General features: G+C 68.6%; 49 protein-coding genes and 1 other RNA gene (1 of these 50 cut by a window edge). 34 read left to right on the top strand and 16 right to left on the bottom strand.

Annotation, left to right across the window (positions count from 1 at the left end; all coding sequences use genetic code 11):
* The first annotated feature begins 250 nt into the window (after positions 1 to 250).
* The 8 genes from glmU (at position 251) to H587_RS20020 (ending at position 10,457) form a co-directional block, all read left to right on the top strand.
* Positions 251 to 1,624 carry a bifunctional UDP-N-acetylglucosamine diphosphorylase/glucosamine-1-phosphate N-acetyltransferase GlmU gene (gene glmU, locus H587_RS0116270; RefSeq protein ID WP_027177132.1) on the top strand — a complete coding sequence of 458 codons (1,374 nt, stop codon included), beginning with the start codon at positions 251 to 253 and terminating at the stop codon, positions 1,622 to 1,624.
* Positions 1,625 to 1,655: 31 nt separating this feature from the next.
* The gene (locus H587_RS20915; protein ID WP_169432800.1) at positions 1,656 to 1,832 is read left to right on the top strand and encodes a hypothetical protein; all 177 of its coding nucleotides are present in this window, start codon (positions 1,656 to 1,658) and stop codon (positions 1,830 to 1,832) included.
* Between the two features lie 12 nt (positions 1,833 to 1,844).
* Positions 1,845 to 2,105, top strand: coding sequence for a cell division protein ZapA (locus tag H587_RS0116280; RefSeq protein ID WP_027177133.1), 261 nt, complete (start codon positions 1,845 to 1,847; stop codon positions 2,103 to 2,105).
* Positions 2,106 to 2,123: 18 nt separating this feature from the next.
* Positions 2,124 to 2,305: non-coding RNA, 6S RNA (gene ssrS / locus H587_RS20410), on the top strand.
* A gap of 213 nt (positions 2,306 to 2,518) precedes the next feature.
* Positions 2,519 to 4,075: a ribonuclease Y gene (gene rny, locus H587_RS0116285; protein WP_027177134.1), complete on the top strand. Its 1,557-nt coding sequence runs from the start codon at positions 2,519 to 2,521 to the stop codon at positions 4,073 to 4,075.
* Positions 4,076 to 4,228: 153 nt separating this feature from the next.
* On the top strand, positions 4,229 to 6,214 hold the full coding sequence (locus tag H587_RS20010; protein ID WP_051203079.1) for a PAS domain S-box protein: 1,986 nt from the start codon (positions 4,229 to 4,231) through the stop codon (positions 6,212 to 6,214).
* Complete coding sequence (locus tag H587_RS20015; protein ID WP_169432801.1) at positions 6,127 to 7,203, top strand: response regulator; 1,077 nt, start codon at positions 6,127 to 6,129, stop codon at positions 7,201 to 7,203. The genes H587_RS20010 and H587_RS20015 overlap by 88 nt, the downstream gene beginning before the upstream one ends.
* A 113-nt stretch (positions 7,204 to 7,316) precedes the next feature.
* Positions 7,317 to 10,457 carry a bifunctional diguanylate cyclase/phosphodiesterase gene (locus H587_RS20020; protein WP_051203081.1) on the top strand — a complete coding sequence of 1,047 codons (3,141 nt, stop codon included), beginning with the start codon at positions 7,317 to 7,319 and terminating at the stop codon, positions 10,455 to 10,457.
* 141 nt (positions 10,458 to 10,598) lie between these two features.
* On the opposite strand, the gene H587_RS19325 is transcribed toward H587_RS20020, so the two are convergent.
* Positions 10,599 to 10,946: an MliC family protein gene (locus H587_RS19325; RefSeq protein ID WP_051203082.1), complete on the bottom strand. Its 348-nt coding sequence runs from the start codon at positions 10,944 to 10,946 to the stop codon at positions 10,599 to 10,601.
* A 91-nt stretch (positions 10,947 to 11,037) separates the two neighbouring features.
* Between H587_RS19325 and H587_RS0116310 the strand changes: the two genes are divergently transcribed.
* From H587_RS0116310 to H587_RS0116325, 4 genes are all read left to right on the top strand, one after another.
* On the top strand, positions 11,038 to 11,805 hold the full coding sequence (locus tag H587_RS0116310) for a TIGR00282 family metallophosphoesterase (RefSeq protein WP_027177135.1): 768 nt from the start codon (positions 11,038 to 11,040) through the stop codon (positions 11,803 to 11,805).
* Between the two features lie 126 nt (positions 11,806 to 11,931).
* Positions 11,932 to 13,206 carry a tyrosine--tRNA ligase gene (gene tyrS, locus H587_RS0116315; RefSeq protein ID WP_027177136.1) on the top strand — a complete coding sequence of 425 codons (1,275 nt, stop codon included), beginning with the start codon at positions 11,932 to 11,934 and terminating at the stop codon, positions 13,204 to 13,206.
* Between the two features lie 57 nt (positions 13,207 to 13,263).
* A complete protein-coding gene (locus H587_RS0116320) occupies positions 13,264 to 13,899 on the top strand; it encodes a DedA family protein (protein WP_051203083.1) in 636 nt (211 codons plus the stop codon).
* 170 nt (positions 13,900 to 14,069) lie between these two features.
* On the top strand, positions 14,070 to 15,317 hold the full coding sequence (locus H587_RS0116325; RefSeq protein WP_027177138.1) for an HD-GYP domain-containing protein: 1,248 nt from the start codon (positions 14,070 to 14,072) through the stop codon (positions 15,315 to 15,317).
* 456 nt (positions 15,318 to 15,773) lie between these two features.
* Here H587_RS0116325 and H587_RS19330 read toward each other — a convergent pair whose 3' ends face one another.
* The 3 genes from H587_RS19330 to H587_RS19335 form a co-directional block, all read right to left on the bottom strand.
* On the bottom strand, positions 15,774 to 17,339 hold the full coding sequence (locus H587_RS19330; protein ID WP_051203085.1) for a portal protein: 1,566 nt from the start codon (positions 17,337 to 17,339) through the stop codon (positions 15,774 to 15,776).
* Between the two features lie 3 nt (positions 17,340 to 17,342).
* The gene (locus H587_RS0116335; protein ID WP_027177139.1) at positions 17,343 to 17,651 is read right to left on the bottom strand and encodes a hypothetical protein; all 309 of its coding nucleotides are present in this window, start codon (positions 17,649 to 17,651) and stop codon (positions 17,343 to 17,345) included.
* Positions 17,652 to 17,893: 242 nt separating this feature from the next.
* Positions 17,894 to 18,274, bottom strand: coding sequence for a PleD family two-component system response regulator (locus H587_RS19335; RefSeq protein WP_034609810.1), 381 nt, complete (start codon positions 18,272 to 18,274; stop codon positions 17,894 to 17,896).
* Positions 18,275 to 18,436: 162 nt separating this feature from the next.
* On the opposite strand from H587_RS19335, the gene H587_RS19340 reads away from it, so the two are divergent.
* The 5 genes from H587_RS19340 (at position 18,437) to H587_RS0116365 (ending at position 23,019) form a co-directional block, all read left to right on the top strand.
* Entirely contained in the window at positions 18,437 to 19,183 is a 747-nt protein-coding gene (locus H587_RS19340) for an acyl-[acyl-carrier-protein] thioesterase (protein ID WP_084630984.1), read from the top strand.
* Between the two features lie 273 nt (positions 19,184 to 19,456).
* The gene (locus tag H587_RS0116350) at positions 19,457 to 20,329 is read left to right on the top strand and encodes a CheR family methyltransferase (protein WP_027177140.1); all 873 of its coding nucleotides are present in this window, start codon (positions 19,457 to 19,459) and stop codon (positions 20,327 to 20,329) included.
* A gap of 4 nt (positions 20,330 to 20,333) precedes the next feature.
* Positions 20,334 to 21,545 carry an HDOD domain-containing protein gene (locus tag H587_RS0116355; RefSeq protein ID WP_027177141.1) on the top strand — a complete coding sequence of 404 codons (1,212 nt, stop codon included), beginning with the start codon at positions 20,334 to 20,336 and terminating at the stop codon, positions 21,543 to 21,545.
* A gap of 211 nt (positions 21,546 to 21,756) precedes the next feature.
* Positions 21,757 to 22,227: a hypothetical protein gene (locus tag H587_RS19345; protein WP_051203090.1), complete on the top strand. Its 471-nt coding sequence runs from the start codon at positions 21,757 to 21,759 to the stop codon at positions 22,225 to 22,227.
* 201 nt (positions 22,228 to 22,428) lie between these two features.
* Positions 22,429 to 23,019, top strand: a complete 591-nt coding sequence (locus H587_RS0116365) for a DJ-1/PfpI family protein (RefSeq protein WP_051203092.1) — start codon at positions 22,429 to 22,431, stop codon at positions 23,017 to 23,019.
* Between the two features lie 210 nt (positions 23,020 to 23,229).
* Here the strand turns inward: H587_RS0116365 and H587_RS0116370 are convergent, their stop codons facing one another.
* Both H587_RS0116370 and H587_RS0116375 read right to left on the bottom strand, forming a co-directional pair.
* Entirely contained in the window at positions 23,230 to 24,228 is a 999-nt protein-coding gene (locus tag H587_RS0116370) for an omptin family outer membrane protease (protein WP_169432802.1), read from the bottom strand.
* 22 nt (positions 24,229 to 24,250) lie between these two features.
* Positions 24,251 to 24,991 (bottom strand): tetratricopeptide repeat protein, encoded by a 741-nt coding sequence (locus tag H587_RS0116375; RefSeq protein ID WP_027177144.1) that lies wholly within the window; start codon positions 24,989 to 24,991, stop codon positions 24,251 to 24,253.
* 302 nt (positions 24,992 to 25,293) lie between these two features.
* Between H587_RS0116375 and H587_RS0116380 the strand changes: the two genes are divergently transcribed.
* The 7 genes from H587_RS0116380 (at position 25,294) to H587_RS0116410 (ending at position 33,172) form a co-directional block, all read left to right on the top strand.
* Entirely contained in the window at positions 25,294 to 25,617 is a 324-nt protein-coding gene (locus H587_RS0116380) for a hypothetical protein (protein WP_027177145.1), read from the top strand.
* 49 nt (positions 25,618 to 25,666) lie between these two features.
* On the top strand, positions 25,667 to 26,749 hold the full coding sequence (locus tag H587_RS0116385) for a lipid A deacylase LpxR family protein (protein ID WP_027177146.1): 1,083 nt from the start codon (positions 25,667 to 25,669) through the stop codon (positions 26,747 to 26,749).
* Between the two features lie 123 nt (positions 26,750 to 26,872).
* Positions 26,873 to 27,913 (top strand): FUSC family protein, encoded by a 1,041-nt coding sequence (locus H587_RS0116390; protein ID WP_027177147.1) that lies wholly within the window; start codon positions 26,873 to 26,875, stop codon positions 27,911 to 27,913.
* 125 nt (positions 27,914 to 28,038) lie between these two features.
* Positions 28,039 to 28,452, top strand: a complete 414-nt coding sequence (locus H587_RS0116395) for an Hsp20/alpha crystallin family protein (RefSeq protein ID WP_027177148.1) — start codon at positions 28,039 to 28,041, stop codon at positions 28,450 to 28,452.
* A 12-nt stretch (positions 28,453 to 28,464) separates the two neighbouring features.
* Positions 28,465 to 28,824, top strand: coding sequence for an Hsp20/alpha crystallin family protein (locus H587_RS0116400; protein WP_027177149.1), 360 nt, complete (start codon positions 28,465 to 28,467; stop codon positions 28,822 to 28,824).
* Positions 28,825 to 29,001: 177 nt separating this feature from the next.
* On the top strand, positions 29,002 to 32,625 hold the full coding sequence (locus H587_RS0116405) for a chemotaxis protein CheB (RefSeq protein WP_027177150.1): 3,624 nt from the start codon (positions 29,002 to 29,004) through the stop codon (positions 32,623 to 32,625).
* 184 nt (positions 32,626 to 32,809) lie between these two features.
* A complete protein-coding gene (locus H587_RS0116410) occupies positions 32,810 to 33,172 on the top strand; it encodes a flagellar protein FlaG (RefSeq protein ID WP_027177151.1) in 363 nt (120 codons plus the stop codon).
* A gap of 68 nt (positions 33,173 to 33,240) precedes the next feature.
* On the opposite strand, the gene H587_RS21000 is transcribed toward H587_RS0116410, so the two are convergent.
* The 4 genes from H587_RS21000 to H587_RS0116430 form a co-directional block, all read right to left on the bottom strand.
* Entirely contained in the window at positions 33,241 to 34,800 is a 1,560-nt protein-coding gene (locus H587_RS21000) for a hypothetical protein (RefSeq protein ID WP_051203095.1), read from the bottom strand.
* Positions 34,801 to 34,955: 155 nt separating this feature from the next.
* The gene (locus H587_RS0116420; protein ID WP_027177152.1) at positions 34,956 to 35,210 is read right to left on the bottom strand and encodes a tetratricopeptide repeat protein; all 255 of its coding nucleotides are present in this window, start codon (positions 35,208 to 35,210) and stop codon (positions 34,956 to 34,958) included.
* Positions 35,211 to 35,232: 22 nt separating this feature from the next.
* On the bottom strand, positions 35,233 to 35,616 hold the full coding sequence (locus H587_RS19355; protein WP_051203097.1) for a tetratricopeptide repeat protein: 384 nt from the start codon (positions 35,614 to 35,616) through the stop codon (positions 35,233 to 35,235).
* Entirely contained in the window at positions 35,609 to 36,049 is a 441-nt protein-coding gene (locus tag H587_RS0116430) for a flavodoxin (RefSeq protein ID WP_027177153.1), read from the bottom strand. The genes H587_RS19355 and H587_RS0116430 overlap by 8 nt, the downstream gene beginning before the upstream one ends.
* A gap of 353 nt (positions 36,050 to 36,402) precedes the next feature.
* Here H587_RS0116430 and H587_RS0116435 point away from each other — a divergent pair, with 353 nt between their 5' ends.
* From H587_RS0116435 to hemW, 3 genes are read left to right on the top strand one after another with little or no spacing between them, the layout of a single operon-like run.
* Positions 36,403 to 36,945: an epoxyqueuosine reductase QueH gene (locus tag H587_RS0116435; RefSeq protein WP_027177154.1), complete on the top strand. Its 543-nt coding sequence runs from the start codon at positions 36,403 to 36,405 to the stop codon at positions 36,943 to 36,945.
* Positions 36,946 to 36,954: 9 nt separating this feature from the next.
* Positions 36,955 to 37,500 carry a hypothetical protein gene (locus H587_RS0116440; protein WP_027177155.1) on the top strand — a complete coding sequence of 182 codons (546 nt, stop codon included), beginning with the start codon at positions 36,955 to 36,957 and terminating at the stop codon, positions 37,498 to 37,500.
* Positions 37,501 to 37,510: 10 nt separating this feature from the next.
* Entirely contained in the window at positions 37,511 to 38,719 is a 1,209-nt protein-coding gene (gene hemW / locus H587_RS0116445) for a radical SAM family heme chaperone HemW (RefSeq protein ID WP_027177156.1), read from the top strand.
* Between the two features lie 83 nt (positions 38,720 to 38,802).
* On the opposite strand, the gene H587_RS0116450 is transcribed toward hemW, so the two are convergent.
* From H587_RS0116450 to H587_RS0116470, 5 genes are all read right to left on the bottom strand, one after another.
* Positions 38,803 to 39,522, bottom strand: a complete 720-nt coding sequence (locus tag H587_RS0116450; RefSeq protein ID WP_027177157.1) for a hypothetical protein — start codon at positions 39,520 to 39,522, stop codon at positions 38,803 to 38,805.
* Between the two features lie 31 nt (positions 39,523 to 39,553).
* Positions 39,554 to 40,150, bottom strand: coding sequence for a tlde1 domain-containing protein (locus H587_RS20030; RefSeq protein ID WP_051203100.1), 597 nt, complete (start codon positions 40,148 to 40,150; stop codon positions 39,554 to 39,556).
* A gap of 307 nt (positions 40,151 to 40,457) precedes the next feature.
* Positions 40,458 to 41,216, bottom strand: coding sequence for a hypothetical protein (locus tag H587_RS0116460; protein ID WP_027177158.1), 759 nt, complete (start codon positions 41,214 to 41,216; stop codon positions 40,458 to 40,460).
* A 53-nt stretch (positions 41,217 to 41,269) separates the two neighbouring features.
* Complete coding sequence (locus H587_RS0116465) at positions 41,270 to 42,007, bottom strand: hypothetical protein (RefSeq protein WP_027177159.1); 738 nt, start codon at positions 42,005 to 42,007, stop codon at positions 41,270 to 41,272.
* Positions 42,008 to 42,026: 19 nt separating this feature from the next.
* A complete protein-coding gene (locus H587_RS0116470; protein WP_027177160.1) occupies positions 42,027 to 43,073 on the bottom strand; it encodes a tlde1 domain-containing protein in 1,047 nt (348 codons plus the stop codon).
* A gap of 486 nt (positions 43,074 to 43,559) precedes the next feature.
* Here H587_RS0116470 and H587_RS0116475 point away from each other — a divergent pair, with 486 nt between their 5' ends.
* The 6 genes from H587_RS0116475 (at position 43,560) to H587_RS0116500 (ending at position 51,587) form a co-directional block, all read left to right on the top strand.
* Complete coding sequence (locus H587_RS0116475) at positions 43,560 to 44,288, top strand: amino acid ABC transporter ATP-binding protein (protein ID WP_027177161.1); 729 nt, start codon at positions 43,560 to 43,562, stop codon at positions 44,286 to 44,288.
* A 96-nt stretch (positions 44,289 to 44,384) separates the two neighbouring features.
* Positions 44,385 to 45,212, top strand: a complete 828-nt coding sequence (locus tag H587_RS0116480) for an ABC transporter substrate-binding protein (protein WP_027177162.1) — start codon at positions 44,385 to 44,387, stop codon at positions 45,210 to 45,212.
* Positions 45,213 to 45,282: 70 nt separating this feature from the next.
* Complete coding sequence (locus H587_RS0116485) at positions 45,283 to 47,064, top strand: amino acid ABC transporter permease (RefSeq protein WP_027177163.1); 1,782 nt, start codon at positions 45,283 to 45,285, stop codon at positions 47,062 to 47,064.
* 294 nt (positions 47,065 to 47,358) lie between these two features.
* Positions 47,359 to 49,668 carry a methyl-accepting chemotaxis protein gene (locus H587_RS0116490; protein WP_027177164.1) on the top strand — a complete coding sequence of 770 codons (2,310 nt, stop codon included), beginning with the start codon at positions 47,359 to 47,361 and terminating at the stop codon, positions 49,666 to 49,668.
* A gap of 213 nt (positions 49,669 to 49,881) precedes the next feature.
* Positions 49,882 to 51,039: a PAS domain S-box protein gene (locus H587_RS20415; RefSeq protein ID WP_156904609.1), complete on the top strand. Its 1,158-nt coding sequence runs from the start codon at positions 49,882 to 49,884 to the stop codon at positions 51,037 to 51,039.
* Between the two features lie 95 nt (positions 51,040 to 51,134).
* Positions 51,135 to 51,587 (top strand): universal stress protein, encoded by a 453-nt coding sequence (locus tag H587_RS0116500; RefSeq protein ID WP_027177165.1) that lies wholly within the window; start codon positions 51,135 to 51,137, stop codon positions 51,585 to 51,587.
* A 55-nt stretch (positions 51,588 to 51,642) separates the two neighbouring features.
* Here the strand turns inward: H587_RS0116500 and H587_RS0116505 are convergent, their stop codons facing one another.
* Positions 51,643 to 53,418 (bottom strand): 6-hydroxymethylpterin diphosphokinase MptE-like protein, encoded by a 1,776-nt coding sequence (locus H587_RS0116505; RefSeq protein WP_027177166.1) that lies wholly within the window; start codon positions 53,416 to 53,418, stop codon positions 51,643 to 51,645.
* A gap of 353 nt (positions 53,419 to 53,771) precedes the next feature.
* Between H587_RS0116505 and H587_RS21005 the strand changes: the two genes are divergently transcribed.
* Positions 53,772 to 56,934 carry the 5' portion of a FecR domain-containing protein gene (locus H587_RS21005; RefSeq protein ID WP_027177167.1) on the top strand. Its footprint extends 2,834 nt past the window's final position, so only the first 3,163 of its 5,997 coding nucleotides appear in the window; its start codon is at positions 53,772 to 53,774; its stop codon lies off the right edge, out of view.

The raw sequence follows: 56,934 nt of genomic DNA on the forward strand, positions 1-56,934 counted from the left end.
AGCCTCCCCGTCTTTCTGTAACGCCCCGAAGGGGCCTGTCCTGCAAAAGGGTGACGGGCTCTCGTCCCGCCCCCTTCGGGGGGCTTCAGAAAGGCAAAAGGCGGGAGTCTCTTGGCTGTTCTATGGACCGCCGAAGGCGGGCGAAGCCGGGAGCTTTTTTGCCTTTCTATGACCCCCCGAAGGGGGATGGCGGGGCGGGGGGGATTGGAGTATGCTTCGCGCGGCGAAAACAGCCGCACAAGGAGCGACCATGCCGCATCACGACGCAGCCGCCCTGGTTCTTGCCGCGGGCAAGGGCACGCGCATGCATTCGGACAAGCCCAAGGTCCTGCACACGCTTCTGAACGAGCCCATGCTCGGCTATGTTTTCGCGGCCCTGGAGCCGCTGTTCGGCCCGGCCGTGCTCACGGTGGTGGGCTTCGGCGCGGATCAGGTCCGCCGGGCCTATCCCGGGCGCGAGGCGACCTTCGTGACCCAGACCGAACAGCTCGGCACGGGCCACGCGCTCCAGACCGCGCTCGGCGCGCTGCGCAAGCTGGGCCGGGCGCACTGCCTGGTGGTCAACGGCGACACCCCGCTGCTGGAGTCGGACGCAGTGGAGCGCTTCCTGGCCGAGAGCGCGGGCGCGGACGTGGCCTTCGCCACCATCACGCCCGAACACCCCGGGGCCTTCGGCCGGGTCATCCGCGACGCGGACGACCGGGTCACGGCCATCGTGGAGGCCAAGGATCTCGACCCGACGAAGCACGGCGACCCCCGGGAGGTCAACGCGGGCGTGTATTTCCTGCGCCTGGAGGCGGTGACGCCGCTGCTGGACAGGCTGACCAACGCCAACAAGAGCGGCGAGTACTACATCACGGACCTCATCGGACTGGCCCGCGAGGCCGGGCTCTCGGTGGAGGGCGTGCGCTGCGGCGACGACGTGAACCTCATGGGCATCAACTCGCCCCTGGAGCTGGCCGAGGCCGAGGAACATCTCCGGCGGCGCATCCTGCGCGGCTGGCAGGCGCGGGGCGTGCTCATCCACCGGCCGGAGCTGGTGAGCGTGGGCCCGGGGGTGAAGCTGGAGCCCGGCTGCGAGCTGCGCGGCCCCTGCGAGCTGTACGGGACCACGAGCGTGGCCCGGGGCGCGAAGGTGGGCTCGCACTGCGTGCTGACGGATTCGAGCGTGGCCGAAAACGCCCTGGTGCGCGAGTTCTGCCACCTGGAGCAGGCCCAGGTGGGGCCGGAGTGCCAGGTGGGGCCGTATGCCCGGCTGCGTCCGGGCGCGGTGCTGGAGCAGGCCGCGCGGGTGGGCAACTTCGTGGAGATGAAGAAGGCGACCCTGCGCAAGGGGGCCAAGGCCAACCACCTGACCTACCTGGGCGACGCCGAGGTGGGCGAGAAGGCCAACGTGGGCGCGGGAACCATCACCTGCAACTACGACGGGAAAAACAAGTTCCGCACCGAGATCGGGGCCGGGGCCTTCATCGGCTCGAACACGGCCCTGGTGGCGCCGGTGACCGTGGGCGAGAACGCCTTGGTGGGAGCCGGTTCGGTGATCACCAAGGACGTGCCCGCCGGAGAGCTGGCCATCGCCCGCGGACGACAGACGAACATGAAGCGACGCAACAAGGCGTCTTGATTTTGACGCCTGAAGGGATTAGAGGATGCATATGGAACCGATCGCCCAACTGGAGAGCCGTTTCGAGGCCATGCTCGAGAGGATCAAGACCCTGGAGCAGGAAAACACGACCCTCCGGCAGGCATTGGAGAATGAATCGGCGGGCAGGCGCGACGTGCAGGAGCGTGTCGAGAACCTGCTCAGGAAAATCGAGACGGAGCTGGGGTAGCGGTCCGCGAACATGCCGCGATACACGCTGACCCTGCTCGGCCTCGAGATCACCTTCAAGACCGATGCGGACAATGGCCGCATCGAAGCCGCCCGGACGCTCATCGAAGACCGCTTCGCGGAACTGGTGCGCAACGGCGGCAATATCAGCAAGGAAAAGTTGCTGACGTTCCTGGCCCTCGGCTTGGCGGACGACTATCTCGAGTCCGAGTCCAAACTGAGGCGGCTGGAAGCCCGAATCAGCGGGATGCTGGAGAAAACGCCGGGACGCTGACGTCCCGGAAGCGGTGCCATAACCCTGGGGAGTTCGTGATCGTCCGGCGGTTCCTGAGCCAATGAGATGATAAAGGGAGTCCGCCCAGTCCCGGCCCGTGTGCAGACCCGCCCAGCGCGGGGAGCCTGACGGCCCGGAGGTGGAGCCCACCTGGGAAACCAGGTTCAGAACCCACGACGACACGGCTGCCCGGGGCACAGTATAGAGCCGAGGGATTTCTCTCCCCCGGACCCGGCGCGGGCGCTCACGCCGCGCTGCCGCGAAGACTCCCCCGGCCTCCACGCTCCGGCGCACCTTCCGCGCGGAATCGTCACCTTTCCTTGCCACCACGCCGCCGCAAGCGGCGCGCACCCCGGCGTTTGTTGGGAATTTCCGGGCCTCGCGGTCCGTTCACCCATACAGGAGCAATCGACATGATCACTTCCATCCTCATGGCCGGGGCCGCCGCCGTCATCGGCGTGGCCACCGGTTTCGCCCTCAACGCATACATCGCCAACAAACGCAACGACGACGCCCGGGGACTGGCCGAACGCATCGTGGAGGAGGCCCGCAAGGAGGCCGAGGCCATGAAGAAGGAGATCCGTCTCCAGGCCCAGGACGAGGTCTTCCACCTGAAGAAGGAACAGGAGGCCGAGTTCAAGAGCCGGGACCACGACCTGAAACGCCAGGAGTCGCGCCTCCAGGAGAAGGAGGAGCGCCTCGAAAGCAAGCTGGAGAAGCTGGCCCAGAAGGAGTCCGAGGTCATCGAGCTGCAGAAGAAGCTCATCACCCAGGAGAAGAACCTGGAGGAGATGACCGGCGAGATCGAGTCCAAGGCCGAGGAGCAGGAACGCATGCTCCAGGAGATTTCCGGCCTGACCCGCGAGGAGGCCAAGGAGCGCCTGCTCACGGAGATCGAGTCCAAGACCCGCCACGAGGCCGCCAAGATGGTCCGGCTCATCGAGACCGAGGCCCGCGAGGTGGCCGCCAAGAAGTCCAAGGAAATCCTCTCCCTGGCCATCCAGCGCTACGCGGGCGACTACGTCTCGGAGCAGACCGTCACGGCCGTGACCCTGCCCTCCGAGGACATGAAGGGCCGGATCATCGGCCGCGAGGGCCGCAACATCCGCGCCCTGGAGGCCGCCACCGGCGTGGATCTGATCATCGACGACACCCCGGAGACCGTGGTGCTCTCGGCCTACAGCCCGCTCAAGCGCGAGGTGGCCAAGCAGGCCCTGGAGCGGCTCATCCATGACGGCCGCATCCACCCGGCGCGCATCGAGGACATCGTGCGCAAGGTCGAGCAGGAGATGGACGTCAAGCTGCGGGAGATCGGCGAGCAGGCCACCTTCGACGTGGGCGTGCACGGCATCCATCCCGAACTCGTCCGCCTGCTGGGCCAGCTGCACTACCGCACGAGCTTCTCCCAGAACGTGCTCCAGCACTCCCTGGAAGTGGCCTTCCTCTGCGGCGTGATGGCCGCCGAGCTGGGCCTGGACGAGAAGAAGGCCAAGCGCGCGGGCCTGCTGCACGACATCGGCAAGGCCGTGGACCACGAGGTCGAGGGCCCGCACGCGGTCATCGGCGCGGACCTGGCCAAGAAGCACGGCGAGCAGGAGGACATCATCCACGCCATCGCCGCCCACCACGCCGACGTGCCGCCCCAGAGCATCCTGGCCAACCTCGTGCAGGCCGCCGACGCCCTCTCGGGAGCCCGGCCCGGCGCGCGCAAGGAGCTGCTGGAGAACTACGTCAAGCGCCTGGAGGAGCTGGAAGGCCTGGCCACCGGCTTCGACGGCGTGACCAAGGCCTACGCCATCCAGGCCGGACGCGAGATCCGCGTCATGGTCGACGCCGACCGGGTGAGCGACGACGAGACCCACCTGCTGGTCAAGGACATCGCCGAGAAGATCGAGAACAACATGACCTATCCCGGCCAGATCCGGGTCACGGTCATCCGCGAGAAACGCGCCGTGGGCTACGCCAAGTAGCGCGGCCGATACTCCGGCATACCGACGCGCCTCTTCCGGGCCCCGCCGCTTTTCGCGGCGGGGCCCTTATTTTTTCCCCGACACGCTTGTCGCGGCGGTCGTCCGATGGCATAGTCGATATTCTCCGGCGTTTCCTTCAACAGAGGTCCGTTCATGCCGAGACGCGCGACGCCGCTCCTTATCCTCCTGCTCCTGACGGCGCTTCTTTCCGCCCTGGCGGGGGTCTGCCGGGCCGGGGACTCCGCCCTGGCCGGAAAGACCGTGCGCGTGGCCGTGCTGAAAAGCTTCCCGCCCATGTACGACATCGACGAAAACGGCTTTCCCGACGGTTTCGCCCCGGAGGTGATCCGCCGGGTGCTGGCCAAGGCCGGGCTGACCCCGCTCTGGGTCCAGGAGGACGACTGGAACGGGCTGGTGAAAGCGGTGAGCGAGGGCCGGGCCGACCTCACGGCCCTGTCCCCCACGCCGGAGCGGGCCAAAATCCTGGACTTCGGCAAACCCTTCCTGACCTCACCGCCGGTGCTCCTGGTGCGTTCCGAAGGCTCGGGCATCCGGGACTTCACGGACATGGCCGGGAAGACCCTGGCCCTCATGCGCGGCAGCATCCTGCCCCCGGCCCTGGGCGGGCTGCCTGGCCTGCGCGTGGTGCAGGGCCTGGGCATGGAGCAGAACCTCTTCGCCCTCCTGGCCGGGGAGGTGGACGCCGTGCTGGCCGGAAAGTTGGAGCTGCAGCACATGATCCAGCGCATCGGCATGGAGCACATGGTGCGCTTCGCGCCCGGGCCGGACGTGGAATACAAGCGTTCCCTGGCCGTGGCCAAGGGCGACGCCGCCCTGTCGGCGCGGCTGGACCCCCTGGTGGAGGAACTGGTGCGCTCGCCCGAATACCAGGACCTGATCGAGCGCTGGTACGGCAAGCCCGTTCCCTTCTGGACCCTGGAACGCCTGGGCTGGACCCTGGGCGGCGGCTTCGCCCTGGCCCTGTTCGGCCTCTGGCTCTGGCACTACCGCCGCGTCCTGCGCCTGAACCGGCGTCTGGGCGAAAGCCTGGCCGCGGCCGAGGAGGCCCGCGAGGCCCTGCGTCGCACCGGAGCCATGCTCGAGGCCGTGGTCCGGGCCTCGCCCGTGTCCATCCTGGTGCTCGACCGCCAGGGCCGGGTGCGGCTCTGGAACCCGGCCGCCGAGACCATCACCGGCTGGAGCGCGGCCGAGGCCGCCGGGCGGATTCCCCCCCTGGTCCCGGAGGACAAGCGGAAGGAATACCAGACGTTCATCGGGCGGGTTCTGGCCGGGGAACAGCTCCAGGGCGTGGAACTGCTCCGGCGGCGCAAGGACGGCGTGGAGCTGATCCTCTCCCTGCACGCCGCCCCCCTGCGGGACGCCGAGGACCGGATCGAGGGCGTGCTGGGCATGATGCTCGACGTCACCGGCCGCAAACAGGCCGAGGCCGCGCACCGGGAAAGCGAGGACCGGCTGCGCCTGGCCCTGGACGCCACCCGCGACGGCATCTGGGACTGGAACCTGGAGACCGACGCGGTCTACCGCAGCCCCAACGACGCGCGCCTCCTGGGCTACGTCCCGGGAGAGATGACTTCCAGCCACGATGCGTGGGCCCGGCACATTCATCCCGACGACCTGGAGCGCGTGAAGACGGCCCAGCGGCGACACATCGAGGAGGGCGCACCCTACGAGATCCGCTACCGGGTGCTCGCCCGCGACGGCGTCCAGCGCTGGGTCTTCTCGCGCGGCATGGTCGTCTCCTGGGACGGCCAGGGCAGGCCCTTGCGCATGGTCGGCGTACACCAGGACGTCACCGGCCAGATCCAGATCCAGGAGGAACTGGCCGCCGCCAACGAGGAACTGGCCGCCACCAACGAGGAGCTGGTCCAGGCCAACGACGAACTCATGGCCGAGATCGGCCGCCGCCGCCAGGTGGAGGACGCCCTGCGCCAGGCGAGCTCCGCCGCCGAGGCCGCCAGCAGGACCAAGAGCGAGTTCCTGGCCAACATGAGCCACGAGATCCGCACCCCGCTCAAAACGGCATGCTCGGCATGCTCCAGCTCCTCAAGGACACGCCCCAGGACGAAGAGCAGCGGGAATGCACCCAGACGGCCCTGGACTCGGGCCGCCACCTGCTGACCATCCTCAACGACGTGCTGGACTTCTCCCAGATGGAGGCCGGAGCCCTCTCCCTGGTCATCGAGCCCCTGGACGTGCCCCTGGTGCTGTCCTCGGTGGAGAAGCTCTTCGGGCCGGTCTGCCGCAACCGGGGCCTGGTCTTCGAGGTCCACGCCGATCCGGATCTGCCCAGGCCCCTGCTGGGCGACCCGGCACGGCTGCGGCAGGTGCTCTTCAACCTGGCGGGCAACGCCGTGAAGTTCACGGAGACCGGCTTCGTGCGCATCGAGGCCTACCCCCTGCCGCCCACCCGGCCGGGCGAGGCCCGCGTCTTCTTCACCATCTCGGACTCCGGCGTGGGCATCCCGGACGACCGGCTGGGCGACATCTTCGAACCCTTCACCCAGGTGGACGGCACCCTCACCCGCCGCCACCAGGGCACGGGCCTGGGCCTGTCCATCGTCAAGCGTCTGGTGACGCTCATGGGCGGCAACGTGGCCATCGAGAGCGAACTGGGCGTGGGCACCTCGGTACACTTCTGCATCCGGGCCGAGGCCGCCTCCCGACCCTGGCGGCCCGCCATGCCCGCCGCGCCGGAAGTCCAACCCCGGCGGGCGCTGCGCGTGCTCGTGGCCGAGGACGACGCCATCAACCGCACCCTGGCCGCGCGCTTCCTGGAAAAGCTCGGGCACGTGGCCATCCAGGCCGAGAACGGCCGCCGGGCCATGGACATCCTGCGCCAGGAGCGCGTCGACTGCGTGCTCATGGACGTGCAGATGCCGGTGCTGGACGGCATCGCCGCCACCCGCATCATCCGCTCGGACCCGGACCTGGGCGACAAGGCCCGGGTGCCGATCGTCGCCCTCACGGCCCACGCCATGCTCGGGGACCGCGAACGCTGCCTGGAGGCGGGCATGGACGGCTACCTCTCCAAGCCCCTGGACCTGGAAGACCTCAGGACCGCCCTGCGCAAACACTGCTCCGAGACGTCGGCCTCGCGGAATCATTGAAACGCGCGGACTCCACCTTTCCATGAGTTAACGGGGGAAAGGTTGCTCCCACCCCTCTGGCTACCATACAATAGCCATTGGCGTCGTGGCCGCTCCACGATGAAGGGATCCCGATGTTCCCCAGAAAACTCAGCTCCGTGCTCATGCTTTCCGTGACCTGCGCCGTGGCCCTGGCCATCGGCGGCATGGTCCTCCACGCCTCCCGCGCCCTCTACTCCCAATCCCTGCTGCTGGAGACCCGGGCCATGCGCCAGACCACCTGGTCCATCCGCCGGGCCCTGGAGCTCTATCTGCGGAGCGGCGCGACCATGGCCCGCTCCCTGGCGGCCGGGGAGGACGCGCGGCGGGCGCTCTCCCGCGACCGGGGAACCCCCGGGGCCCTGCCCTGGGAATGGCTCGCCGACGAGACGCTCCAGGCCGTGCTGCTCTTCGACGCCCGGGGCGGAACGCGGGCCTGGGTCTCGGCCGACGGGCAGGCCCCGGCCGGGCCGGACCTGGGCGTCGAGGACTACGCCGGGGCCATCGCCTCGGGCCGGGAGAACTTCCTCTCTCCCGATCTGCGGCGCACGCCCGGCGGCACGCTCGTCCTGGTCCAGGCCGCGGCCGTGCGCGCCCCCGAGGGACGCCTCCTGGGCGGGGTGGCCGTGTTCACCCGCTGGGAGCCCTTCATGCGGGACTTCATCGATCCCCCGCGCTTCGGCGCGCGCGGCTCCTGCTTCATGCTCGACGCCACGGGCCGGATCATCGCCCACGCCCGGGACAAGTCCCTGCTGCTCCGGGAAATCCCGGACCAGTCCCTGACCAGGAGGATCCTGAGCCTTGGCAACGGCGAATTCCGGGGCGAGTGGGAGGACGAGCGCAAGCATTACGTCCTGGCCACCGTGCCGGAGACGGGCTGGGTCATCTGCGCCAACGCCTTCGTCGACGACCTGCTCCTGGCCCCGGAACGCGAGGGCGGCCTGCTGCTGGCCGCCGGCGCGGCGACGGTCCTGCTCCTGGCCGGGATCATCGCCCTGCTGGTCCGGCGGCTGGTGGCCCGCCCGGTGCGGGACATCGAGGCCTTCACCTCGGCCGTCACCCGGGGCGACTTCACGGCCGCGCTGCGCGGAAGCTTCCGCTGCGAACTGCGCGGCCTGGCCGGGAACATCCGGCTCATGGTCGCGGAGCTCAAGAAACGGCTCGGCTTCGCCCGGGCCGTGCTGACGGGCTTCGTCCTGCCCTGCGCCGTGGTGGACGCCGAGAACCGCCTGACCTTCGCCAACGGCCGCCTGCTGCGCATCCTGGGGCGCGAAACCTACGCGGACTGCCTGGGCCGCCCGTCGGGCCGCCTGCTCCGGGGCGACGAGGGAGCCCGCACCATCCTGCTCCGGGCCCTGGAGGAACAGCGCACGGTGACGGACGAGGCGACCTATCTCTCCTCTCTTGGCGAATCCCGGACCTGCACCGTCACGGCCATGCCCCTGACCGGCCTGGACGGGGAAATCCAGGGCGCGTTGGCGGTCTGGTTCGAGATCACCGAGCGCCTGGAACAGCAGCGGATCATCGAGGAGCAGAACACGCGCCTGACCGCGTCCGAGGCCCGCTACCGGGCCCTGTTCATGAACACCGGCATGGCCGCCCTGCTCCTGGAAGAGGACACGACCATCCAGCTGGCCAACGCGGAGTTCGCCGCCCTGGTGGAGTTGGAGCCGGACCGGGACGTGGTGGGCCGGAGCTGGGCGGAGTTCTTCCATCCCGAGGATCTGTCGCGCATGATGGAGGCCCACGCCCTGCGCCGCATCGACTCGGACCGGGCTCCGCGCTCCTACGAGACCCGCCTGCTGACCAGTTGCGGCGCGCTCAAGGAAGTCGCCATGACCGTGGCCTGCATCCCGGGCACCCGGATGTCCATCGCCTCGCTGGCGGACATCACCGACCGCAAGGAGGCCGAGCGTCGGCTGGAGCGCCAGGCCCTCTACGACCCGCTCACCGGCCTGCCCAACCGGCGGCTCTTCCAGGACCGCCTGCGCCAGGCCGTCGGCGTCTCGGAGCGGATCGGAACCCAGGTGGGCGTGCTGCTCCTGGACCTGGACGAATTCAAGCACGTCAACGACAGCCTGGGGCACTCCGCCGGGGACGCCGTGCTCCGCGAGGCCGCCGACCGCTTCGCCGGAGTCCTGCGCCAGGGCGACACCCTGGCCCGCCTGGGCGGGGACGAGTTCGGCGTCCTCATCGAGGGGCTGGAGGGGGCCGATCCCTTGTCGCGCGTGGCCGAGGCCCTGCTGGAGTCCCTGGAGCGCCCGTTTGCCGTGCAGGACGCCGAGGTCTACCTGGGCGTCAGCGTGGGCATCGCGGTCTGCCCGCTGGACGGCTCGGAACCGGAACGGCTCATCCAGAACGCCGACATGGCCATGTACCGGGCCAAGGAGCAGGGCCGGAACACCTTCCGGCTGTACAAGACGGAACTCAACGAACGCGCCCGCCGACGCCTGACCCTCAAGACCGAGCTGCGCCAGGCCCTGGCCGAGGAGCGTTTCGAGGTCTTCTACCAGCCCAAGGTGGAGCTGCGCGGCCACGCCGTGGTCGGCATGGAGGCCCTGGTCCGCTGGCGCGCGCCGGACGGTTCCCTGCGGCCGCCGTCGAGCTTCATCTCCTTCGCCGAGTCCAGCGGGCTCATCGTGGCCATCGACTACCAGATCCTGGAACAGGCCTGCCGCCAGGCCGCGCGCTGGCACGAGGCGGGATTCCCGGACCTGACGCTGGCGGTCAACCTCTCGGCCCAGCACTTCCGCCAGAGGGACATGCCCGAGCGCGTCCTGGACATCCTCGCGCGCACCGGGCTGCCCCCGGAGCGGCTCGAGCTGGAGATGACCGAGACGGCCCTGCTCCAGAACTTCCAGGCCGCGGGCGAGATGATGGAGACGCTCACCGCCCGGGGCGTGCGCTTCGCCCTGGACGACTTCGGCGCGGGATACTCCTCCCTGAGCTACCTCATGGCCCTGCCGCTCCAGAGCGTGAAGATGGACAAGAGCTTCGTGGACCGCATCAACGAGGCGGACGCGCGCGGCAAGACCCTGGCGCGCGCGGTGCTCTCCCTGGCCGACGGCCTGGGCCTGCCCGTGATCGCCGAGGGCGTGGAGACCATGGAGCAGTATCACTTCCTGCTCCGCCACTCCTGCCGCTTCGTCCAGGGCTACCTCTTCTCCCCGCCCCTCGCCCCCGGGGAATTCGAGGCCCTGCTCCTCTCGGGGGGAACGGCTTCGCCGTCCGCATAGAAAGAGAAACGCCAGGGGGCCTTCGGCCCGGTTCAGCAAGGCGAAAGCCTCTTCGCCTTTCTATGAACCGGCGAAGCCGGGAGCCTCTTCACCTTTCCATGAACCCCCGAAGGGGGCGAAGCCGGGCGCCTCTTTACCTTTTCATGAACCCCCGAAGGGGGCTCGCGTCGAACAGCTGACCGGCGCGCGGCGGCCGATGGTCCAGGAGGCCTGCTCGCCCTTGCCCCAGAACTCGTGTTTGCCGTCGGTGTAGCGGATGCCCGAGGCGGACAGGGCCCGGGGCAGGGTCAGGGAAACGCCGTCCGGGAAGGTCAGGATGACAACGCCGTCGGGACCGGCGGCGTTGTCGAACACCGCGCTGAAGGCGGTTCCGTCGTCGCAGGAGTAGGCATAGGGGCCGTGGACCGGACCCTGGCCCGGGGCCTCGCCTCCGGCCAGGGCCGGGGCGGACAGGAGCAGAAGCAGGCAGAAGGCGGACAGGCTGCGCATGGGCGGACCTCCTCGAAAGGAGGCTAGCACGGGGCCGGGGGTGGACGCAAAACCCTTGCCGGGAACCCCCGCGCCGTCGTACATCCGGGACATGCGCATCCTCTTCCTCGGCGACATCATGGGCCGCCCGGGCCGCAAGCTCGTGCTCGAACGCGCCCCGGAGCTCCGCCGCGAACTGTCCCTGGACCTGATCCTGGCCAACGCCGAGAACGCCTCGGCGGGCCTGGGGCTCTCGGCCCGCAACGCGGCCGAGCTGCTGGAGGCCGCGGACCTCCTGACCACCGGCAACCACGTCTGGAAGTACAAGGATCTCGTGCCCGTGCTCCAGTCCGAGCCGAGGCTCATCCGGCCGCTGAACTTCCCGGAGGCCCCGGGCCGGGGCCTGGCCGTGCTGCGGCCGCCGAACCTGCCGCCCGTGGCCGTGCTCAACCTCCAGGGCCGGGTCTTCATGGACCCCATCGACTGCCCGTTCCGCGCGGCCGAGGCGGCCCTGGCCGGGCTGCCCCGGGACGTCATGGTGCGGATCGTGGACTTCCACGCCGAGGCCAGCAGCGAGAAGATCGGCCTGGGCCTGTTCCTGGACGGCAAGGTCTCGGCGGTCATCGGCACGCACACCCACGTGCAGACCAACGACGCCGCGATCCTGCCCGGCGGCTCGGCCTTCCTGACCGACGCGGGCATGTGCGGGCCGTTCCCCTCCTGCCTGGGGATGCAGCCCGAGCCCGTGCTCCGGCGGCTCATGACCGGCCTGCCCGCGCGCTTCGAGGTGGCCGAGACCCCGGCCGAGCTGCGCGGCGCGCTCCTGGAGATCGACCCGGACACCGGCCGGGCCCTGTCCATCAAGGCCTGGAGGGGCTGATCCGGCCCCGGCGAAGCCCCCTCCCCGGGGTTTTACAATGCTGAAATTTTGTCCTACAGCTTGTCGCGACAGGGGGAGATCCTCGACCGAGAGGACCTCCCCCGGATCATTCAGAGAGGAAGAAAGATGAATATCTACGACGAGTTCAAGTGGCGCGGGCTGGTGCATCAGGTCTCCGACGAGGAGAAGGTCCGCGAGTATCTTTCCGAGCCCGGCCGGACCATGTACTGCGGCTTCGACCCCACGGCCGAGAGCCTGCACATCGGCAACCTCGTGCCCCTGCTCTCCCTGGCCCGGCTCCAGCGCGCCGGCCACAAGCCCATCGTGCTCCTGGGCGGGGCCACCGGCATGATCGGCGACCCCTCGGGCAAGGACAAGGAACGCGAGTTCTCGGCCCGCGAGCTGGTCCTGGCGCGGGCCGCGCGCATCCGCGCCCAGGCCGAGGCCTTCTTCGAGAAGAACACCGGCGGCAAGCCCATCGTGGTCAACAACTACGACTGGACCAAGGACGTGACCTTCCTGGAGATGCTCCGCGACACGGGCAAGCACTTCACCGTGAACTGGATGCTGGCCAAGGAGTCGGTCAAGGGCCGCATCGAGCGCGAGGACGTGGGCATCTCCTTCACCGAGTTCAGCTACATGATCCTCCAGGGCTTCGACTTCCACCATCTCTACGAGACCTACGGCTGCCGGCTCCAGATCGGCGGCGGCGACCAGTGGGGCAACATCACGGCGGGCACAGAACTCATCCGCCGCAAGGCCGCCAGCGAAGCCTTCGCCATGACCTTCCCGCTCATCACCACGGCCTCGGGCAAGAAGTTCGGCAAGAGCGAGAAGGGCGCGATCTTCATGGACCCGGCCCTGACCAGCCCCTACGCCTTCTACCAGTTCTGGCTCAACAGCGACGACCGCGACGTGGTCAAGCTGCTCAAGTTCTTCACCTTCCTGTCCCAGGAGGAGATCGCCGCCCTGGAGCGCGAGGTGGAGACGAACCCCGGCGCCCGCGAGGCCCAGAAGCGCCTGGCCGCCGAAACCACCATCATGGTCCACGGCCGCGACGTCCTGGACCGGGTTCTGGCCGCCAGCGAGGCCCTCTTCGGCAAGGGCGACATCCGCGCCGTGGAGCCCTCCCTGCTGCGCGCGGCCCTGGAAAGCGCCCCGGCCGTGAGCTACGAGGCCAGGAACCTGCCCGACCTGCCGCAGATGCTCGTGGATCTCGGCCTGTCGCCCTCCAAGGGCCAGGCCCGCAAGGACATCCAGGCGGGCGGCCTGACCCTCTCGGGGAACAAGATCACGGACCCGGCCCACGCGCCCGGCGATTCCGATTTCCTGGAAGGCGGTGTGCTCGTGCTGCGCAAGGGCAAGAAGAACTACGGCCTGGTGACGATCCGCCGGGCATGACGCCTTTTCTTGACCCCGGAAGCGGGAGCGCATAGTCAGGATTGCGGGAACATTACAATGGAAATGCTGCAGCACGTCATCGCGCAATACGGCTATCTCGCCCTCTTCCTCGGCACCTTCCTGGAAGGCGAGACGATCATGCTCCTCTGCGGGTTCGCGGCCTTCACCGGGCACATGGACCTGGCGCTGGTCATGCTCGCGGGCGGAGCCGGAACCTTCTTCGGGGACCAGCTCTACTTCTACATCGGCCGCTGGAAAGGCATGGCCGTGTTCGAGCGCTGGCCCAAGCTCAAGGGCAAGGCGTACCGCGTGGCCTGCCTGCTGCACCGCTACCGCTACGCCGTGATCCTGAGCTTCCGCTTCTTCTACGGCCTGCGCAACGTCACGCCCTTCGTCATCGGCATGAGCCCCATCAAGGCCTGGCAGTACTTCGGCCTGAACCTCATCGCCGCCGTGGTCTGGTCCGTGACCTTCGCCTCCCTGGGCTACCTCTTCGGCAGCGCGGCCGAGAGCGTGCTCCACGACGTCAAGCAGGTGGAGATGTACGTCTTCGGCGTGATCATCCTCCTGGCCCTCGCTGTCTGGGTCATCCGCAAGCTGCGGAGCAAGGCCAAGCACGAGGTGGAGGAGTGCGCCGCCCACACCCCGGCCGCCGGGGACGAACCGGTCCCGCCCAAGGACCACGAGGCATGACCTGATCCGAAGCCGATCCGCTCCCGGCGCGACCCGCCGGACCTCTTCCGATAATCATGGCCCCCGGCTCACGGGGGCTGTACTTTTTCAGGGACGGCATTCATAATCTCCCCGTGGGAGCCGGGTTCCCGGCCTCGGGGACAACCAGTCACGACAACGAGACTTCATCCATGCGCATTTCGCTCATCGACCTCATCTCGGCCCTCTCCGGCGCGCTCGACCTCGTCAGCCCCGCCGTGGTCGGCCACCACCGCCGCGTGGCGGCCATCGCCACGGCCCTGGGCCGACGCCTCAACCTCCCGCCCGCCGACATCACGGACCTGCGCCTGGCCGCCCTGCTCCACGACGTGGGGGCCTTTTCCCTCAAAAGCCGGCTCGACGCCCTGGTCTTCGACACCAACGACCTGGACCACGCCGAAACCGGCTGGCGCCTGCTGCGCGCCCTGCCCCGGCTCGAACGCCCGGCCCGGCTCGTGCGCTGGCACCACACCCGCTTCGACGACTTCGGCGACATCCTCGACGACCCGCGCACCCTGCTCCTCGGCAACCTCCTCAACCTCGCCGACCGCGTGGACGTCTCCCTGCGCCGCGACCGCGACCTGGACACCGAGGCCCGCGCCGCCATCCGCCGCATCGGCATGCTCCGGGGCCGCACCTTCGACCCCGAAACCCTGCGCGCCCTGGACGACACCATCGCCGGGAACGACCTGGACCCCGAGTTCTGGCACGGGGCCGTGCGCGACGCGCGCTGCACCGCCGACTGCCTGGAGCTCTCCCTGGAGGACGGCGAGATCCCCGTCTTCTCCCGGGCCTTCTCCCAGGTCATCGACTTCCGCAGCCGCTTCACCGCCACCCACTCGCGCGGCGTGGCCGCCGTGGCCCACGCCCTGGCCGGGCTGGAAGGCCTGCCCGAGGACATCCGCGCCCGCGTCCTCCTGGCCGGAGACCTCCACGACCTGGGCAAGCTCGCCGTGCCCACGGAAATCCTCGAAAAACCCGGCCCCCTCGATCCCCGCGAGGCCGAGATCATGCGCCGCCACGCCGAGATCGGCGAGCGCGTCCTCTCCCAGGTTCCCGGCCTGGAGGATGTGGCCGAGTTCGGCTGCCGCCACCACGAACGGCCCAACGGACGGGGCTACCCCCGGGGCCTCGCGGGCGGCCAGCTCAGGCAGCCCTCCCTGCTCGTGGCCGCCGCCGACGTCTTCACCGCCGTGCTCGAAGACCGGCCCTATCGTCCGGGCATGACCCTGGACCGCGCCCGCTCCCTCCTGCGCACCCTGGCCGACGACGGCGACCTCGACACCCGGGCCGTGGACCTGCTCCTGACCCACACCACCCAGGTGGACGAGGCCCGCAGACAAGCCCAGGACGAGGCCCACAGGCAATTCACCGCCTTCGCCCCCGGCTTCGCCGCCTGATCGCGGCGGCCGGAAAGACTGATCCGGGGGCTTCCAGCCCCCGCCCCCCTGGCCAGAGCTGCGCCCTGGACCCCATAATGGCGCGGGATTTCGCGGCTCCGTCGCGCGCCGTCGGCCCGCTCGCCCCGCGAAATCCCGCGCCACGGTGGGCCATAAGAGAGCCGGAAGCCTCCCCGCCTTTCTGAAATGGGCCGAAGGCCCCCGAAAGGCGGACGCGAGGCGTGTTTTCACGAGCCAGGCAGGAGCAAGTCGGGCCCGGCCCGAAGCGCCCGCACGACAGGCCCCGCGGCCCCGCACCCCTGATTCGGGAGTGCGCGGCCCCTTGCCTTGTCGTGAAAATACCCGAGGGGCCGCCCCCCGTTATCGCCCCCGGCTTCGGGGGGTCATGAAAAGGCGGAAGAGACTCCCATCTCTTCCGCCTTTTTGAATTGAGGCGAAGCCCCCGGCTTCGCCGGTTTACGGAACGACGGAAGAGGGTTCCTCTCCCCCGTCCTCCTGAGCCGGGCCGAGGGCCCTGACGCGGGCGGCGCGGACGTCCCGCTCGGGCAGGAGGTAGTCCTCGGGCGCGCCGAACAGCTCCACGGCGTGCCGGGCGATGCGGTCGGTGTCGAAGTTGTCCATGAGCCCCAGGGAGTCGCCGCCCTGCATCAGGGGCGCGAGGTAGGTCATGGCCTGGGTCAGGGTCTGGGCCTCGTACTGCTTCTGGGCCCGGGCCACGGGCGAGGCGTAGTCGATGACCAGATCGCGCCGGGCGACTCCCCCCGGCAGGGGCGGCAGTTCGCCCGAACGCAGGAGGATGTTGAAGACCCGGTTCACCAGCGGGGCCAGGAACTCGGTCTGCATCCGGCCGAGCACCGGGCCGAGCACGCGCATCTTCTCGCTCTGGCGGATGAGGGCCTCGGTGGCCGAAAGCACGGGCGCGCCCGGGGGCTGGAGCTGGTCGTTGAGGAAGATCGCCCGGATCGAGTCCCGCCGCGCGGCCATCATGGACTCGGTGGCCTTGAGGTCCACGGCCACCGGCAGGGCCTCGATGCGGTCGCCGGACCCGGCGCGGTAGTACGACAACCCGCCCGGGCCGGAGCGGATCGGGCCCAGGAAGCCGTCGTCCGGGACCATGAGCGGCGGGTCGGACATCTTCTCGGCGGCCATGAGCGCGGTGCGGCTCATGGCGTTCAGCACGCGGATGTCCGAGAGCGCCGTGAGCCCCGGGCCCCGGCCGTAGACCTCCCCGGCGGCCTTGGACCAGCGCGGGACCATGTAGGGCATCTCCAGATAGCCGGATTCCTCCAGCACCCGCCGCGCGCCCAGCTCCACGTAGACGCTGGCGAAGGGGAAGTTGCGGTTGCCCAGGCCCAGGGGGTCGCGGTCCGCGCGGGGGAAGACCGCGTGCAGGATCTCCACCGGCTCCTCGGGCCGCTCCCCGGCCTTGCGCCGGGTCTCCTCGGAGCAGGCCTCGCCCCACTGGGACGCGGCCTGGCGCGCGGTCAGCTCATAGGTGCGCAGGACCGTGTCCACCACCCCGCGCACGTCCTCGGCCACGCAGACCTCGGACAGGGGCCGGGCCGAGAAGCGCACGGCGCATTCCGCGTCGGCCTCCACGTAGAGCACGCCCGTGCCGAGCAGGACCACGTCCAGGTACAGCTCGTGGGCCGCCGCCTGAAAGCCGCTGGCCTCGGAGTTGAACAGCGCGGCCATGCGCTCCGTGGCCTCGGACACGTAGGTCCGCACGCCCTCCTGGTCGGCCAGGCGCTTGTCCCTGGCCCGCACCCGGAACCAGGGCAGGCAGGGGTTGGTGAGCAGGCCGCCCAGGGCCGCGCCCAGCAGGTCCAGGGCGTGGCAGGGCGTGGAGTCGTAGATCTTCTCGTCGCCCGCCCGGCCCCGGCTCGAAGTCCGGCCCCGGAAGGAATTCTTGCGCGGCAGCACGTAGTCCGAAAGCTCCTCCCAGGTGGGCAGCCAGGGGTCGCGGGCCTCCTCCAGGCTCTTGCGCCGGGCCAGGAGAGCATCGATGCGCGCTTCGTCCATGGCTCACTCCCCCAGCCGGGTCTTGAGCCCCGGCCTGGCCACGGGAGCGGGGTCCAGAAGCCCGGCCCCGCCGGTGGCCAGGGTGGACGCTTGGCCGCGCATCCGGGCCACGCGGTTTCTCTCGCGCTCGGCCGCCTCCTGGCTCTCCTCCTCGCGCTTGCGCCGGTTCTCGGCGCGGCGGCGCGCCTCGTCCTCGGCCCGGGCGCGGGCCATGTCAGCGGCCGACGAGCCGCGATTCCTGGACGACGAGCCGATGGAGCCCAGGGCCAGACTGCCGATGCTCGTGATGATGTCGAATGCGGAACCACCCATGTGTCCATCCTCCTTGGGCGGCGGGACCACGGACCTCCCGCTCCCCCGCCGCGCCGGTTTCCCCGGAGACTAGCCCCGGTTTTCCGCCCCCGCGAAGATCAGCGGCACATTGACGGCTCTTTGCAGCGAATATGCATCTTGACCGCCTTCGGCGGTTTTCAGAAAGGCGGGGGCCTTCGGCCCATTACAGAAAAGCGGGGAAGCGGGAGCCTCTTTGCCATTCCATGAACCCCCGAAGGGGGTCAGGAGAGCATGTCCATGAACAGGCGGCGGGTGCCGGGGGCGGGGATGGCGGCGTGGACGGCGTGGGCCTGGAGGAAGGCCGGGTCCGGGGGCGCGTCGGCCGGGACCAGGAGAAGCACGCGGACGCGGTTCCCGCGAGGGATTCCGGCGAGCTGCTGGAGTTCGTCGATCCGGCGGGCCAGGTCCGGGCCGTCGGGGCCGGAGAGGGAGCGCCCGATCACGACGGCGTCGAAGGGTTCGCCCTGGTCCAGGGCGTCGCGGAGCAGGGCCAGGGCGCATCGGCCGTCGTGAGCCTGGACGCAGGTTCCGAAGGGGTCGAGAAGGCAGATCAGATAGTCGCGGTTGACGGAATCGCCGTCCACCAGAAGAATGCGGCGCATCGGGGGTCTCCCATGCCGGAACGCACTCCGGTGACTCTCGATTAGCGCATGGCCCCCTGCGCCGCAACGGTCGCGGAAGGCGATCCGCCGCCTTTTGTGTGACATTTGCATGGCCGCGACGGGGCTTGCGGTTTCCCGGGAGAATCTCCTAGAGTGCCGCGCATGAGCACACCCCATCCGCAACATGAGGAAACCTTCCGCGTACGCGTCTACCACACCGGGGGAGGCGGCCCGAGGGCCAACCTACCCGCCGTGCTGGACCTGCTGCAGGAGGCCGCGGGCAATCACGCGGCCCAGTTCCGGGTCTCCCCCGCCGACATGCTCGAGCGGGGAACGGCCTGGGTCACGTCGCGCATCTGCGTGCGCATGGACCGTTTCCCGGACCTGGGCGAAACGGTGGTGGTGCGCACCTGGCCGCACGCCCGGGACCAGTTCTCCACGCGCCGCGACTTCCTGCTCCTGGGCGGCGACGGCGGCGAGATCGGCCGGGCGGCCTCGGTCTGGGTGGTCATGGACATCGCCGCCCGCAAGCTCGCGCCCCTGCCGGACTACATGGACGGCATGTGGGACGCCACCCCGCGCCCGGCCCTGGACCTGCCGTCCAAGGCCGTGCCGCGTCTGGCCAAGCCCGAGTCCGAGACGCCCATCCTGGTGCGCCGGGCGGACCTGGACATCAACGGCCACGTGAACAACGCCCGCTTCCCGGAATGGTGCCTGGAGTCGCTGGAGCAATGGCCCGGGCGGCTCGTCCAGGCCGACATCGCCTTCCGCGCCGAGTGCCGCCTGGGCGACGCGGTGGTCTCGCGCACCGGGCCCGGCGGCGACGGTCTGCTCCACTCCCTCTCGCGAGAGGGCGCGGAACTCTGCCGCATGAAAACATGGTGGGCGGGGGCTTCGCCCCTTTCATAGAAAGGCCCCGGCTTCGCCGGTTCATAGAAAGGCGGAAGACGGGAGCCTCCCCCGCCTTTCTAAAAACCGCCGAAGGCGGGCGAAGCCGGGCGAAGGCGGGCGAAGATGGGCGAAGATGGAGAAGGATACCGAAGGTCTTATAATCCCTTCATCATCCTCGACAAAAAAAACAGGGGCGTGGTATAAGGAAATCGCGCGGTCGACGAGAATCGAAAAAAAGCACCTGGAACCGACCGGCGACGCGCGAGACGGAACCACGAGGTCGAAACGAGCATGTCACTGTTTTCCGGCGCCATCACCCTGCGTGCCGCCACGCCCATAACGGACTCCGAGTTCAAGGAGCTGCGCGACTTCATTTATCAGCGCAGCGGCATCTGGGTGGACGAGAAGCGCAAGTACCTTTTCGAAAACCGCTTCCACAAGCGGCTGGCCACCCTGGGCCTGAAGAGCTTCGACGAATACATCAAGCTCCTCAAGTACGATCCCCGCAGCCAGGAAGAGATGAAGTCGCTGTGGGAGATCATCACCACCAACGAGACGAGCTTCTTCCGCGACATCAAGCAGCTGGAGAGCTTCCAGAACGTGATTCTGGCCGAGGTTCTGGCCGAGCAGCGCAAGAAGGGCAAGTTCGACCTGAACATCTGGTCCGCGGGCTGCTCCTCCGGCGAGGAGCCGTACACCCTGGCCATGATCATCTCCGACGCCCTGGGCCTGGAGCTGCCCAAGTGGCGGGTGACGATCACGGCGGTGGACCTCTCCCCGGCCATGGTCGCCAAGGCCAAGGCGGCGGTTTACGGGGAATACTCCTTCAAGACCACCACCGAGGCCCAGAAGAAGAAGTACTTCGTGCCCGCCGGGACGGACCTCAAGGTCAAGCCCGAGATCGCGCGCATGGTCAACTTCCAGCAGATGAACCTGAACGACGACGCGGCGGTGCGGCGGGTGCCCAAGTCCCAGATCGTGTTCTGCCGCAACGTCATCATCTATTTCGACGAGGCCATGCGCACCAAGGTGGCCCGGGCCTTCTACGACAATCTGCTTCCCGGCGGCTACCTCCTGCTCGGGCACTCCGAGACCCTGCACAAGATTTCCACGGCCTTCCGCCCCAAGTTCATCCCCGGGGCCATGGCCTACAGGAAGGAGTAGCGCCGTGGGACTGAAACTGAACATCGACGCCATCCGGCCGGGCATGGTCCTGGCGGCGGACGTGCTCTCCCGGGACGGCAAGGTGCTCTTCGCCTCCGGGGCCGCCCTGGAGCCCTGGCACGTGCAGATCCTGAAGACTCTCGGCATCGCCGAGGTGGACGTCTCCGAGGATCAGTCCGGCCTGCCCTCGCCCGCCGAGGTGCTGGAATACGTACGCGACTTCTTCCTCTACGTGAACCCGGACCACCCGGCCATGCAGGTGATCTTCGAGATCGCGGCCGAGCGCGCGGGCGAACGCACCCGCCGGGGCTGGCGGCTGCCGGACCTGGCCACGCGCCGGGCCACGAACGTGGAGCACCTGGAGGACGTCTTCGGCCCGGGCCAGTTCACGCCCGAGACCATCGTCAAGCACGAGACCGAGCTGTCGAGCTTCCCGGACATCTACTTCCGGCTCAAGGATCTGCTGGAGTCGCCCTCGGCCTCGGCCAAGCGCATCGCGGACCTCATCGCCGGCGACGTGGGGCTCTCGGCCAAGCTGCTCCGGCTGGTGAACAGCCCGCTCTACGCCCCGGCCCAGCCCGTGGACACCATCACCCGGGCCGTGACCCTGGTGGGCACCAACGAGCTGGCCACCCTGGCCTTGGGCATCACGGCCATCAACTACTTCAAGGACATCCCGCCGGAACTCATCGACATGCAGACGTTCTGGCGCCACAGCCTGACCTGCGCGGTGCTGGCCCTGCTCCTGGCCAAGCGCCGGGGCCTGCCGCCCGAGCGTTTCTTCACCGCCGGGCTGCTGCACGACGTGGGACGGCTCATCCTGTTCAAGAAGCTGCCCTACGCCTCCACCGAGGCCATGATCCACGCCCGGGAGAACGCCCTGCCCCTGATGGAGGCCGAGCGCATCCTCCTGGAGTTCGACCACACGGACGTGAGCCGGGTGCTCATGGCCGAATGGAAGTTCCCGGAGCAGTTCCGCGACAGCATCAACCACCACCACGATCCCATGGACTGCGCGCAGCCGGTGGACGCGGCCATCGTGCATCTGGCCGACATCATGGCCAACGCCGTGGGCATCGCGGACGGCGGCATGTACGCGGTGCCGGACCTGGACGCGGCGGCCTGGGAGCTGCTGGAGATGCGGCCCACCGAACTCCAGGCCCTGATGATCGAGTTCGACGCCCAGTTCGAAAAGACGCTCAAGGCGTTCCTCTAACCCCCTTCGGGGGTTTCCGGAAAACCGAAAGGCGGGGGAGCGCATCCCCCGCCTTTTTTCATTCAATCCCGGCTCAGCGCCGCAAATGCGTTTTTCCTGGACGGTTCCGGCCAGGCACGATAACGGGTTCATATTGATGGGAATAGGCTCCAATGGCATCTGCCGGGCGCAAGGCCCCGCTCCCGCTCAACCGCAACTCCGAGAGGAACACATGCGCACCACCATTTCCGTCGCCCTCTGCCTCCTCGCTTTCCTGCTCGTCTCCGGCTGCGCCACCACCAACGACGTGGTCCGGGTCAAGCAGGAAGGATCGGAAGGCACGGTCGAAGTCTACGACGTGACCTTCGAGCAGGCCTGGGAGATATCCAAGACCGTGTTCCGCTGGGAAGGCGCGGACGCCATCGAGGAGCACAAGGACCAGCGCTACATGCTCACCAGCAGCGGCATGAACATGGTTTCCTGGGGCGCGGTCATGGGCGCCTGGATCGAACCCGTGGACGCCGGGAACACGCGCGTGACCGTGGTCACCAAGCGCCGGGTCACGATCAACATCGCTACCACGCTCACCGAAGGAACCTACCAGAAGCGCTTCGCCCAGGCCGTCGCGATCATCAAGTCGGGCCAGCCCCTGCCCCTCGTCCCGCCCAAGCTGGACAAGCAGGACAAACAGGACAAGCAATAGCCCCCTTCGGGGGTTTCCGGAAAACGGAAAGGCGGGGGAGCGCATCCCCCGCCTTTTTTCATCGCCCGCTCTTCGGGCTGCGGCTATCGGATTTCCGAACATGTTGTTATAATTTACTGTTCCCCGTTGACCCGGCGCCAAACATTACATAATGGAAAGGTTCCTTTTCAACCTATTCAACCCATTTCACCGGAGGAGCCCATGCGTCTGCGCTTCCTGCTCACGACCCTCGTCTTCTGCCTCCTGCTCTCCGCCTCCGCCGCCCTGGCCCAGACCGGGAAGAAAGTCCTCATGGTCGTCGCCTACCGCGACTTCCACGACACCGAGTACAAGGAAACCCGCGCGGCCCTGGAAGGGGCCGGAACCGCCATCACCGTGACCTCCACCAAGGTGGGCAGGGCCAAGGGCCAGAAAGGCGCGTACGCCCCCGTGGATGTCGCCCTGGACGAGGCCAGACCCGACGGGTTCGACGCCGTGGTCTTCATCGGCGGCAAGGGCTGCTTCGAGCTCTGGAAGAACGCCGACGCGGCCGCCCTGGCCAAGAGCGCGGCGGCCCAGGGCAAGATCGTGGGAGCCATCTGCGCCGCGCCGGTGATCCTGGCCCGCGCGGGCGTGCTCCAGGGCAAGAAGGGCACCGTGGCCGGGGGAGCCCCGGGCGGCGTGGGCGAACTCAAGGACGGGGGCTGCATCTACGTCGACCAGGGCGTGGTCAGCGACGGCGGCGTCATCACCGCCAACGGCCCGGACAGCGCCGCCGAATTCGGCGCGGCCATCGTCGAAGCCCTCAAGTAACCCCCTTCGGTGGGGTTCCGGAAAACCAACAAGCTCCCCGCCTTCGGCGGTCTACGGAAAGGCGGCGGAGGCTCCCGTCTCTCACGCCTTTCTGGAACGGGCCGAAGGCCCCCGGCTTCGCCGGTATCCAGAAAAGCGGAAGCCCCTCTCTCCGGGGTTTCTGAAACGGGCCGAAGGCCCTTGGCCTTTCTATGTGCCCCCGAAGGGGGGCTAGAACGAGTAGGTGAGGGAGAGCTGGAGGGAGGTCTGGCGGGACCAGACGTGCACGTCGTCGCTCCACTGCATGTCGATGCCCACCCAGCCGTCATGGAGCTTGTGGGTGCCGGTGGTCTCGATGCCGAGATACTCGCCCTCCAGGCCCAGGTCCAGGTTCTCGGTCAGCCCGAGGACTAGGCCCAGGACGGCGTGGACGGCGTAGCCGTCGGTCTCCTCGCGGGTGATGCGGTCCGGCCGCAGGAGATGGTCGTCGCGGTTGTCGCCCTGGACGTAGGCCACGTCCGCCCGGCCGGTGGTCTTGAAGTGGTGCAGCCCCAGGACCGGGCCCCAGTCGTAGCCCAGGGCCAGGCCGAGGAAATACTGCCGCCAGGTCTGGCGAAAGGTCAGCACATGGCCGGGCAGGGGCGTCACGAGGCCGAAATCGTAGTACCACTGGACGTCGTCGTGGGCCAGGAAGGACAGCTCCTGAAAACGGAAGCCCACGAAGGGCCGCACGTCCCATTCCGGGCCCAGGCCCAGGAGGTCGGCGGTCTGCGCGTCCAGGTCCGCGCTGACCTGGAAACTGGGCCGCAGGGTGCACTCGGACTTGCTGAAGGTGGTCAGCCGCCCGGGATCGGTCACGTCCTCCCAGTCCGAGTCCCGCATGTGCCCGCCCTCCTGGTGCAGGGAGCTGGAGAGGTACTCCAGGCCCAGGGAGAAGCGGTCCAGCCTGCGGCGCGCCGCGAACCCGGCCCAGACCGAGTCCATCTCGAACTCCAGGCGGCTCAGGGGGCCGTAGGTGGGGGGCGTGGGTTCGCCGAACTCGTAGGCCGTGAAGCTGTCCATGAAGACCTTGGTCTTCAGCTCGAAGCTCCAGTCCGGGGGCGCGGAAACGGCCGGGCCGGGCTCGGCCCGCAGGGGCGCGGCCGCGACGAGGAGAAGGCACGCCAGGAGAAGGACGCCGGACGCCCGGCGTGAAAAAAGGCCCCCCAGGCCCCGGCGTCGCCGGGGCACGCGGACGGCGGCGTTCCGGGCCCTATCCCGCATCGGTCGCGTTCTTCTCGACGTATTCCAGGAACCTGCGGGCCTCCTGGAAGTCGGGATTGAGGCTCAGGGCGATGTTGAGGTGCTGCATGCAGCGCTCGAACTCGCCTTTTTCGTGCAGGGCGCGGGCCATGTTGAAGTGTACGTGCTCGTCGGTGGGGTTGATCTCCAGGGCGCGGGTGTAATAGGCCACGGAGTCGTCATAGCGCTGGTTCTTGCGCAGGCTGATGCCGAAGGAGTTGAAGCGTTCGCGGTGCTCCTGGCCGAAGGCCTCGTCCTGGCCCAGCAGGGTGTGCAGCACCTTGCGCAGCCGTTCGAAATCCTTCTTCTCGGAATAGACCTCGCCCAGGCCGTAGTTGGCCCGCACGTTCACGTCGTCGATCATGAGGGCCTTGAGGAACTGCTTCTCGGCCTCGTCGAGGCGGCCGCCGGCGAGCATCTCCTCGCCCTGGATCACCTTGCGGGCCAGGGAGTCCAGCGCGGGCACGGTGAAGGTGCGGTAGAAGGTGGGTTCGGGCGTGTAGTTGGTCAGAAAGTCCAGCTCCGAGACCTCCTTCTTGATGCCCGAAGGCACGTTGCCCGCGTTCAGCGGCTGGACCTCGTAGCGGTCCACGTCCAGCTTGCGGACGTACCAGTAGGTGAGCTGCTCGCGCCTGGAGGTGGTGGCGCCCAGGCCGATCTCGTCGGCCTTGCGCATGGAGTATACGCCCAGAATTTCAGGATAGTCCGCCATCGTCCCTCTCCGCATCCTCCCCCGTACCGCCTTTCACTCAATACGAGCCGCCCGCGCCTGTCAACCCCCTTCGGGGGTTTGCGGAACGGCCGGAAGGGGCGGCTGGGGTCCGCTTGTACGGTTTTTGCGCACCTGGGGCCGAGGTGCGCAGCCGGTTTGCGCACACCGGACGCGCCCCGGCGGCCAAGCGGTTGAAATTTTTGGCCCGACGTTTTGGCACAGGCATTGCTACCATTGATCGGCCCGTCAGGAGCTTCCGCGCCGCGGCGGAACGTCCCCACGGCGGGCCCGGAGGCTGTGACGTGAACGTCTTTCTCAAGTTTTCCGGCCTGTTCCTGGCCATCTGGCTCCTGGCCCTGCCCGTGCGGGCGGCCGGGGCCGGAGTGGAGCTGCCCGTGCTGGGCGGCACCGCCGACCGGGGCCCCGGGGAGGTGGCCCAGGGCGAAAGCTTCGTGCTCACGGTCACGGACCCTGACCGGCTTTCGATCAAGGGCCTGAGCGACGCCCAGGCCGGGGACCGCGTGGAGGTCCGCCGCCTGGGACCGGACACCTGGACCCTGCGCAACCTCTCGCGCAAGAGCGCGCTCGTGCTCACCGGCAACACCGATCTGGTGGAGGGCAGGTAGGACTTGACTTCCCGGGGCGTTCCGGCGTAGCCCTCGGCCGGAAACCGCCATGAAGACGACCCTCGCCGCCCTGCTCCTGCTCTGCCTCCTGCTCCCCTCCCCGGCCCGCGCCGGGGACGACGGCCCGCGCCTGGCCCGCTCCTCCCGCGACAGCGAAACCCTCCTCCTGTTCGTGGAGAACGACAAATTTCTTGGTGGCACCGACGAGGAGTACACCAACGGCGTCATGCTCACCTGGGTCTCCCCGGACCTGACCCCCGGCCGATCGACCCCCGACCAGGCCCGCTGGGTCCGCGCCCTGCTGGACGAACTCGACCCCTGGCTGGAGAACTTCCCCGAACTCTACGACCCCTCGCGCCAGCGTTCCGTGTCCGTGTCCCTGGGCCAGAACCTCTACACGCCGCGCGACGTCTATTCCGAGACCCCGCCCGACAACCAGCGGCCCTACGCGGCCTGGCTCTTCACCACCCTGGCCCTGCACTCCAAGAGCGAGACCGAGCTGAACACCCTGGCCCTGACCCTGGGCGTGGTCGGCCCCTCGGCCCTGGGCGAGGAGGTCCAGAACAACTTCCACAACGCCATCGGCTCCCGCCGCTCCGAGGGCTGGAGCCACCAGCTCCACGACGAGCCCGGGCTCATGCTCACCTGGCAGCGCAACTGGCGGCTCATCGTGGCCGACCTGCCCACCGGCCTGGGCTTCGACGTCCTGCCCCACGCGGGCGTCACCATGGGCAACGTGGCCACCTACGCCAACCTCGGCGGCGAGGTCCGCTTCGGCTACAACCTGCCCGCCGACTTCGGCACCGCCCTCATCGGCCCAGGCGGAGGCGTCAGCGCGCCCGTGGCCCTGAACTCCGAACGCCTGCAAAGCTCCCGCTGGTGGGGCTTCCACGTCTTCGCCGGAACCGACGGCCGAGCCGTGGCCCGCGACATCTTCCTCGACGGCAACACCTGGGAAAACAGCCCCCACGTGAGCAAAGAGCCCTTCGTGGCCGACTTCCTCGCCGGGGCGGCCCTGACCCTCGGCGACGTCAAGATCACCTACACCCAGGCTTGGCGCACCCAGGAATACGAAGGCCAGCCCGGCGGCTGCCACAACTTCGGCTCCCTCTCCATCGCCTACACCTTCTAGCCCCTCCCCCCCGCCCGTCCGACTTCGCCCGGCTTCGCCGGATTACAGAAAACAAAAGAAAGGACGAGCGTTCCGGTCTTTCCGAACCTTTTCACGGCCCAGGAAACAGGGCATGAAGCATCCATGACCAAAGCCGAGTTCAATTCCACCCGCTCCCACATCCACCACGGCGTGAAGACCGGCCTGGCCGCCGTGCTGGCCTACATCGCCGCCGAATGGCTGCGTCTGCCCTTCGGCTACTGGGCCGCGATCTCGGCGGTCATCGTCATGCAGGTCTCCGTGGCCGACTCCATCCGCATGTGCTGGTACCGGTTCTCCGGCACGGCCGTGGGCGCGGTCATCGCGGCCGTCGCGATCCTGGCCTTCCCGGACGACACGCCCATGACCATCCTGGCGCTGTTCCTGTCCGTGGCCTTCTGCGCCTACATGACGCGCTACAACGCCCGCTACCGCATGGCCGCCATCACCACGGTCATCGTCTTCCTGGCCAGCCTGGGCCAGCCCGAGCGGCTCGTCTTCGGCATGGAGCGGGTGCTGGAGATCGCCCTGGGCGTGTCCTGCGCCTTCATCGTCAGCGTGGCCCTCTGGCCCCAGCGCGCGGGCGACGTCCTGCGGGCGCGGCTGCGGCGGCAGTTCACCGCCCTGGCGGACCTCTACGGCGACGTGCTCGACGCCTTCCTCAACCGCCAGAACATGCTCGCCCTCGACCCGCTGGAACGGCTGGAGCGGGACGTGGCCGCCGACCGGAGCCTGCTCAAGAGCGTCCTGCGCCACGAACGGCTCCTCTACCGCGACGACACCGCGACCCTCGGCCTCCAGCTCGACACCCTGGAGACCTGCCTGCCCCACCTGCGGGCCATGCTCCACTCCCTCAACGACGCCCAGGACCAGGGCTACGACATCCTCATGGAGGCCGAGCTGCGGGCCCTGTCCGCGGCCACCCGCGACGTCCTGACCGCCCTTGGCCGGGGCGGGACGCCGGACGTCATCCCCCTGGCCGAGGCCCTGGACGCGGCCCACACCCGCCTCAACGACCTGCGCGGCCAGGGCGTGACCAGGCGCTTCTCCCTCCAGATGCTCATGAAGTTCTTCTCCTTCTATCATTCCCAGCGCTTCATGGCCCGCGTCCTCCTGCGCCACGCCCCCGGCCCCGCCGATTCATGACCTGACCCCGCCTTTCCGGAAACCGCCGAAGGCGGCCCGCCTTTCTGAAAGCCGCCGAAGGCGGTTGACAAGGAGGGAGGCGTGCCTATTTCTCCGTCACGACAAAGCGAGAAGGAGGTAGACGCATGGTGCTCGACTTCAACACCCTGTATTCCTTTCCGGACCGCTTCGACCGGCTGATGCAGGAGTTCCTCCGGCCGGTCAACGGCGAGAGCCGGCGCATGGCCTATCCGCCCCTGAACATCAGCGAGGACGACGGCAACGTCTATGTCCGCGCGGAGATTCCGGGCACGGACATCAAGGACATGGAGATCACCCTCACGGACAAGACCCTGGTCATCAAGGGCGAGCGCAAGCCGGAACAGGGCAAGTACTTCCGCCAGGAGCGCCCGGCGGGCCCGTTCCAGCGCGTGGTCCAGCTCAACGTCCAGGTGGACCGGGACGCGGTGAAGGCCGCCCTCTCGGACGGCATCCTGACCGTGACCCTGCCCAAGACCGAGGACATCAAGCCCCGCCGCGTGAGCATCGACGTGGGCTAGGAGGTTGACGGCATGAACGCGGACACCAACGAGAAGAGCCTGCCGGCGCTGCGCCCGGCCACGGACATCCTGGAGCGCGCGGACGGCTACTGGGTCTACATGGACATGCCCGGCGTGAACCGGGAGGATCTGGTCCTGGACCTGCGCGAGAACGAACTGGCCGTGTCCGGCAAGACGCGCGGCCTGCCCTCGGAGAAGGAACGCTTCCTGGAGGTCCAGTTCGGCTCCGGCGAGTTCCGCCAGACCATCGCCCTCCCGGACATCGTGGACCGGGGCGGGATCAAGGCCACCCTGAAGAACGGCGTGCTGGAGCTCTTCATACCGAAGGTCGCCAGGGTCCAGCCCCGACGCATCGACATCCAGGCGGGTTGACCGCCTCGACAGACGTTTCGCATACCCTCCTCCAGCCTGGGGGCCCGGCCGCGGTGGCCGGGCCCCCCGTTTTTTTCCGTCCTTCCGGCGCGAAACCCCGGCCCGACGGGCTGACGCCGGGGGGCGCTTCGGCTATGATGGGACGATGCGCCCCCCCTTCGCCACGCGAGGCCGCCCATGAGCGGCGAGGACCGGAACCGCACGGACCCGGCGGCCATGCCGCCCCCGCCCGCGCGGGTGGTGGCCATCGGCGCCTCGGCGGGCGGCCTGGAGGCCCTGCGCGCCTTCTTCTCCTCCCTGCCGCCCTGCCCGGACATGTGCTTCGTGGTGCTCCAGCACCTGCTGCCCGGCCGCCAGAGCCTGCTGGCCGAAATCCTCGCGCGGCACACGCCCATGCCCGTGCGCGAGGCCCGCGACGGGGCGGCCCTGATCCCCGGCGAGGTGCTCGTGCTGCCCCCGGGCATGGAGATGTCCGTGTCCGGAGGCCGGGTGGGTCTGCGCGAGCGCGATCCCTCCGCCGGGCTGACCCTGCCCGTGGACCGCTTCCTCCTGGACCTGGCCCGCGACGCCGGGCCCCGGGCCGTGGCCGTGATCCTCTCGGGCTCGGGCGGCGACGGTTCGCGCGGCGCGACCGAGGTGGCCCGGGCCGGGGGACTGGTGCTCGTGCAGAGCCCGGAGAGCGCGGCCTTCGACGGCATGCCCCGGGCGGCCCTGGCCACGGGCGCGGCGCGGTGCGCCCTGGACCCGGCGGATCTGCCCGAGGCCCTGCTGCGCGAGGTGCGCGGCTCGGCGGCGGAAGACGGCGACGGGCTGTCCATGGACCGTTTCGTCCCGGTCTTCGAGCTGCTCAACCGGCGGCACGGCGTGGACTTCGCGGCCTACAAGCCCACCACCGTCACCCGGCGCATCGAACGCCGCCAGGCCATCCGGCGCTGCCCGAGCCTGAACGACTACATCCGGCTGCTCCAGGCCGAGCGCGCCGAGCTGGATCAGCTGCACCACGACCTGCTCATCGGCGTGACCCATTTCTTCCGCGACCGGCAGGCCTTCGCCTGCATCGAGGCCCGGGTGATCCCGGAGATCCTCGAGCGGGCCGCCGGGCGCGACGCGCGGATCTGGATTCCGGGCTGCGCCACGGGCGAGGAGGTCTACTCCCTGGCCATGCTCTTCAAGGAGCGGGCCCAGGCCCGGGGCTTCACCGGACAGGTGAAGATCTTCGCCACGGACGTGCACCGGGAGGCGCTGGCCCAGGCGGCGCGGGGGCTTTTCGGCGAGGAGCCGCTGCGCCGGGTGTCCCGGGAACGCCTGGAACGCTGGTTCACGATCGAGGACCAGGGCCTGCGCGTCCACCCGGACCTGCGGCGCATGGTCGTCTTCGCCGAGCACGACCTGGTCAAGGACCCGCCCTTCACGCGCATGGACCTGGTGGCCTGCCGCAACCTGCTCATCTATCTCCAGCCCTTCGCCCAGCAGCGGGTGCTGACCCTGTTCCATTTCGCCCTGAACCCCGGCGGGGTGCTCTTCCTGGGCCCCAGCGAATCGTTGGGCGAACTGGAGGCGGAGTTCGAGCCCCTGGACCGGCAGTGGAAGATCTTCTCCAAGCGCCGCGACGTGCGTCTGCCCACGCGCGGACTTCTGGTCCCGAGGAGCGGCCTGGAGCGGGTCGAGGCCGCCCGGCCGGACCTGGGGGCCGTGTCGGCCCTGGCCGGGGAGCGGCTCCTGGCCCGCCACGCGCCTCCGGCCCTGCTGCTGGACGAGCACGACCACGTGCTGCGGGCCTTCGGCCGGACGGACCTGCTGGGCTCGGACGGCCCCGGAACGGCGGACGAACTGCGGGACCGGCTGCCCGTGTCCCTGCGCGGCCCGGCGGCCGAACTGCTGGCCCAGGTGGGCGACGGCCGGGCCGAGATCCGCCGCGACGGCCTGTTCCTGCCCGGCGATCCGCCCCGGCCCTGCGTCCTCACGGCCTCGACCGTGCCGGGAGCCGCGCCCGGGCGGGCCTGCCGCCTGCTGGTGGTGGACATCCAGGACGGACAGCCCGCGTCGGAGAACGCTCCGGACGCCGCGCGGGACGCCCTGGCGCGCGAACTGGCCCGGCTTCGTGACGAACTGCGCGCCGCCAAGGAACGCCTGGTGGCCGCCGAGGAGACCCGTCGGACCACGGCCGAGGAGCTGCGCAGCGCCAACGAGGAACTGCGGGCCATCAACGCCGACCACGAGCGCCGCATCGCGGAACTCTCCCAGGATTCCCTGGACCTGGACAACCTCCTGCGCGCCACCCCCGGCGCGGTGCTGTTCGTGGACCGGAATCTGCGCGTCCGGCGCATGACTCCGGCGACCGCGCGCCTGCTGGGCCTGTCGCCGCTGGACGCGGGCGCGCCCCTGAACGGCGTGGCCCTCCGGCTGCCGGGAACGGACCTGGCCGCCCTGGTGGCCGTCTGCCTGGAAGAAGACCGGACCCTGGAGCGCGACGTGCTGCTGGACGGCGTGGAGCGCCTCCTGCGGGTGCAGCCCTTGCGCGACGCCCGGGGGAGCGCGGCCGGCGCGCTGCTGGCCCTGCCGGACGTGGGCCGGGCCCGCCGGGCCGAGAACGCCCTGGTCCGCGCCGCCGGGGAAGCGGAGGCCCAGGGGCGGTTCCTGGACGCCGTGCTCGGAGCGGTGCATCGGGGCATGATCCTGTTCGACGCCGACGGCCGCGTCACCGTGTTCAACCCGGAGGCCGAACGCCTCCTGGGCCGGGGCCCGGACCTGGGCCCGCCCGAGGACTGGGGCCGGGCCTACGGCCTGTGCGACGTCTCCCGGGCCGCGCCCCTGGCCCCGGACGAAAGCCCGGCCGTGCGCGTGCTGCGCGGCGAAAGCCTGGAGGACGCGCCCTTCATCGTGGACCGGCCGGACCTGCCGGGCCCGTCGAGCGTGCTCCTGAGCGCCAGGCCCGTGCTGCGGCGCGACGGCCACATCCTGGGCGGACTGGTGCTCCTGAGCCGGGGAGCCGGCGCGATTTCCCGGCCCACGCCCCGGCCCCGCGCCGGGCTGCGGGTGCTCGTGGTCGAGGACAACCCGGTGAACCTCCAGGTGGTCGGCTCGTTCCTGACCCGCCTGGGGCACACGGCCCTGCGCGCGGCGCACGGCGGCGAGGCCCTGGAGCTGCTGGCCCGCGAACCCGTGGACGCGGTGCTCATGGACCTGGAGATGCCGGTCATGGACGGGCTGGACGCCACCCGGGCGATCCGCCGGGGCGACGCCGGGGAGGCCGTGCGCGGCGTCCCCATCCTGGCGCTCACGGCCCACGTGACGCTGGAGCACCGCAAGGCCTGCCGGGCCGTGGGCATGGACGGCTTCCTGGCCAAGCCCCTGGACATCACGGACCTGGAGCGGGCCCTGGACAACGCCGTGGGCCGCGCGCCCGCGCCGGAAGACCCGGAGGCGGCCGCCCCCTCCCCCGGAGCCGAAGGGCCCCCCGCCCCGGACCTGGACCTGGACGAACTGCTGGAACGCTGCGCCGGGGACCGCGAACTGGCCCGGGGCGTGCTGCGCTCCTTCCTCGACGACCTCGGTCCCAAGCGCGAGGCCCTCACCCACGCGCTGGAGCGGGGCGACGCGGTCGGGGCCATGCACTTGGCCCACGCCCTCAAGGGCGCGGCGGCAACGGCCGGACTGCCCCGGGTCCGGCAACTGGCCGGGCCCGTCGAGGACATGGCCCGCGCCGGAGACCTGGCCGGAGCCCGGCAAGCCTTCCAGGACATGCTCCCGGAGCTGGAGCGCGCGGCGGGCGCGGCGGAACGCATCCTGGCCGTCCCCTGATCCGCGCTTTTTCTTCGGCGTGTGACTGCCCGCATAATGCCGTCAAGTCTATATTCCTGGGTGGCGCGACCGGCTTTCGGCCAGCAACTAGCCTTACTGGCTGTAGGGCTGAGTCTAAAGTTTCCCCATTCGAAGGCCGATATGATGGGCGACAGGACATGCAGACCCTATGGAGAGTCGCGTCATGGAACCCTACGTGCAGATGAACATCCAGACCGCTCCGGCTCAGACGGCCCAGGCTCCGTCGCGGGCGGTCGCCGGGGGAAGCGGGGTCCAGCGGCGGGAGGAAACGGGGTCCGGGGCCGGACAGGCCTCCCCCCTGAACGCCGAAGAGACCAGGAATCTGGCCGCGAAGGCGGAGACCGCCCTGCGTGAGCAGGGAGTGGACCTCAAGTTCGTGGTCAGCGAGGACGCCGGGCAGGTCCAGGTGGAGATCCACGACGCGGCCAGCGACAAGCTGATCCGCAAGGTTCCCCAGGACGAGCTGCTGCAGCTTCAGCAATCCCTGAAGCAGTTCGCCGGAGTCCTCTACAACCGCCCGGTCTGACCCCCGCAGCGCGTGAAAAAAGCCCGGAACCGCAACGGTCCCGGGCCTTCAGTGTTTGTCTCGTCCGCTCAGGCCGCGGCCGACATGACCCGCCCAGCTCCCGCCTCCGGCATCACCGACAACGGGTCCACCCAGATGGCCCCGCCCGGGGAGCCCTGGGCGATGACCGTCACCGAGTTGTCCACCACGTTCCAGTTCAGGCTGTCCGCGCTCACGTCGCGCGAGGAGTCGAAGGTGTTCGAGACCTCGCGGTTCTCCACCCGGGTGATCTCCACGTTCTGGGTCTGGCTGGCCGTGGAGGTCGTCTCGGTGCGGATCTCGTGCACCGAGGCGTCGGTCTGGCGCACGGTGCTGGACTGGTCCACGCTGATCTGGGTGCTGAAGTCGTAGGTCAGCTCACCCGCGCCCTTGCTCTGCAGGGAGGAAAGATGCACGTCCTCGGGCCAGCGCACCAGCTCCGTGATCGAGGTCTTGATGGCGTCCGCCGGGTCCACCAGAAAACGCATCTCCGGCGGGTACGGGTTCCAGAGCACGTTCAGCCGCAACGGCTCGTAGGCCGGGGTCTGACGCACCTGGACCGTGCCCTCGTTCGGGGCCCGGGAGACGAAGGCCACGGGCGCGTCGTCGAAATGGCTGGCGGGCATGGCCGCCACCTTGGAGGCCGCCGAGGGCATCACCGGGCCGGTGGCCGTGGTGTAATGCCCCGGGCCGCCGGGGATGGCGTTGCCGCCCGTGCCGTCGGAGATGATGCGCACGACCCCGCCGCCGCCCTCGGAAACCATGTGTTGGGCTCCGCCGCCGGTCTCGCTGATGACCCGCTGGGGCCCGGCCGAACCGCCGCCGCCCGAGGGCGTGAGGTAGAGCGTTCCGCCTCCGCCGCCGGCTCCCGAGCCGCCGCCGCCCGAGGGCGTGAGGTAGAGCGTCCCGCCGCCTCCGCCGGAAATCGAACCTCCGCCGGTCGAGCCGGAAGCTCCGCCGCCGCTCACGACGCCGCCGCCTCCGCCGGAAATCAGACCGCCGCCCGCGCCGTCGGAAATCACGCGCATGGCCCCGCCCGTGTTCCCCACAGGCGCGGAACCGCCCTCCACCAGCATGTGCTGGGCTCCGCCCACGTTGGCGCCGACCGCCGAACCACCGCCACCGCCGATGAATCCGCCCCCGCCGCCGACGAACACGCCGCCGCCGGAACCGGCCATGGCCCCGGAGATGGACAGGGCCGAGGCGTAGGGGATGCGCGGGGCCGAGGTGTCGGGGTGGGTCTCGCCGCTGGGCAAGATCGGGATGCGCGAACCGTCCGTGGGGTTGCCGATGCCGCCACCGCCGCCGCCTGAAAGCGCGCCGCCACCGCCCGCGCCGTAGGGGATGCGCGGGGCCGAGGTGTCGATGGGCACGTTGCCGCCGGGTACGAAGTGGGATTCGCCGACCCCGTAAGGGATCATGGCCTTGGTGGTGTCGATGGGCACGTGCCCGCCGGGAACGAAATGGGATTCGCCGGGAAAGATGGGCGCGCTCGCCGGGGGCGAGACGTAGGCCTGCCCCGGGGGCGCGGCCGTGACCTGGCCCGGAGGGGCCGCCATGGTCTGGCCCGGAGGCCCGGCCACGATGTTGTCCGTGAGTCCCACGTACATGGCGTCGTCCCGTCGCGCCTGGGCGCGATCATCCCCAAACTACCGCCCCCGCCCTCCCCCCGTCAAGGGGCCTTCGGCCCGTTCCCAAAAGGCGGAGAGCCGCCCCCTTCGGGGGGTTCACGGAAAGGCGGGAAGGCGGGAGCCTCCCTGGCTTTCTATAACCCGGCGAAGCCGGACGGACGAAGGCGGAGGGCCATGCGGAAGCAGAGTTCGGCCTCCTCGGGCCGTCCGGCCCGGGCGTAGATACGGCCCATGTGTTTCTTGGAGTGGGCCTCCAGCAGGGGGCGGTCGATCTCGCGGGCGAGGCGCAGGGCCATGGCCAGGCTGAGCATGGCCTGGTCCAGGCGGCCCTCGCGTTCGGCGCGGCAGGCCTCGGAGTTGTAGCGGACGATGGCCTGGACTTCGGGCATGGCTTCTCCTCCTCGGGAACGGCTAGACGGCGGCGGCCAGGATGGGCCCCATCTGTCGGTCCAGTTGGCGGTTGAGGGTCGTGCGCAGGTTCATGCGCACGATCTGATGGACGCGGTTGCCGTCGCCGATGCGCGCGCGGATGAGCTCCAGGGCGCGGCCGAGTTCGGCCTCGGCCTCGTCCAGGCGGCCGGAACAGGTCAGGATCACGCCCAGGTTGTTGCGGATCTTGGCCTCCAGCACGGGCATCCCGCCCAGCTCGGCCACCAGGACCAGGGCCTGACGCTGCATCCGCTCGGCCAGGACGGACTCGTCGTTGTCGAACAGGCGCATCCCGCCCCGGCAGAGGGAACCCACCAGGCGCAGGGTGCGGCAGCGGCCCGGACAGGGCGTGCGCGGCTCAGACATGGACGGCCACCGTCTCGGCCCAGGCCGCGATCTCGCCGCGCTCGGGGTCGCCGTCGATCTTGAGCCCGTCGACCACCAGCACCGCGCCCAGGTCCCGGGCCCGCTCCTCGAGGGCGTCCACCGCGCCGCAGAAATGGGGGTAGCCGGAGTCGCCGCAGCCGAACACCGCGGTCTTCACCCCGTCCAGCCCGGCTTGGTCGAGGCCTTCATAGAGATGCACGAAGTCGTCCTGGAGTTCGATGTCCTCGTCGCCCCAGGTGGACGAGCCCAGGAGGACCAGATCCCAGCCCCGGGCCAGGCCCTCGGCCTCCACGTCGGCGGCGTTCTTCAGGGCCACGTCCGCGCCGTGTTTGCGCAGCACGTCCGCGACGTACCCGGCGGCGGTCTCGGTGTTGCCGGTGGTGGAACCGTAGACGATCAGAACCTTGCTCATGCGTTGCTCCTTCATTGATTTTTGGATTCCCAGGAGGGGCGGCCCGTTCCGGCCGCGTCCCGTGCACGGTTTGATTGATATTGAAAATCAATCTCAAAAACAAGGGAAAAATGAACGTTCCGGCAAGAAAGGCGGCAACAATGCGAAATTCATGTGAATCAACAACATCGGCTTGGGCCTCCGCCCCGTCCCGAAAAAGCTGAAAGGCGAGAGTCTCTTTGGTTTTCCGTAGACCGCCGAAGGCGGCCCCTTCGGGGGTTCACGGAAAGGCGGGGAGGCGCGAGCATCTTCGCCTCTCCGTAACCGGGCGAAGCCCGCTTTACAGGGGGGCGAGATTCTGGAACAGGAAACGGATGCGGATATTGCTGCACGTGTGCTGCGGGCCGTGCTCAATCACGGTGGCGCGGACATTGCTGGACGAGGGCCACGAACTGGAGGGACTGTTCTTCAACCCGAACATCCACCCGTTGGGCGAATACGCCAAACGGCGGGATGGGGCCCTGGAGGTGGCGGAACGCCTGGGCTTTCCACTGCGGGTGTTGGACGCGGAGTATGATCCGAAGGTGTTTTTCCGGGCCGTGACGGGCCGGGAGGACGACCGGCGCTGCGGGGAGTGCTACCGCATCCGGCTGACGCGGGCGGCGGAACTGGCGCGCGAGGGCGGCTTCGAGGCCTTCACGACCACGCTGCTCTACAGCAAGTATCAGAAGCACGAGGACATCGCGGCCCTGGGCCAGGGACTGGCCGCCGACGGAACCGGGTTCCTGTACCGCGACTTCCGCTCGGGCTGGAAGGACGGCATCCGGATTTCCAAGGAATGGGACATCTACCGGCAGCAGTGGTGCGGCTGCCTCTACAGCGAAAACGAGCGCTACCGGGCGCTGCTGAAGACCTAGGAGCGGGACATGGCCAAGTTTTCGGACCAGGTGGTGGACTTCATGCAGCACCGGGGCGTGATCCTCGGCAGCTACGTGCTCTTCTCGGCGGTCAAGACGGCCCTGGTCTGGCTGGACCCGGCCCAGCCCGAGGACGCCCGCATGGGCGCGGCCATGGGCCTGCTGGTCTACGCCGTGGTGGCCCTCTACGCCTGGCGGCGCAACACCCTGGCGATCTGGGTCATGACCGCCTGCCTCATGTTCACGGGCTTGAGCTCGCTGTTCAACTCCCTGGTCCTGTCCCTGACCAACCCCCTGGAGACCATGGGCCTGAACGCCCTGAACCTGATCCTGGGGGCCTACTTCACCATCAGCGGGGTGGTCATCTTCCGCACCCGCGGGATCAAGATCGTCTCCATCCAGGCGGTCGCCGAAGAACCGGAGACGGACGCCAAGCCTTCCTCTCCCCTGGCCCCGCCGCCGACTTCGTCGGTCACCAGAAAGGCGGAAGAGGGTCCGTCTTCATCGGTCAGCGGAAAGGCGGAAGAGGGTCCGGCGGAGAAGAAGGAAGAATAGGAGCGGGCGGATGCCCCGGCTGTTCGGAGAGGAGTTGCCCGTGGAGGGGCCCAAGCGGGAGCCCGCCGCGCCCGAGGGAGGCCCGGACAAGGCCATCCTGCTCTACGTCCACGTGCCTTTCTGCCGCCGCAAGTGCCACTACTGCGCCTTCCACTCCCAGAGCTTCAACCAGGTCACCTTCGCCTGGTACCTGAAGATCCTCCTGGCCGAGATCGAACTCTGGGGCAAACGGCTTTCCCGGCCGCGCGTGGAGACGCTCTTCTTCGGCGGCGGCACCCCGAGCCTGTTCCCGCTGAACGATCTGGCCCGGGTCATGGACGCCCTGCGGGCCAGCTTCCGCCTGGACGACGGCCTGGAGGCCACCCTGGAGGCCAACCCGGACTCGGCCTGCGACGTGTCCTTCTTCCGCGCCCTGCTCTCCATCGGCTTCAACCGCCTGAGCCTGGGCGTGCAGAGCCTGGACGACCCGGACCTGATCCTGCTCGGCAGGCCGCATTCCGCGCGCCAGGCCGTGGACACCTTCGCCCTGGCCCGCCAGGCCGGGTTCGGCAACATCAGCCTGGACCTCATCTCCGGCCTGCCCGGCCAGAGGCAGCGCGACTGGCTGCGCCAGCTGGAGGGCGCGGTGAGGCTGCGGCCCGAGCACCTGTCCTGCTACGGCCTGACCGTGGAGCCGGGCACGCCCCTGGAGCGTTCGCTGGACCTGGGGGAATACGCCCTGCCCTCGGAAAAGGAGCAGGGCCAGATGTACGTCTACGGCGCGGAGTACCTGGAGTCCCAGGGCTACCTCCAGTACGAGGTCTCCAACTTCGCGCGCATGGGCTTCGCCTGCCGCCACAACCTGGGCTACTGGCAGGGCCGCGACTACCTCGGCCTGGGCCCCTCGGCCGTGTCCACCCTGGGGCGGCGGCGGTTCACCAACCCGCGCTACATGGACGCCTACGACGCGGCCGTGCGCGGCGGGTTCGCGGGCCTGGACTTCGAGGAGCTGGACGACGCCGCCCGGCTGCGCGAGATGGTCATGCTCTCCCTGCGCACCACCGAGGGCCTGGACCTGGTCCGCTACCGCAAGCTCTCGGGCCGCGACCTGCTCAAGGACGAGGCCAGGCTCATGCAGGGCCTGCGCCAGAACGACCTCGTGCGGATCAAGAAGGGCCGCCTCTCCCTGACCAAGACCGGCATGCTCGTCTCCAACTCCATCATCAGCCGCCTCATCTGACCCCCTTCGGGGGGGCTTCGCCCCTCTTCAGAAAGGCGGAAAGACGGGAGCCTCCCAGCCTTTCTATGAACCGGCGAAGCCGGTCAGTCCCAGGTGATACGGTGCTTGACGAATATGGAATCCGCGAGACCGTCCGTGAAGGTGATGATGATGGTGCGGTAGATAAGCTGCCCCTTCCGCACGTATTTTTCGGGGTACCCCCTGGCCAAAACCTCTTCCCTGGAAAGGAAGACCTTACACGTCGCCCCGTACCGCAAGGAGTCTGGCTCCTCATGATGCGGCCAGCCGAGGACGGCCTTGACCTCGCCCTTGGTCAGCCCCAGACGAAGGCCGCTTTTCGTGGCCACCGCCGAACTCAAGCCGAGAGAGGGATGCAGCTTCCCGGCAAGGGGAAGCCCCTTGGCATCGCGCCTCAACTCAATCTGAAAAAGACGGCCACAGCCCTTCGGGCTTTTCTCCACCCGAGCCAGCAGCACCGTCGCATCACCCTGCCGACTGGACACATAACCGAACAGGGGAACCGTGGGATATGCGTCCGCCAGCGCGTCGACGCGACCCAACAACTCGAACAACCGTTCCGGGCCGTCCTGATCCACGGTCAGGGTTCCGGTCATATCCAAGCCGACGTGCTCAAAAACAACGTGAGCCGGGTCCATTGCCTTGTCGAACGCAGCCTTTCCCACATCCGAGGGCAAAGACTGAGACGGCCGATCGCTCCACCGGTTCCAGGAGTATGAACCGTTGTCCAGTTCTATCTCGTAAGCCAAGGCGATGGACGAGAGCGACACGGTAAGCGCCGACATGATTCCAAGTACAGCGTTAGTGAATCCCTTTCTATTCCGAAACATGGATCACCTTGTCCTTATACTTTTTCAACATGCTCCGCGTGGGATAGTTCAGAATGATACAGCCTTCAGACGCGTCGCTCTCAGCGTTATCGCCGTGGACAAGGAATGATCGCGGTTTGCGTCCCATGCTGTTGACCCTTGCTTCGGTTTCGGTATCAGGCTCCAGTTTGAAAATGGGGCGCGCAAGATCCGGCCGGTAGTTCTCGTCGGTGATCTCCACGACTCTCCAGTTCCCGCGTGGAATGGGGCCGACGTTCTCCTCGCCCTCACGGCCCGGGTTGTTTCGTCCCGCGTCCTTTTCCCCGGGCGTGCCCTTGCCGGAGTAGCCGTTGCCCAGAACGTTCCCGTCCTGGTCGGTCAGCGTCCCCTTGCTCTGGCTCCAGATCAGGTAGGGGCCTTTCGAGGGCGGGGGCGGAGGCGGCAAAAACACCTTGCCACGGCTTTGGGCCTGCTCCCCGCCGGTTCCTCCTGGAAAGACATTCCTCTCATTCGGCCAGTCGGGCAGCTCCAGCGTGTTCTCCAGCCGCGCCTTTCCCCGGCCGGCCTCGCCCGGTGCCACGAAGGCGGGAAGGACGGAGAACATTTGGACTGCCCGTAGACCGGCGAAGCCGGACGAAGGGGGGCGGCAGGCTTCCGCCCCGGGGTTTTTCCTCCTTGGGCTTCTCGCTCCAGGCCCCTTCTCCGGGTCCGGCGTAGCGGCCCAGCTCGTCATAGGGCTGCTGGTCGCCGTGGGAGTTGGGCTTGGTGTGCCCGCCCAGGCCTCCCGCCACCAAGGACATCCGCCGCTTGGGCGGAGCCCAGTCCGGCTCTTTCGCCACCACCCACCCGGCTTCGCCGGGCTATAGAAAGGCGAAGAGCCTCCCAGCCTTTCTATGAACCGGCGAAGCCGGTCAGTCCCAGGTGATGCGGTGTTGGAGGGTGATGGAGTCCACGCGGCCGTCCGTGAAGGTGATCCAGATGAAGCGGTAGGTGGATTGGCCCATCCGCACGTACTTTTCCGGGAAACCGCGGGCCAGGACCTCCTCCCGGGAAAAGGACACCGCCCGGGCGGCCCCGTAGCGCAGGACGTTCTCCTCCTCTTCCTGGGGCCAACCCAGGACGGCCTTGACCTGGTCCTTGGCCAGCCCCAGGCGCAGGCCGCTTTTCGTGGCCACGGCCGCGCTCAGGCCCGGGGTGGGTCGCATCGCGGCGGGTCGGGGAAAATCTCCGGGGTTCCGGCGCAGTTCCAGGTGGAAGACCCGTTCGCATGGGCCGGGGCAGTCGTCCACCAGGACGATGAGCCTGGTCGTATCGCCCGGCACGCTGGAGACGTAGCCGTACTGGTCGACGATTTCGCGGGGCATGTGGACCTTGGGGGCCTCGCCCAGGACCGCGAAGACCCGGGCCCTGTCGGCCTGGTCCGGGATCAGGCGCTGGTCCCCAGCCGGGCCCAGGTGATCGAGCGTCACCTGGGCCCAGTCCATGATCCGATCGAAGGCGGCCTGGCCCTCTTCCGGGGACAGGGGCTGGGAGGTACGCCCTCCACCACGAATCCAGACGTACCCGCCGTCGCCCAGCCAGATGTACCCGGCATCCGCCCGCGACGCGGACACGAGCAGCAGCGCCACGGCCAAGGCCAGGACGACCCGGAACAGTTCAGCGCGCGACATGGAGGAATTCCTTCCCGGCCTTTCCATGACCCCCCGAAGGGGGGCGAAGCCGGTCATTCGATGTTCACGGTGTGAAGCACGTAAAAGGAGACGACCCGGCCCTGGGCGAAGTGGAACCGGATTTTCCGGCTGCATATGGCCGCGCGGCGCGCCGTTTCCGCGTCGTAACCCCGACCTCGGGCCTCTTGCGGCGACAGTGAACGCACATCGTACGCATTGTAGCCCAACATGTTCTCGTCCTCGCCATGCGGCCAGCCCAGGATGGCCTTGACCTCGTCCTTGGTCAGGCCCAGGCGCAGGCCGCTTTTGGTGGCCACGGCCGCGCTCAGGCCCGGGGTGGGTTGCAGGCCCTTGGCTTCGGGGATCATGCGCGGGTCAGCGAACACGTCCAATTCGTAGATGCGCCAGGGTACGCCCGGCATGTCGTCCAACCGGGCCGTGAGCACGGTGTGGTCCCCGGGACGGCTGGAGACGTAGCCGTAGATGGGCACCTCGACCCCGGGCTCGTGCAGGCGCTTCGCCCGGCCCAGGACCGCGAAGAGGCGGTCCCGCACGTCCCGATCCACAGTCAGACTCTGGTTCCCGTCCGGCCCCAGGCCGGTGAAGACGAGATGGGCCGGGTCGTTGATCCGCGCGATGGACTCCTTGGCCCGCTCCGGGGATAGTTTGACCGGGGGCTGATCGCCGCACGTATTGCAATAATAATCGCCATTGAGCAGGAATATTCCGACTCCTTCACATTCCGAAGCCGAAGATGCCGGGGCGGCGCACAACGCCGCGAACAGCGCCACGCACAGCGCGAGACGGATGCTAACGCCGCGGAAGAATGCGAAGGATGCTGTCCTTTCGCTTCCGCAGGGAATCGCGCGTCGCCCAGTCCAGAATGATGCAGCCTTGCGAGGACTCTCTCCCATCTCTCCGTGCTCCATGAATAAGAAATGAAAACGGTTTACGGTGCAACGCCTCGGCCCTGCGTCTGGTTTCCTCGTCGGCGGGGACGAGACGAAACACCGGCGCGGCCAGATGTCTCTCTCGCGCCTCCTTATCGTTCAGCAGCACCATCCGCCAGTTCCCGCCGGGAGCTGGGCCCTGGTCGGGCACCCCTTCGCAATCCGGGTTGTTCGTGCACTGCCCTTGCCCCGCATGACCCTTCGCCAGCACCCGGCCGTCCTCCTCCATCAGGGCGCCCTGGTCCTGAATCCAGAGAATGCAGGGTTTTCCTTTGATGGGGGGAGGGAGCTTCCTCACATCCTCATCCTGCTCCCCGTCCGTGCCGGGCTCTTGCCGCGTCTGGTTTCCCCCGGTCAGGACGCCCGCGCCTCCAGGAAAGACATTCCCCTCATTCGGCCAATCCGGCAATTCGAGCCCGCTCGGCCAGTCGGGCAATTCCGGCAATGGCTCACGTTGCGTCGAGGCCATCGGTTGCCTGTGATCCAAGCCTTGATTTGCCGGTCTGTATGCCCTCCGTTTGTCCAGCACATCCCCGCCCGAGTGACCGGCCAGGAAGTCGTCGCCGTCCCGGCCCAAGAGGGTGGTCAACAGGCTTCCGCCCCGGGTCTTTTCCTCCTTGGGCTTCTCGCTCCAGGCCCCTTCTCCGGGCCCGGCGTAACGGCCCAGTTCGTCATAGGGCTGCTGGTCGCCGTGGGAGTTGGGCTTGGTGTGCCCGGCCAGGCCTCCCGCCACCAAGGACATCCGTTGCTTGGGCGGAGCCCAGCCCGGCTCTTTCGCCACCACCCACCAGTCAGGCCCGCCCTTGGATTTTCTGCGTTCGTCGATCTGCTGGTACGACTCCAGCGGGTCGAACTCCCCGCGTTCCGTCTGAATCCACAATTTTCGCCCTTCCCGGTCCCGCAACATAAAACTCCTCCTATAGGTTTTCAACGAACCATAAGGGGCGTTTTCGGGCCGGGGAAAGAATGACAGCCAATATGCGGCTCATTGCAGCGGATTCGCATCTTGACGGGCCACGTCCTGTGGCCCGCCCTTCGGGCCGCCGGAGGAACCGGCGGTCCCCTTTTGCTATCCTGCAAAAGGGTGACGGGCTCTCGTCCCGCCTCCTTCGGAGGTTTTCAGAAAGGCAAAAAGCGGGAGCCTCCCCGTCTTTCTGTAACGCCCCGAAGGGGCCTGTCCTGCAAAAGGGTGACGGGCTCTCGTCCCGCCCCCTTCGGGGGTCTTCAGAAAGGCGGAAAGCCCAGAGCCTCTTGGCTGTTCCGTAACCCCCCGAAGGGGGGAAGCCGGGAGTTTTTTGGCTGTTCCATGAACCGGCGAAGCCGGGCGGACCCTTGCCGGAAAGGGGGGATTCTGGTAGCTGGGTGGCACCGCCGCACTCAAGGAGTTTTCCAGGTGATCCGTTTCGAACATGTCCAGAAATGGTTTCATGATCTGCATGTCCTGAACGACGTGAACCTCCACATCGCCCCGGGCGAGGTGGTGGTCATCTGCGGGCCTTCCGGCTCGGGCAAGTCCACGCTCATCCGCTGCATCAACCGCCTGGAGCCGATCCAGAAGGGCCGCATCGTGGTGGACGGGGTGGACGTGGGCGACCCGCGCACGAACATGGTCATGCTTCGGGCCGAGGTGGGCTTCGTGTTCCAGCAGTTCAACCTCTACCCGCACATGACCGTGCTGGAGAACATCGTCCTGGCCCCCATGCTCGTGCGCGGCACGCCGCGCGCCGAGGCCGAGGCCGCGGCCATGGAGCTGCTCTCCAAGGTGAACATCCCGGACAAGGCCGGGGCCTACCCCAGCCAGCTCTCCGGCGGCCAGCAGCAACGCGTGGCCATCGCCCGGGGCCTGGCCATGAAGCCCCGGATCATGCTCTTCGACGAGCCCACCAGCGCGCTCGACCCGGAGATGATCAACGAGGTGCTGGACGTGATGAAGACCCTGGCGCGCGAGGGCATGACCATGGTGGTCGTGACCCACGAGATGGGTTTCGCCCGCGAGGTCGCGGACCGGGTCATCTTCATGGACCACGGCGCGCTCGTGGAGGAAAACACCCCCGAGGAGTTCTTCAACCATCCGAAGCAGGAGCGCACGAAGGACTTCCTGAGCAAGATTCTCTCGCATTAGGACGTCGGGCCCCGGGAAGCATTTCCCGGGGCCTTGTTTTGTGGCATGGTACAAGGATCGACGATTCCCGCACGGGACAAACAAAGGAGAAAGCACATGCGTTCCCTGAAGACCCTGGCTCTTGCCTCGCTGCTCCTGCTGGCCGCCGCCTCCGTGGCCATGGCCGGTCCGGCCTACGACCGCGTGATGAAGGAGAAGACCCTGCGCGCGGGCATCATGACCGACTCCATCCCCGGCGCCTTCTACAACGAGAAGAAGGAATGGGTGGGCTTCGACGTGGACATCGCCGAGGAGATCGCCAAACGCCTGGGCGTGAAGCTCGAGCGCGTGGCCGTGAACAACAAGACCCGCGTGGCCTTCGTCCAGGAAGGACGCATCGACATCTCCGTGGCCAACATGACCCACAAGCGTGAGCGCGACAAGAGCATCGACTTCTCCATCACCTACTTCTTCGACGGCCAGAAGGTGCTCGTGAAGAAGGGCGCGGTGAAGGATTGGAAGGATCTCATGGGCAAGAAGGTCGCCACCATGCAGGGCACCACCTCCGAGATCAACCTCAAGGCCAAGCTGAAGAGCCTGGGCGAGAAGAACGTCGACCAGAGCGTGATCTCCTTCCAGAAGGAGTCCGAGTGCTTCCAGGCCCTGCAGATGGGCCGCGTGGCCGGTTGGAGCACCGACTCCACGATCCTGCTGGGCTACGCCGCCCAGGAGCCCGGCAAGTGGGAAGTCATCGGCGACTTCATCTCCGACGAGCCCTACGGCATCGGCCTGCCCCAGGACGACTCCGCGCTGCGCGACGCCGTGAACTTCGCCATCCAGGACATGTGGACCGACGGCGCCTACATGAAGATCTACGACAAGTGGTACGGCCCCAACACGCCGTACGCCTTCCCCATGTCCGGCAAGATCGAGATGTGGCCGTAGGCCCATCCCTCCCCGTCAACCAGCTCCGGCCCGGCATCCCCGGGCCGGAGCCTTTTCCCGGCGCGTGAACATGCTCAAGCATTGGATGGAAAAACCCCTGGCCCAATACGCCACCCTGGCCCTCATCCTGGGCCTGGCGGTCTGGTATTGGGGCTTCGTCTTCAGCTTCCACTACAAGTTCGACTGGTCGGTTCTCTTCGTGGAGAACAAGACCTACGGCCTGAACCTCGGCCTGGAGCTGCTCAAGGGCCTGACCCTGACCGTGAAGATCTCCCTGCTCTCGGCGGCCATCGCCCTGGGCCTGGGCACGGCCCTCGGCCTGGCGCGGCTCTCGCACTTCCGGCCCCTGCGCTGGGTGGCGACCTGCTACGTGGAGTTTTTCCGCAACACGCCCCTGCTCGTGCAGCTCTTCTTCTGGTATTTCGCCCTGCCCAAGCTCCTGCCCGACGCCGGGCGGGAATGGCTCTTCAGCCTGCACTACGAGTTCTGGGTGGCCGTGTTCGGCCTGGCCGCCTACACCAGCTCGTTCATGGCCGAGGTCATCCGCGCCGGGCTCCAGTCCATCCCCAAGGGGCTCCTGGAGGCCGCCTATTCCTCGGGCCTGACCTATTTCCAGGTGCTCACGCGGGTCATCCTGCCCCTGGCCTTCCGGGCGATCATCCCGCCCCTGGGCAGCGAGTTCCTGAACAACATGAAGAACTCGTCCCTGGCCATGGTCGTGGGCGTGGCCGACCTCACCTGGCAGTCGCAGCAGATCGAATCCCTGACCTTCCGGGGCTTCGAGGCCACCACGGCGGCCACGGTGCTCTACCTCTCGCTCTCGCTGATCATCTCCGGGGTGCTGAACACCGTGAACCGGCGGCTGCGGGTGGAGCGTCTGGCCCGGCCCTCCTGGATGGACCTGGCCCTGGACCGGCTGCTGCTGCCCATCGGGCTCTTCTTCCGGGCCCTGACCCGGCCCCTGCGGCGCATGGCCCGTCGCCGCCGCCAGTCCCTGACCCGCTCGGCCCTGGGCGCGCTCTGGGCCCGCTTCCTGGGCCTGGCCCGGCGGGCGCTCGTCCTGGCGGGCAAGGCCGTCTTCCTGGGCCTGCTGGCCGCCCTGGCCTGGAAGATCGCCCAGGGGCTGGCCGACTTCGACTGGGCCGTGGTGTTCGACAACATCACGACCATGCTCATCTGGCGTTTCCCCCACGGCGACGAGCACGAAATCCTCTGGGGCCTGGGCGGACTGTCCTTCTCCCTGCTCATGGCCGTCATCGCCATCTCGGTAAGCTTCGTCATGGGCCTGGTCATCGGCTTGGCGCGCATGGCCGAGAACCGCGTCCTGCGCATCCCGGCCACGGCCTACATCGAGATCATCCGCGGCAACCCGCTGATCATCGTCATCTTCTGGGTCTACTTCTTCGTGCCCGTGCTCCTGGACACCTTCCTGAACGTGTTCTGGTCCGCGACCATCGCGCTGACCCTGTTCACCGCGGCCTACATCGCGGAGATCGTGCGCGGCGGCATCCAGAACATCCCCAGGGGCCAGTTCGAGGCCGCCTACTCCACGGGCCTGACCTACGCCCAGACCATGCGCAGGATCATCCTGCCCCAGGCCCTGAAGCAGATGATCCCGGCCATCGTGGGCCAGTTCATCGCCATCTTCAAGGACACCTCCCTGGCCTACGTCATCGGCGTGCTGGAGCTGACCTTCGTGGCCCAGGGCCTGAACAACCGGCTCATGGTCCATCCCTTCGAGATATACTCCACCGTGGCCCTGCTCTACTTCCTGGGCTGCTACGTCATGAGCCTCTTCGCCGCCCGGCTGGAGCGCAGGCTCTCGCCCGAACGCGTGCGGCTGCGCATGTAGACGGCCCCCCGCAAGCGCGATGCGGACGACGGGCCCGTCGTTTTTTTTCATTTCATATCGGGATTCCATTGCCCGTCTCTTACTGGCTACCATATAGTAGCCAATTTATGGACCGCGTGAATCCTCTCCTCCTTCCCTGGCGAGTGGGGCGGGAGGCGATTTTCTCCCTCCACGCGGTCCCGGGAAGGAGATATCCCGCGACCGGCGTCCGCCACATCCGGCGCTCGCCTCCATAACCCCGGCCCGGTCCGGGTTCCGCCGAACAACGCCGGCGGGAGAGAGAGGAGTCAGTCCATGTTCCGCAAAAGCATCAGCTCGGTGCTCATGGCTTCCGTGGCCCTGGCCGTGATCCTGGCCGTGGCCGCCATCGTCACCTATGTCTCCCGCTCCACCTACAGCCTGAGCCTGGAACTCAACGAGCAGGCCATGCAGCAGATGGCGCAAACCACCCAAAAAGCGCTGCACATGTATATGGACAACGCCCAGAACTCCGTGCGCACCATGGCCAGCCGCTCCTCCGTGGTGGCCGCGCTTGGTGGCGATCTCTCCAAGGTGGATGCGGATCTGAAAACCTGTCTGCGAAACGACAAGAACCTCTGGGGCGTGGTGCTCTTCGACACCACGGGCATGGCCACGGTGGGGCTTTCGGCTTCCGGCGACGACCTGGCCGGCAAGAGCCTGAGCGACCGGGACTATGCCAAGGCCATCCTGGGCGGCAAGGATATCTTCCTGCCCCAAACCCTGATGAAGGTTCAGAGCGCCAGTTCCTCGGCCCTGAGCTTCGTCGTGGCCGCAGCCGTGCGGGGAGCGGACGGCAGGCTCCTGGGCGGCGTCGCCCTGTACCCCCTCTGGGACAACTTCACCAAGGCCTTCATCGATCCGGTGCGCTTCGGCCAGCGCGGCTATCCCTTCATGCTCGACGGCCAGGGCCGGACCATCGCCCATCCCACCAACAAGGCTGAAATCCTCGCCCCGGCGGATGAAATCAACCTCAAGGCCCTGCAAGTCAAGAACGGCGAACTGTCCTACGAATGGAAGGGCGAGAAGAAGGTCATCCAGGTGACCACGGACCCGGAGACGGGCTGGGTCACCTGCATGAGCGCCTACGTCTCCGAGCTGGCCGAGACGGCCACGGCCCAACGCAACATGCTCATCGGCATCGGCGCGGCCGCCGTGCTCCTGCTGGTGGGCGTCATCGCCCTCATCATCCGCCGCCTCGTGGTCCGGCCCATCACCGCCATCGAGGCCTTCACCGCGGCCATCGCCAAGGGCGACTTCACGGCCGCCCTGGCCACGGACTTCCGCTTCGAGTTCCACCACCTGGCCGAGAACATCCGGGTCATGGTGGCCGAGCTGAAGAACAAGCTCGGCTTCGCCCAGGGCGTGCTCAAGGGCTTCGTCATGCCCTGCGCGGTCTTCGACCGCGACGACAAGGTGACCTTCACCAACGAGCACATGGTCCGGGCCATCGACAAGAGCGGCGACCCCACGAGCTACCACGGCCAGACCTCGGGCCAGTTCATCTACGACGAGACCGGCCGCGACACCGCCGCCACCCGCTCCATGCGCGAACGCCGCATGCTCCAGGCCGAGGTGCCCTACACCTCGCACACGGGCAACAAGAAGGTCTTCGACGTGACCGCCACCCCCATCCACGACCTGGACGACAACGTCATCGGCACCCTGGCGGTCTGGTTCGAACTGACCGAAATCCGCGAACAGGAGAAGAAGATCGCCGCGCAGAACGAGAAGATCGCCAAGGCCGCCGAGGCCGCGGACACGGTCTCCGACCAGGTGGCCTCGGCCTCCGAGGAACTCTCGGCCCAGATCGAGCAGTCCAGCCGGGGTTCCGAGGAGCAGCGCTCGCGCACCGGCGAGGCGGCCACGGCCATGGAGGAGATGAACGCCACGGTCATGGAGGTGGCCAAGAGCGCCTCCACCGCGGCCGAGCTGGCCGACAAGGCCAAGAGCCAGGCCCAGGACGGCGAACAGCTCGTGCGCGACGTGGTCGCGACCATCACCCGCATCAACGAGCAGTCCGAGGTGCTCAGGACCGACATGACCGAACTCGGCAAGCAGGCCGAGGGCATCGGCCAGATCATGAACGTCATCGCCGACATCGCGGACCAGACCAACCTCCTGGCCCTCAACGCCGCCATCGAGGCCGCCCGCGCGGGCGAGGCCGGTCGCGGATTCGCCGTGGTCGCCGACGAGGTGCGCAAGCTGGCCGAGAAGACCATGACCGCCACCAACGAGGTGGGCGCGTACATCAAGGCCGTGCAGGACAGCGCGCGCAAGAACATCCAGAATACCGAGGCCACGGCCCAGGCCATCCACGAGAGCACGTCCACGGCCGAGAAGTCCGGCGCGGCCCTGCGCGAGATCGTGAACATGGTCGAGAAGACCGCCGATCAGGTGCGCGGCATCGCCACGGCCAGCGAGGAACAGTCCGCCGCCAGCGAACAGATCAGCCGCTCCACCGAGGAGATCAACCGCATCGCGGCCGAGACCGCCGAGGCCATGACCCAGTCCGCCCAGGCCGTCTCCGACCTGTCCCGGCTGGCCCAGGATCTGAAGAGCATCATCACCGACATGCAGCAATAGGCCCCTTCGGGGCCTTCCCCCAAAAAGGCGGGAGCCGCGCTCCCGCCTTTTTTCGACCCCTCCGCTTCGCACCGGCTATATCCCGCCGTCGACCGGCCGAGGGAGGCTCATGGGCAAAGGATTCCCCGGAGAAACCCGAATGCCCCGAAAAGAGCGTTACAACATGCCGTGATCGCGGTATATTTGCACATCACTCCCAGCCGGGCCTCAACCATGAGCGAACTCTTCGGAACCTATCTGCGCGCGCGGCGACAAGAACTGGACGCACGGCGGGGCGGCTACAGCATCCGCAAGCTGGCCCAGCGCCTGCGCGTGCACCATTCCTTCCTGAGCCGCATCGAGCGCGGCGAACCCGCCCGGCTCTGCGAACGCAAGCTGGTGGCCCTGGCCCATGAGCTGGGCGAGGATCCTGACCTCATCCTGGCCATGAACGGCGCCGTGGCCGAGGACGTGCGCCGGGCCATCCTCAAGCGCCCGGCCCTCTTCTCCCGGCTCATCCGCGAACTGCGCGACGCGCCCGACGAGGACGTGCGCTCCGACCCCCAGCTCCGGCGCGAACGCACACGCCTGGCCCAGCGCATCACGGACAAGGCCGTGCGCCTGCGCAAGGCCCTGGACGAGTTGCGGGTCTTCCGGCTGGCCGTGGACAACGGCCCGGCCGCCGTCTGCATGATCGGCCCGGACGACACCGTCACCTACGTGAACCGCGCCTTCCTGGCCCTCTGGGGCCTGGCGTCGGAAGCCGATGTCCTGGGCCTGCAGCGAAGCGTGCTCTGGGTCGATCCCGAGGAGGCCCAGCACTATTACCGGAAGATGAAGGAGACCGGACGGTCCTCCATGGAGGCCAGGGCCCTGCGCCCCGACGGCACCACCTTCCTGGCCCGGGTCGCGGCCACGGCCAGCCTGGACCTGGACGGCCGGGTGATCGGCGGCATCGCGAGCATCGTGGACGTGACCCGCGAACGGGCCCTGGAGCGCGGCCTGACCAGCAGCAACCAGTGGTTGCGGCAGTTCGTGGAGGACATGCACGACGTGCTCCTCATGCTCGACGACCAGGGCCGCGTGGTCTACGTCTCGCCCTCGCTGGAGACGGTCTGGAGCCTGGAGCCCCAGGCGGTCCAGGGCCGCCCCCTGGCGGACTTCGCCCTGCCCGGGCACGCGCCGCTGCTGCTGGACCAGATCGCCCGGACCCTGGAGGGCGCGAACACGGTCGGGGACCACCGGCTGCGGCACGGCGACGAAACCTACCCCTGGGTGCGTCTCTCCCTGGCCCCGCGCCGGGACGAGCAGGGCCGCGTCACCGGCGTCCAGGGAGTGGTGACCGTCCTGAGCGGACGGGTTCCGACCGACGATCCGTCGAACCGGGATTGAGCGCCGGGGTCTTGCCTTTTGGTCCAACTTCCTGCTACCGCTGGGGAAAGCCGCGCCGACGCGGCCTCATCGGACCCTCAACCAGGAGGCGACCCGTGGCCGACATCCGCAAGATCCTCTGCGCCCTCGACTTCTCTCCCATGTCCCCGCGCGTGGCCGACTACGCCGCCACCCTGGCCCGTGCCCTGAACGTCCCCCTGCACGCGGTCTACGTGGCCCCCACCCTGAAGCGCTACGGCTCCTTCGCCGTCGCCGAGGAGAGCATCGAGAACTTCGTCGGCGCGATCCTCGCCGGGGCCCGCGAGACCATGGACGAGTTCGCGGCCAAGCACTTCGAGGGGCTGGAGGCGACCACCTCCGTGGAAATGGGCTACGCGCCCGAGGCCCTCATCGCTGTGGCCAAGGAGCAGGGCTGCGGGCTCATCGTCATGGGCACCCACGGCCGACGCGGCATCGACCGCATCGTCTTCGGCTCCGTGGCCGAAAAGGTGGTCAAGACCTCGCCCCTGCCCGTGCTCACCATCCACCCCCCCCTCGGGGGTTCATAAAAAGGCGGAAGAGGGGCGCGGTGTTCGGTGGAGGGGCGAAGCCCCTTCGGCGTTTCTATAGCGCGGCGAAGCCGCGGTCGATGACGGACATGAAGCGCAGGGACATGGCCCGGACGGCCTCCAGGTAGAGGCGCAGTCCGCGTTCGCGGTCGTCCGGTTCCTTCGGCTCGAACACGAGGCGGTGGAACGTGGGGTTGTGGAAGTCCTCGAAGCGCTGCACGAGATAGGTCACGTTGCCCCGATCCAGTTGCTCCAGCACGTCCATGCCGTTCTTCACGAACTCCGGCCCGGAGATGGACAGCAGCACGTCCAGGGGCCCGGCGGTGTTGGCCCAGGCGGCCCGCTCGCGGGCCAGGAAGGCCTTGATCTTGCCCTTGTCCGCGCGCGGGGCGGGCAGTTCGCGCAGCGCCCGCAGGGCCGCGTCCAGCCCCTGCCGGGCGGGCAGACGGGGGTTCTCGTCGAACTCCACGCCCGGGCCCAGGAGGATGCTCCGGCGCGAGAGGTTCACGCAGCGCACGCCCGTGGCGCGCACCTCGTCCAGGAACCAGAGCGCGGCGTCGCGGAAGTTCAGGGTGCTGTAGAGCGTCTCCCCGAAGGGGGTCCGCACGGGATAGAGCTGTGGGTGGCGGTGGACCAGGGGCCGGGCCTCGGAGTCCGGGGCCTCGTGCACCGAGTTCCTGGCGTAGGTCAGCCGCCAGGGGTCGGCGGCGGCCAGCTGGACCCCGGCCAGGACGCAGGTGGGGCAGCCCAGGTGGCGGGCCAGGGAGAAGGCCGCGGTGATGACCGAGCCGTAGATGCGCAGCACGGGCCGCGCGCCGAAGACCTCCGGCTTGTAGGCCCCGAAGAAGAAGGTCCGGCCGAACAGCTCCGTGGGCGCGTGCGACAGGCAGTGGGCCGCCAGGATGGTCTCGGGCAGGCGGTCGAGGCCCTCGAAGGAGACCCGGGCCGCCAGGCTGTTGTCGTTGATGACCACGACATGCGGGGTCACGCCCAGGGCCAGCAGGGGCTTGAGGGCGTTGTTCACGGCGATGATCACGGCCCGGTCGCGGTTGGCCCGCAGGAACTCCGCCCGTTCGGCCAGGTCCGGCCCGGCGGCGACCAGGATGGCCGGGACGCCCTTGAGCGCGTCGCGGACCTGACGCAGGTTGCCCTGGGAGGCCAGGGCGGCGGCGTTCTCGTAGGCGTGGTGCTGCTGGTCCAGGAACAGGCCGCGCTCGATGCGCCGCAGGGGCAGGCCCCGGCTGTTGAACTGCCCGCTCACCGGGTAGATGCGGTGCCGCCAGCAGAGGAACTCGATCTGCTCCACCACGGCCCGGACCCATTCCGGCAGGGCCTGGAGCAGTTCGGGGGCCGCGAAGAACTCCGGGCAGCCCATCTTCAGGAAAAGTTTCTCGGGCAGGAGCCGGGCCAGGGGCGGGTTCAGGCGCAGGGCGTCGCCCTGGACGCAGACCACGCCGCGCGCGGCCAGGTCGCGCGGGGGAAAACCCGCCAGCAGCGCGCCCATGCGGCCCGGGTCCGGGTCCAGCAGGATCACGGCCGCGTCGCGCCGGGCCAGGGCCGCGTCCAGCAGCGGCGTCCGCGTCGCGCCGAGAAAGACCGGCAGCCGGGTGGCGGCCAGGGCCTCCTCCGGGGAACGCTCCGGCGGCTCGGGGTCGAAAAGCGGGCCGTCGTCCGCGAAGGGCGCGGCGAAGACCGGATTCTCGTAGGCCCAGACCGGCACGTGGCGCAGCACCCCGTGCCCGCCGGACAGGACCGCGCCCGCGCCCTCCACGGCGGGGCCCCGGCGCAGCACGCCCAGTTCCTCCAGAACCTTGGCCTTGACCTCTTCCATCGACGCTCCTCGTCAACCTCCCGCCACAACTACCATATCCCTCCCCCACCCGCCACCCCCCTCGGGGGTTCACGGAAAACCAAAGCGGGACGGCGCCGTTCCGAAACGGGCCGCCCCCCTTCGGGGGGGGACATGGAAAGACCGGGAGGCTCCCGCCGTTCCGTCCTTCCAAAACAGGCCGAAGGCCCCCCCTCGGGGGGACAGGGAAAGGCCGAAGAGAGGGTTCCGGCAAAACCGGAGAGGCGTTCCGCGTTCCGCCTTTCTCGGGAAGCGTCAAGAAAACGCTTGTCCCTGGAAAACGCTCGGGGTATTCTCCAACATAGTAGAATGTGAACTCCGGGGGGGAGTCCGCCATGCCCGAGACCATCGGAACCGTCAGCGTCCTGCACGGCCAAGCCCAGGCCGAAGGCCCGTCCGGGGCCCGCGCCCTGTCCCAGGGTTCGCCCGTCTACCAGGGCGACACCGTGCATACCGGGCCGGGCTCGGCCCTGGAAATCCATTTCGCGGACAAGACCGTGCTGGCCCAGGGCGCGGACTCCACCATCTCGCTGGACGAATACGCCTACAACCCCGACACCGGCGGCGGAGCCCTGGCCTTCAAGATGGCCCAGGGCACCTTCCGCGCCGTCACCGGCCAGATCGCGGACAAGAACCCCGAAGCCTTCCAGCTCAAAAGCCCCCTGGCGACCATCGGCATCCGCGGCACGGAAGTGGGCTCGGTCATCGGCCTGGGCCCGGACGGAACGCCCACGGAACAGCACACCGTGCTCGTCTACGACGGCCGCCCGGTGGTCATCTTCTCCGGCTCGGGCACGGGCTTCCAGCTTCTCACCGGCTCGGGCGAGATGGTCCCGGTGATGATGACCCCCGACGGGGTGGTCCAGGTGGGCGCTCCCGTTCCCGCCCCCCCCGGCCTGATCAGCTACCTGAACCAGTTCAGCCCCCAGGGCATGCAGCAGGGCCCGCCCCAGAACTACACCCCTCCGCCGCCTCCAGGGCAGGACGGGCAGAACGGCGACCAGAACGGCGAGGGCGATCAGGGTGACCAGGGCGATCAGGGCGACCAGGGCGACCAGGGAGACGGTTCGCCCGACCCGGCCGGAGATCTGGCCCAGCAGGACCAGGACATCCAGCAGGGCGACCAGGGCGACCAGGGCCAGCAAGGCGACCAGGGCGACCAGAACCTGACCCCGCCGCCGCCTCCCCCTCCGCCTCCTCCTCCGCCGCCTCCGCCGTCTCCTCCCGGAGGCGATGCCGGCGGCACGGGCGGCGGCTCCTCGGGCGGCGGCTCCTCGGGCGGCGGTTCGGGCGAGGGCACGGACGGAACCTTCGTCGTGGACGGCGACGACACCACCGACGACGACACCCCGAACGAGCCTCCCGCGCCGAGCACGGGCGGCACCCTGGATCTCTCGGGACTCAGCGCGGGCGCGGAGGCGGACATCGCCAATCCCGCCGACCAGTGGTACTGGAAGGACGGCGACGCCTCCCCCACGAAGGTTTCCGGCATCACCAACGTCATCGGCACGGCCTACGACGACGTCATCATCGGCAGCGACGAAAACAACCAGCTTTCGGGCGGCGCGGGCGACGACAGCCTGATGGGCGGGGCCGGCGGCGACACGCTCCAGGGCGGCGCGGGCGCGGACAGCCTGGACGGCGGAACCAACGACCCCATCAACGGGCTCCTGGACATCGCGGTCTACTCCGACAGCACCACGGCCCTGAACGTCCAGGTGAACGGCGTCAGCTTCACGGTCGCGGCCTCGGGCGCCACCGACCAGCTCACGAACATCGAGGGGCTGGTGGGCTCCGGACTGAACGACACCGTCACCGTGACCCAGGACTACGGCGGGGTGTTCTACTTCGAGGGAGGCCGCGGCGACGACCAGTTCGGCGGCGCGTACCACACCCCCAACTCCATGGGCGGCTGGGACATCATGAGCTGGCGGGACCTGGACGCGACCTCCGGCGTGAAGGTTCTCGTGGGCGAGGGTTCGGCCTTGGTCTACCAGGGCGCGGCGGGCTCGGGAACCCCCACCGGCGAGCAGGACGGCTTCGACTGCTACGTGGACGAATTCTGGGGCGGCGCGGGCGCGGACCGGTTCCAGGCCTCCTATTCCCGCGAATCCACCTTCGTGGGCAACGCGGGCGACGACACCTTCATCGGCGTGAGCGTGGGGAACTACAACACGGCCGTCTCCTACCTCACCTCGACCGGCGGCGTGAACGTGAACCTGGGCACGGGCGTCGCCTCGGACGGTTTCGGCGGCACGGACACCCTGGTCGACGTCCGCGAGATCATGGGGTCGCTGCACGACGACACGATCATCGGCGACTCGCACAGCAACTGGATACAGGGCCTGAAGGGCGACGACTTCATGGTCGGCGGCGGCCAGGATGCCTACGGCGGTGACTGGCTCTCCTTCTGCGAGGATCCCGGCGGCGTGACGGCCAGTCTGGCCACGGGCACGGCCACCGACGGCTGGGGCGACACGGACACGTTCTCCGGGTTCGAAAACCTCGAAGGTTCGGACTACGCCGACTCCCTTACCGGCGACGGCCTGGGCAACGTGCTCATGGGCAACGCCGGAAACGACACCCTGGTCGGCGGCGGCGGCGGCGACACCGTCGTCTACAGCGAAGACCCCTCCAGGGACGGAGACACCCTGGGCGTCGTCGTGGACCTCGGCGCGGGCACGGCCACCGACGGATGGGGCGACACGGACGTCCTTTCGGGCATCGAGAACGTCGTCGGCACGAACTTCAACGACAGCATCACCGGCAGCGACGCGGCCAACGTCATCACCACCGGCGCGGGCATCGACGAGGTGCTGGCCATGGGCGGGGCCGACACCATCGTCATGGGCTCGTACCTCACGGGCTCGGACACGGTCTACGGTTGCGACGGCGACGACACCCTGACCATGACCGGCAGCGCGGGCATGGACACCGGGGCCTTCCAGAACGTGCGGGAGGTCGAGCACTACCGGATCAGCGGCCAGGGGCAGTTCACGCAGACCCTCTACGACGGCAACTTCCTCAACCTGGCGACCACCTTCCTGGACGTGGACGCCTCGACCACCACCGGCGCGGCCGGAACCAACAACGGCGTTTTCCTGGACGGCTCCGCCCTGTCCATGGGCAACTACGTCAAGCTCACCGGCGGCGCGGGCAACGACACCCTCTACGGCGGCGGCGGGGACGACACCCTCGCCGGCGGCGCGGGCGTGGACATCCTGCGTGGCGGCGGGGGCAACGACGTCTTCCTGGGCTCCGCGGGCGACGGCGAACAATACGACGGCGTCGTGGGCGACGACTCCCTGGACTTCTCCGGCCTTGCGGTCACGGGCGTCTCCGTGAACGTGGGCTCGGGCTCGGTCGTCTTCACCAGCGGCACGGCCCAGACCCAGACCTTCAGCAACATCGACACCCTGACCGGCTCCTCCGGGGCCGACACCATGGACGCCACCACCGCCTCCGTGGGCATGGCCCTGAAAGGCGGCGCGGGGAACG

This window comes from Desulfovibrio aminophilus DSM 12254, assembly GCF_000422565.1.
Lineage (GTDB): Bacteria > Desulfobacterota > Desulfovibrionia > Desulfovibrionales > Desulfovibrionaceae > Aminidesulfovibrio > Aminidesulfovibrio aminophilus.

What these genes read in the sequence shown, in the direction of transcription:
- glmU (WP_027177132.1), top strand. Translation starts at nt 251, where the DNA reads ATGCCGCATCACGACGCAGCCGCCCTGGTTCTTGCCGCGGGCAAGGGC.
- H587_RS20915 (WP_169432800.1), top strand. Translation starts at nt 1,656, where the DNA reads ATGGAACCGATCGCCCAACTGGAGAGCCGTTTCGAGGCCATGCTCGAG.
- H587_RS0116280 (WP_027177133.1), top strand. Translation starts at nt 1,845, where the DNA reads ATGCCGCGATACACGCTGACCCTGCTCGGCCTCGAGATCACCTTCAAG.
- rny (WP_027177134.1), top strand. Translation starts at nt 2,519, where the DNA reads ATGATCACTTCCATCCTCATGGCCGGGGCCGCCGCCGTCATCGGCGTG.
- H587_RS20010 (WP_051203079.1), top strand. Translation starts at nt 4,229, where the DNA reads ATGCCGAGACGCGCGACGCCGCTCCTTATCCTCCTGCTCCTGACGGCG.
- H587_RS20015 (WP_169432801.1), top strand. Translation starts at nt 6,127, where the DNA reads ATGCTCCAGCTCCTCAAGGACACGCCCCAGGACGAAGAGCAGCGGGAA.
- H587_RS20020 (WP_051203081.1), top strand. Translation starts at nt 7,317, where the DNA reads ATGTTCCCCAGAAAACTCAGCTCCGTGCTCATGCTTTCCGTGACCTGC.
- H587_RS19325 (WP_051203082.1), bottom strand. Translation starts at nt 10,946, where the DNA reads ATGCGCAGCCTGTCCGCCTTCTGCCTGCTTCTGCTCCTGTCCGCCCCG.
- H587_RS0116310 (WP_027177135.1), top strand. Translation starts at nt 11,038, where the DNA reads ATGCGCATCCTCTTCCTCGGCGACATCATGGGCCGCCCGGGCCGCAAG.
- tyrS (WP_027177136.1), top strand. Translation starts at nt 11,932, where the DNA reads ATGAATATCTACGACGAGTTCAAGTGGCGCGGGCTGGTGCATCAGGTC.
- H587_RS0116320 (WP_051203083.1), top strand. Translation starts at nt 13,264, where the DNA reads ATGGAAATGCTGCAGCACGTCATCGCGCAATACGGCTATCTCGCCCTC.
- H587_RS0116325 (WP_027177138.1), top strand. Translation starts at nt 14,070, where the DNA reads ATGCGCATTTCGCTCATCGACCTCATCTCGGCCCTCTCCGGCGCGCTC.
- H587_RS19330 (WP_051203085.1), bottom strand. Translation starts at nt 17,339, where the DNA reads ATGGACGAAGCGCGCATCGATGCTCTCCTGGCCCGGCGCAAGAGCCTG.
- H587_RS0116335 (WP_027177139.1), bottom strand. Translation starts at nt 17,651, where the DNA reads ATGGGTGGTTCCGCATTCGACATCATCACGAGCATCGGCAGTCTGGCC.
- H587_RS19335 (WP_034609810.1), bottom strand. Translation starts at nt 18,274, where the DNA reads ATGCGCCGCATTCTTCTGGTGGACGGCGATTCCGTCAACCGCGACTAT.
- H587_RS19340 (WP_084630984.1), top strand. Translation starts at nt 18,437, where the DNA reads ATGAGCACACCCCATCCGCAACATGAGGAAACCTTCCGCGTACGCGTC.
- H587_RS0116350 (WP_027177140.1), top strand. Translation starts at nt 19,457, where the DNA reads ATGTCACTGTTTTCCGGCGCCATCACCCTGCGTGCCGCCACGCCCATA.
- H587_RS19345 (WP_051203090.1), top strand. Translation starts at nt 21,757, where the DNA reads ATGCGCACCACCATTTCCGTCGCCCTCTGCCTCCTCGCTTTCCTGCTC.
- H587_RS0116365 (WP_051203092.1), top strand. Translation starts at nt 22,429, where the DNA reads ATGCGTCTGCGCTTCCTGCTCACGACCCTCGTCTTCTGCCTCCTGCTC.
- H587_RS0116375 (WP_027177144.1), bottom strand. Translation starts at nt 24,991, where the DNA reads ATGGCGGACTATCCTGAAATTCTGGGCGTATACTCCATGCGCAAGGCC.
- H587_RS0116385 (WP_027177146.1), top strand. Translation starts at nt 25,667, where the DNA reads ATGAAGACGACCCTCGCCGCCCTGCTCCTGCTCTGCCTCCTGCTCCCC.
- H587_RS0116390 (WP_027177147.1), top strand. Translation starts at nt 26,873, where the DNA reads ATGACCAAAGCCGAGTTCAATTCCACCCGCTCCCACATCCACCACGGC.
- H587_RS0116395 (WP_027177148.1), top strand. Translation starts at nt 28,039, where the DNA reads ATGGTGCTCGACTTCAACACCCTGTATTCCTTTCCGGACCGCTTCGAC.
- H587_RS0116400 (WP_027177149.1), top strand. Translation starts at nt 28,465, where the DNA reads ATGAACGCGGACACCAACGAGAAGAGCCTGCCGGCGCTGCGCCCGGCC.
- H587_RS0116405 (WP_027177150.1), top strand. Translation starts at nt 29,002, where the DNA reads ATGAGCGGCGAGGACCGGAACCGCACGGACCCGGCGGCCATGCCGCCC.
- H587_RS0116410 (WP_027177151.1), top strand. Translation starts at nt 32,810, where the DNA reads ATGGAACCCTACGTGCAGATGAACATCCAGACCGCTCCGGCTCAGACG.
- H587_RS21000 (WP_051203095.1), bottom strand. Translation starts at nt 34,800, where the DNA reads ATGTACGTGGGACTCACGGACAACATCGTGGCCGGGCCTCCGGGCCAG.
- H587_RS0116420 (WP_027177152.1), bottom strand. Translation starts at nt 35,210, where the DNA reads ATGCCCGAAGTCCAGGCCATCGTCCGCTACAACTCCGAGGCCTGCCGC.
- H587_RS19355 (WP_051203097.1), bottom strand. Translation starts at nt 35,616, where the DNA reads ATGTCTGAGCCGCGCACGCCCTGTCCGGGCCGCTGCCGCACCCTGCGC.
- H587_RS0116430 (WP_027177153.1), bottom strand. Translation starts at nt 36,049, where the DNA reads ATGAGCAAGGTTCTGATCGTCTACGGTTCCACCACCGGCAACACCGAG.
- H587_RS0116435 (WP_027177154.1), top strand. Translation starts at nt 36,403, where the DNA reads ATGCGGATATTGCTGCACGTGTGCTGCGGGCCGTGCTCAATCACGGTG.
- H587_RS0116440 (WP_027177155.1), top strand. Translation starts at nt 36,955, where the DNA reads ATGGCCAAGTTTTCGGACCAGGTGGTGGACTTCATGCAGCACCGGGGC.
- hemW (WP_027177156.1), top strand. Translation starts at nt 37,511, where the DNA reads ATGCCCCGGCTGTTCGGAGAGGAGTTGCCCGTGGAGGGGCCCAAGCGG.
- H587_RS0116450 (WP_027177157.1), bottom strand. Translation starts at nt 39,522, where the DNA reads ATGTCGGCGCTTACCGTGTCGCTCTCGTCCATCGCCTTGGCTTACGAG.
- H587_RS20030 (WP_051203100.1), bottom strand. Translation starts at nt 40,150, where the DNA reads ATGTTCTCCGTCCTTCCCGCCTTCGTGGCACCGGGCGAGGCCGGCCGG.
- H587_RS0116460 (WP_027177158.1), bottom strand. Translation starts at nt 41,216, where the DNA reads ATGTCGCGCGCTGAACTGTTCCGGGTCGTCCTGGCCTTGGCCGTGGCG.
- H587_RS0116470 (WP_027177160.1), bottom strand. Translation starts at nt 43,073, where the DNA reads ATGTTGCGGGACCGGGAAGGGCGAAAATTGTGGATTCAGACGGAACGC.
- H587_RS0116480 (WP_027177162.1), top strand. Translation starts at nt 44,385, where the DNA reads ATGCGTTCCCTGAAGACCCTGGCTCTTGCCTCGCTGCTCCTGCTGGCC.
- H587_RS0116485 (WP_027177163.1), top strand. Translation starts at nt 45,283, where the DNA reads ATGCTCAAGCATTGGATGGAAAAACCCCTGGCCCAATACGCCACCCTG.
- H587_RS0116490 (WP_027177164.1), top strand. Translation starts at nt 47,359, where the DNA reads ATGTTCCGCAAAAGCATCAGCTCGGTGCTCATGGCTTCCGTGGCCCTG.
- H587_RS20415 (WP_156904609.1), top strand. Translation starts at nt 49,882, where the DNA reads ATGAGCGAACTCTTCGGAACCTATCTGCGCGCGCGGCGACAAGAACTG.
- H587_RS0116505 (WP_027177166.1), bottom strand. Translation starts at nt 53,418, where the DNA reads ATGGAAGAGGTCAAGGCCAAGGTTCTGGAGGAACTGGGCGTGCTGCGC.